Annotated in this window: 53 protein-coding genes and 1 tRNA gene (1 of these 54 cut by a window edge); 18 read left to right on the top strand and 36 right to left on the bottom strand. The window is 65.4% G+C overall.

The features are described from left to right. The 3 genes from tpx to LGN19_RS25825 all read left to right on the top strand — a co-directional run. Positions 1–212, top strand: the final stretch of a protein-coding gene (gene tpx, locus LGN19_RS25835) for a thiol peroxidase (RefSeq protein WP_011350875.1). Its footprint begins 292 nt before the window's first position; 212 of the gene's 504 nt are visible here — the last part of the coding sequence; its start codon lies off the left edge, out of view; its stop codon occupies positions 210–212. An 85-nt stretch (positions 213–297) separates the two neighbouring features. Continuing rightward, positions 298–1236, top strand: a complete 939-nt coding sequence (locus LGN19_RS25830; RefSeq protein ID WP_226217837.1) for a carbohydrate kinase family protein — start codon at positions 298–300, stop codon at positions 1234–1236. Positions 1237–1255: 19 nt separating this feature from the next. Beyond that, positions 1256–1729, top strand: coding sequence for a glycine zipper 2TM domain-containing protein (locus LGN19_RS25825; RefSeq protein WP_021161893.1), 474 nt, complete (start codon positions 1256–1258; stop codon positions 1727–1729). Positions 1730–1971: 242 nt separating this feature from the next. On the opposite strand, the gene LGN19_RS25820 is transcribed toward LGN19_RS25825, so the two are convergent. From LGN19_RS25820 to LGN19_RS25790, 7 genes are all read right to left on the bottom strand, one after another. Beyond that, positions 1972–2691, bottom strand: coding sequence for a histone H1-like DNA-binding protein (locus tag LGN19_RS25820; protein WP_174960454.1), 720 nt, complete (start codon positions 2689–2691; stop codon positions 1972–1974). Positions 2692–2719: 28 nt separating this feature from the next. After that, positions 2720–3046: a hypothetical protein gene (locus LGN19_RS25815; protein WP_080741834.1), complete on the bottom strand. Its 327-nt coding sequence runs from the start codon at positions 3044–3046 to the stop codon at positions 2720–2722. 82 nt (positions 3047–3128) lie between these two features. After that, positions 3129–4340, bottom strand: coding sequence for a ribonucleotide-diphosphate reductase subunit beta (locus tag LGN19_RS25810; RefSeq protein WP_226217835.1), 1212 nt, complete (start codon positions 4338–4340; stop codon positions 3129–3131). Between the two features lie 365 nt (positions 4341–4705). Next, a complete protein-coding gene (locus tag LGN19_RS25805) occupies positions 4706–7702 on the bottom strand; it encodes a ribonucleoside-diphosphate reductase subunit alpha (protein WP_226217833.1) in 2997 nt (998 codons plus the stop codon). A 451-nt stretch (positions 7703–8153) separates the two neighbouring features. Further along, positions 8154–8744: a 1,6-anhydro-N-acetylmuramyl-L-alanine amidase AmpD gene (gene ampD / locus LGN19_RS25800; RefSeq protein WP_174960458.1), complete on the bottom strand. Its 591-nt coding sequence runs from the start codon at positions 8742–8744 to the stop codon at positions 8154–8156. After that, positions 8741–9058 carry a PP0621 family protein gene (locus LGN19_RS25795; RefSeq protein WP_226217832.1) on the bottom strand — a complete coding sequence of 106 codons (318 nt, stop codon included), beginning with the start codon at positions 9056–9058 and terminating at the stop codon, positions 8741–8743. Before LGN19_RS25795 ends, ampD begins: the two co-directional genes overlap by 4 nt. Positions 9059–9071: 13 nt before the next feature. Beyond that, entirely contained in the window at positions 9072–9965 is an 894-nt protein-coding gene (locus tag LGN19_RS25790; protein WP_226217830.1) for an inner membrane protein YpjD, read from the bottom strand. Between the two features lie 89 nt (positions 9966–10054). Between LGN19_RS25790 and ffh the strand changes: the two genes are divergently transcribed. Both ffh and LGN19_RS25780 read left to right on the top strand, forming a co-directional pair. Beyond that, positions 10055–11422, top strand: a complete 1368-nt coding sequence (ffh, locus tag LGN19_RS25785; RefSeq protein ID WP_122944416.1) for a signal recognition particle protein — start codon at positions 10055–10057, stop codon at positions 11420–11422. A 94-nt stretch (positions 11423–11516) separates the two neighbouring features. Beyond that, on the top strand, positions 11517–12068 hold the full coding sequence (locus LGN19_RS25780) for a hypoxanthine-guanine phosphoribosyltransferase (protein ID WP_059528628.1): 552 nt from the start codon (positions 11517–11519) through the stop codon (positions 12066–12068). A gap of 94 nt (positions 12069–12162) precedes the next feature. Here LGN19_RS25780 and LGN19_RS25775 read toward each other — a convergent pair whose 3' ends face one another. Together LGN19_RS25775 and LGN19_RS25770 are read right to left on the bottom strand one after the other, a co-directional pair. Continuing rightward, the gene (locus LGN19_RS25775) at positions 12163–12765 is read right to left on the bottom strand and encodes a MarC family protein (protein ID WP_122944415.1); all 603 of its coding nucleotides are present in this window, start codon (positions 12763–12765) and stop codon (positions 12163–12165) included. A gap of 21 nt (positions 12766–12786) precedes the next feature. Further along, entirely contained in the window at positions 12787–14523 is a 1737-nt protein-coding gene (locus tag LGN19_RS25770) for a proline--tRNA ligase (RefSeq protein WP_226217829.1), read from the bottom strand. Between the two features lie 228 nt (positions 14524–14751). Here LGN19_RS25770 and LGN19_RS25765 point away from each other — a divergent pair, with 228 nt between their 5' ends. Both LGN19_RS25765 and LGN19_RS25760 read left to right on the top strand, forming a co-directional pair. Beyond that, entirely contained in the window at positions 14752–15399 is a 648-nt protein-coding gene (locus tag LGN19_RS25765; RefSeq protein WP_122944413.1) for an RNA pyrophosphohydrolase, read from the top strand. A 13-nt stretch (positions 15400–15412) separates the two neighbouring features. Next, entirely contained in the window at positions 15413–16021 is a 609-nt protein-coding gene (locus tag LGN19_RS25760) for a CNP1-like family protein (RefSeq protein WP_122944412.1), read from the top strand. 98 nt (positions 16022–16119) lie between these two features. Here the strand turns inward: LGN19_RS25760 and proB are convergent, their stop codons facing one another. The 4 genes from proB to rplU all read right to left on the bottom strand — a co-directional run bounded on the left by proB (position 16120) and on the right by rplU (position 19229). Then, the gene (gene proB, locus LGN19_RS25755; protein ID WP_122944411.1) at positions 16120–17238 is read right to left on the bottom strand and encodes a glutamate 5-kinase; all 1119 of its coding nucleotides are present in this window, start codon (positions 17236–17238) and stop codon (positions 16120–16122) included. A gap of 90 nt (positions 17239–17328) precedes the next feature. Next, a complete protein-coding gene (gene obgE, locus LGN19_RS25750) occupies positions 17329–18441 on the bottom strand; it encodes a GTPase ObgE (protein ID WP_226217827.1) in 1113 nt (370 codons plus the stop codon). A 188-nt stretch (positions 18442–18629) separates the two neighbouring features. After that, positions 18630–18893 carry a 50S ribosomal protein L27 gene (rpmA, locus tag LGN19_RS25745; protein ID WP_006476999.1) on the bottom strand — a complete coding sequence of 88 codons (264 nt, stop codon included), beginning with the start codon at positions 18891–18893 and terminating at the stop codon, positions 18630–18632. 24 nt (positions 18894–18917) lie between these two features. Then, positions 18918–19229 carry a 50S ribosomal protein L21 gene (gene rplU / locus LGN19_RS25740; protein ID WP_006025184.1) on the bottom strand — a complete coding sequence of 104 codons (312 nt, stop codon included), beginning with the start codon at positions 19227–19229 and terminating at the stop codon, positions 18918–18920. A 210-nt stretch (positions 19230–19439) separates the two neighbouring features. Here rplU and LGN19_RS25735 point away from each other — a divergent pair, with 210 nt between their 5' ends. Both LGN19_RS25735 and LGN19_RS25730 read left to right on the top strand, forming a co-directional pair. Next, positions 19440–20435 carry a polyprenyl synthetase family protein gene (locus LGN19_RS25735; RefSeq protein ID WP_034182656.1) on the top strand — a complete coding sequence of 332 codons (996 nt, stop codon included), beginning with the start codon at positions 19440–19442 and terminating at the stop codon, positions 20433–20435. Positions 20436–20611: 176 nt separating this feature from the next. Then, positions 20612–20688: transfer RNA gene (locus LGN19_RS25730), tRNA-Pro, on the top strand. A 481-nt stretch (positions 20689–21169) separates the two neighbouring features. Here LGN19_RS25730 and LGN19_RS25725 read toward each other — a convergent pair. Further along, the gene (locus LGN19_RS25725; protein WP_226217825.1) at positions 21170–21790 is read right to left on the bottom strand and encodes a hypothetical protein; all 621 of its coding nucleotides are present in this window, start codon (positions 21788–21790) and stop codon (positions 21170–21172) included. 466 nt (positions 21791–22256) lie between these two features. Here LGN19_RS25725 and LGN19_RS25720 point away from each other — a divergent pair, with 466 nt between their 5' ends. From LGN19_RS25720 to LGN19_RS25690, 7 genes are all read left to right on the top strand, one after another. Further along, the gene (locus LGN19_RS25720; protein WP_226217823.1) at positions 22257–23549 is read left to right on the top strand and encodes an HlyC/CorC family transporter; all 1293 of its coding nucleotides are present in this window, start codon (positions 22257–22259) and stop codon (positions 23547–23549) included. An 83-nt stretch (positions 23550–23632) separates the two neighbouring features. Further along, the gene (locus tag LGN19_RS25715; protein ID WP_226217821.1) at positions 23633–24907 is read left to right on the top strand and encodes a GspE/PulE family protein; all 1275 of its coding nucleotides are present in this window, start codon (positions 23633–23635) and stop codon (positions 24905–24907) included. Further along, positions 24904–26115, top strand: a complete 1212-nt coding sequence (locus LGN19_RS25710; protein ID WP_226217819.1) for a type II secretion system F family protein — start codon at positions 24904–24906, stop codon at positions 26113–26115. Before LGN19_RS25715 ends, LGN19_RS25710 begins: the two co-directional genes overlap by 4 nt. Positions 26116–26160: 45 nt before the next feature. Next, positions 26161–27072 (top strand): prepilin peptidase, encoded by a 912-nt coding sequence (locus tag LGN19_RS25705; RefSeq protein ID WP_122944406.1) that lies wholly within the window; start codon positions 26161–26163, stop codon positions 27070–27072. Between the two features lies 1 nt (position 27073). Further along, entirely contained in the window at positions 27074–27682 is a 609-nt protein-coding gene (coaE, locus tag LGN19_RS25700; protein WP_226217817.1) for a dephospho-CoA kinase, read from the top strand. Between the two features lie 109 nt (positions 27683–27791). Further along, on the top strand, positions 27792–28547 hold the full coding sequence (gene zapD, locus LGN19_RS25695) for a cell division protein ZapD (protein WP_043191449.1): 756 nt from the start codon (positions 27792–27794) through the stop codon (positions 28545–28547). Between the two features lie 25 nt (positions 28548–28572). Continuing rightward, complete coding sequence (locus tag LGN19_RS25690) at positions 28573–28773, top strand: DNA gyrase inhibitor YacG (RefSeq protein ID WP_027788444.1); 201 nt, start codon at positions 28573–28575, stop codon at positions 28771–28773. Between the two features lie 60 nt (positions 28774–28833). Here the strand turns inward: LGN19_RS25690 and LGN19_RS25685 are convergent, their stop codons facing one another. From LGN19_RS25685 to secA, 4 genes are all read right to left on the bottom strand, one after another. After that, complete coding sequence (locus LGN19_RS25685; RefSeq protein WP_043191453.1) at positions 28834–29277, bottom strand: NUDIX domain-containing protein; 444 nt, start codon at positions 29275–29277, stop codon at positions 28834–28836. Beyond that, a complete protein-coding gene (locus tag LGN19_RS25680; RefSeq protein ID WP_226217815.1) occupies positions 29274–30143 on the bottom strand; it encodes an ATP-binding protein in 870 nt (289 codons plus the stop codon). The genes LGN19_RS25685 and LGN19_RS25680 overlap by 4 nt, the downstream gene beginning before the upstream one ends. Before the next feature lie 19 nt (positions 30144–30162). After that, positions 30163–31404, bottom strand: coding sequence for a bifunctional glutamate N-acetyltransferase/amino-acid acetyltransferase ArgJ (argJ, locus tag LGN19_RS25675; protein WP_226217813.1), 1242 nt, complete (start codon positions 31402–31404; stop codon positions 30163–30165). A gap of 144 nt (positions 31405–31548) precedes the next feature. Continuing rightward, positions 31549–34347 carry a preprotein translocase subunit SecA gene (secA, locus tag LGN19_RS25670; protein ID WP_226217811.1) on the bottom strand — a complete coding sequence of 933 codons (2799 nt, stop codon included), beginning with the start codon at positions 34345–34347 and terminating at the stop codon, positions 31549–31551. Between the two features lie 256 nt (positions 34348–34603). Between secA and LGN19_RS25665 the strand changes: the two genes are divergently transcribed. Continuing rightward, a complete protein-coding gene (locus LGN19_RS25665) occupies positions 34604–35080 on the top strand; it encodes a DUF721 domain-containing protein (protein WP_226217809.1) in 477 nt (158 codons plus the stop codon). A gap of 95 nt (positions 35081–35175) precedes the next feature. Here the strand turns inward: LGN19_RS25665 and lpxC are convergent, their stop codons facing one another. From lpxC to coq7, 18 genes are all read right to left on the bottom strand, one after another. Then, positions 35176–36093, bottom strand: a complete 918-nt coding sequence (lpxC, locus tag LGN19_RS25660; protein ID WP_011350845.1) for a UDP-3-O-acyl-N-acetylglucosamine deacetylase — start codon at positions 36091–36093, stop codon at positions 35176–35178. Between the two features lie 240 nt (positions 36094–36333). Continuing rightward, complete coding sequence (locus tag LGN19_RS25655) at positions 36334–36840, bottom strand: peroxiredoxin (protein ID WP_011350844.1); 507 nt, start codon at positions 36838–36840, stop codon at positions 36334–36336. A gap of 188 nt (positions 36841–37028) precedes the next feature. Continuing rightward, positions 37029–38225 carry a cell division protein FtsZ gene (ftsZ, locus tag LGN19_RS25650; RefSeq protein WP_226217807.1) on the bottom strand — a complete coding sequence of 399 codons (1197 nt, stop codon included), beginning with the start codon at positions 38223–38225 and terminating at the stop codon, positions 37029–37031. Positions 38226–38342: 117 nt separating this feature from the next. Next, positions 38343–39575: a cell division protein FtsA gene (gene ftsA / locus LGN19_RS25645; RefSeq protein ID WP_165582120.1), complete on the bottom strand. Its 1233-nt coding sequence runs from the start codon at positions 39573–39575 to the stop codon at positions 38343–38345. Between the two features lie 26 nt (positions 39576–39601). Continuing rightward, the gene (locus tag LGN19_RS25640; RefSeq protein ID WP_122944400.1) at positions 39602–40354 is read right to left on the bottom strand and encodes a cell division protein FtsQ/DivIB; all 753 of its coding nucleotides are present in this window, start codon (positions 40352–40354) and stop codon (positions 39602–39604) included. Between the two features lie 19 nt (positions 40355–40373). Further along, positions 40374–41315, bottom strand: a complete 942-nt coding sequence (locus LGN19_RS25635) for a D-alanine--D-alanine ligase (RefSeq protein ID WP_174960483.1) — start codon at positions 41313–41315, stop codon at positions 40374–40376. Position 41316: 1 nt separating this feature from the next. Next, positions 41317–42714: a UDP-N-acetylmuramate--L-alanine ligase gene (gene murC / locus LGN19_RS25630; RefSeq protein WP_174916804.1), complete on the bottom strand. Its 1398-nt coding sequence runs from the start codon at positions 42712–42714 to the stop codon at positions 41317–41319. Next, on the bottom strand, positions 42711–43814 hold the full coding sequence (gene murG, locus LGN19_RS25625) for an undecaprenyldiphospho-muramoylpentapeptide beta-N-acetylglucosaminyltransferase (protein ID WP_226217805.1): 1104 nt from the start codon (positions 43812–43814) through the stop codon (positions 42711–42713). The genes murC and murG overlap by 4 nt, the downstream gene beginning before the upstream one ends. Continuing rightward, positions 43811–45094 carry a putative lipid II flippase FtsW gene (gene ftsW, locus LGN19_RS25620; protein ID WP_226217804.1) on the bottom strand — a complete coding sequence of 428 codons (1284 nt, stop codon included), beginning with the start codon at positions 45092–45094 and terminating at the stop codon, positions 43811–43813. The genes murG and ftsW overlap by 4 nt, the downstream gene beginning before the upstream one ends. Next, the gene (gene murD, locus LGN19_RS25615; RefSeq protein WP_226217802.1) at positions 45091–46605 is read right to left on the bottom strand and encodes a UDP-N-acetylmuramoyl-L-alanine--D-glutamate ligase; all 1515 of its coding nucleotides are present in this window, start codon (positions 46603–46605) and stop codon (positions 45091–45093) included. The genes ftsW and murD overlap by 4 nt, the downstream gene beginning before the upstream one ends. Positions 46606–46633: 28 nt before the next feature. Then, a complete protein-coding gene (mraY, locus tag LGN19_RS25610) occupies positions 46634–47803 on the bottom strand; it encodes a phospho-N-acetylmuramoyl-pentapeptide-transferase (RefSeq protein ID WP_006477019.1) in 1170 nt (389 codons plus the stop codon). A 16-nt stretch (positions 47804–47819) separates the two neighbouring features. After that, positions 47820–49226 carry a UDP-N-acetylmuramoyl-tripeptide--D-alanyl-D-alanine ligase gene (locus tag LGN19_RS25605; RefSeq protein WP_226217800.1) on the bottom strand — a complete coding sequence of 469 codons (1407 nt, stop codon included), beginning with the start codon at positions 49224–49226 and terminating at the stop codon, positions 47820–47822. Next, positions 49223–50761: a UDP-N-acetylmuramoyl-L-alanyl-D-glutamate--2,6-diaminopimelate ligase gene (locus LGN19_RS25600; RefSeq protein WP_122944393.1), complete on the bottom strand. Its 1539-nt coding sequence runs from the start codon at positions 50759–50761 to the stop codon at positions 49223–49225. The genes LGN19_RS25605 and LGN19_RS25600 overlap by 4 nt, the downstream gene beginning before the upstream one ends. After that, positions 50758–52605, bottom strand: a complete 1848-nt coding sequence (locus tag LGN19_RS25595) for a peptidoglycan D,D-transpeptidase FtsI family protein (protein WP_122944392.1) — start codon at positions 52603–52605, stop codon at positions 50758–50760. The genes LGN19_RS25600 and LGN19_RS25595 overlap by 4 nt, the downstream gene beginning before the upstream one ends. Further along, positions 52602–52943 carry a cell division protein FtsL gene (ftsL, locus tag LGN19_RS25590; RefSeq protein ID WP_122944391.1) on the bottom strand — a complete coding sequence of 114 codons (342 nt, stop codon included), beginning with the start codon at positions 52941–52943 and terminating at the stop codon, positions 52602–52604. The genes LGN19_RS25595 and ftsL overlap by 4 nt, the downstream gene beginning before the upstream one ends. Next, entirely contained in the window at positions 52940–53881 is a 942-nt protein-coding gene (gene rsmH / locus LGN19_RS25585) for a 16S rRNA (cytosine(1402)-N(4))-methyltransferase RsmH (protein ID WP_226217799.1), read from the bottom strand. The genes ftsL and rsmH overlap by 4 nt, the downstream gene beginning before the upstream one ends. 23 nt (positions 53882–53904) lie before the next feature. Beyond that, positions 53905–54333: a division/cell wall cluster transcriptional repressor MraZ gene (mraZ, locus tag LGN19_RS25580; RefSeq protein ID WP_006487094.1), complete on the bottom strand. Its 429-nt coding sequence runs from the start codon at positions 54331–54333 to the stop codon at positions 53905–53907. A gap of 386 nt (positions 54334–54719) precedes the next feature. Next, on the bottom strand, positions 54720–55346 hold the full coding sequence (gene coq7 / locus LGN19_RS25575; RefSeq protein ID WP_027788457.1) for a 2-polyprenyl-3-methyl-6-methoxy-1,4-benzoquinone monooxygenase: 627 nt from the start codon (positions 55344–55346) through the stop codon (positions 54720–54722). A 276-nt stretch (positions 55347–55622) separates the two neighbouring features. Between coq7 and LGN19_RS25570 the strand changes: the two genes are divergently transcribed. Continuing rightward, on the top strand, positions 55623–56774 hold the full coding sequence (locus LGN19_RS25570) for a porin (protein WP_122944389.1): 1152 nt from the start codon (positions 55623–55625) through the stop codon (positions 56772–56774). The last annotated feature ends 350 nt before the right edge of the window (positions 56775–57124 follow it).

Genomic DNA, 57124 nt, shown 5'->3' with positions numbered 1-57124 from the left:
GCCTCGAGAACGTCGTGACGGCTTCGACGTTCCGCACCGGCCGCGCGTTCGCGAACGCGTATGGCGTCGACGTGACGAGCGGCCCGCTGAACGGCCTGACCGCACGTGCGGTCGTCGTGCTCGATGCGCAGGACAAGGTGATCCACGCGGAACTCGTCGGCGAAATCAAGGACGAGCCGAACTACGATGCAGCGCTCGCCGCACTGAAGTAAGCTTTCTCTCGCTTTGCCCTGCCGCGCCGCGCCTTTCGCGCGGCGCTGTCGCGCAGGGTCCCTCATTTCTACAGGAACGCACACCTTGGCTACGTTGATTTGCGGCTCGATCGCCTACGACTCCATCATGACTTTCGAAGGGCGGTTCCGCGAGCACATCCTCCCCGACCAGGTGCACCTCATCAACCTGAGCTTCCTCGTGCCGACGATGCGCCGCGAATTCGGCGGCTGCGCGGGCAACATCGCGTATGCGCTGCACCTGCTCGGCGGCGATGCACGCATCATGGGGACGATGGGCGCGCTCGACGCGCAGCCGTATCTCGACCGGCTCGACCAGTTCGGCCTGCGCCGCGACCACGTTCGCGTGCTGCCCGATACGTATACGGCGCAGGCGATGATCACGACCGATCTCGACAACAACCAGATCACGGCGTTCCACCCGGGCGCGATGATGCAGTCGCACCTGAACCACGCGGGCGACGCGCCGGGCATCAAGCTCGCGATCGTCGGCCCTGACGGCTTCGACGGGATGGTGCAGCACGTGGAAGAGCTCGCCAAGGCCGGTGTGCCGTTCGTGTTCGATCCGGGCCAGGGCCTGCCGCTGTTCGACGGTGCGACGCTGCGCCGCAGCATTGAACTTGCGACCTATGTAGCGGTCAACGACTACGAGGCCAAGCTGGTGAGCGACAAGACGGGATGGTCCGAAGATGAAATCGCCAGCCGGGTCGACGCCCTCGTCATTACGCGTGGCGAGCACGGCGCGACCATCCGCCACAAGCAGGGCACGGAGCAGATTCCTGTCGTGCCGGCCGAGCGGATCGCCGATCCGACCGGTTGTGGCGATGCCTTCCGGGGTGGCCTGCTGTACGGCATCGAGCATGGCCTCGACTGGGCAACCACGGGCCGCCTCGCGAGCCTGATGGGCTCGATCAAGATCGCCCACCAGGGGCCCCAGACTTACGTACTGACGCGCGCCGAGATCGACGCGCGCTTCGAGGCTGCATTCGGTTACAGTCTCAAATGAATATTGTGGGAGAGCAAAGATGTTGACGAAAAAGACCCTCACGCTCGCGGCCATGCTGACGGCCTCGCTGACGCTCACCGGCTGCTTCACCGCACCGGGCTCGGCGGATGTCTATAGCGTCGGCCAGGCGCAGCGCGAACAGACGGTCCGCATGGGCACGGTCGAAAGCGTCCGTGCGGTGCGCATCCAGTCCGACGGCGGCGGCAGCGCAATCGGCACGCTCGGCGGCGGCGCACTCGGCGCGGTCGCAGGCAGCGCGATCGGCGGCGGCAAGGGATCGATCCTGACCGCGATCGCCGGCGGTCTCGTCGGCGCGGTCGCAGGCAACGCGGTCGGCGAAAACCTCAGCACGGCGAACGGTGTCGAAATCACCGTGCGCCTCGACAACGGCGATCTGCGCTCGATCACGCAAGCGGCAAGCGGCGAAGCGTTCCGCGCCGGCGAGCGCGTGCGACTGCTGTCGAGCGGCGGCGTCACGCGCGTCACGCACTAACAGGTACCTCAGCGCGCGGCGCAAGCCGCGGTCGAACGCATGTGCGAAGCTGCACATGCGTTTTTTTTCGTCCGTACTCGCCGCGGGCCGGCATACGGGCACCCGGCGTACGGCCCTCGGCACATCGGCAAAGACGGACGAAAAAAATCCCGCCACCTGAGCCAGATGGCGGGACTGATTGAGTAGCGCTACTCAACCCACGGACACCACGTGAGTGTCCGGGTGATGCGGGTCAGCCTCGATTACGGACGGCTGCCGGTCGGGAACGGCCATGCCGCTGCCGGGTTGAGCGCGGTCTTCACGCCCGATGCCGGCGCAACCGATGCGGTCGACGCGGTCGTTGCCGGTGCTGCCTTCTTCACGACGGCCTTCTTCGGCGCAGCAGCCTTCTTCGGAGCAGCAGCCTTCTTGGCCGGAGCCGGAGCAGCAGCCGGAGCAGCAGCAGCCTTCTTCGCCGGAGCAGCGGCCTTCTTCGCAGGGGCAGCCTTCTTCGCAGCAGGCGCAGCCTTCTTGGCGGCAGCCTTCTTCGCAGCAGGCGCAGCCTTCTTGGCAGCAGCCTTCTTCGCCGGTGCGGCCTTCTTCGCAGCAGCCTTCTTCGCCGGTGCGGCCTTCTTCGCAGCGACCTTCTTCACTGCGACTTTCTTGGCTGCAACCTTCTTCACTGCGGCCTTCTTGGCCGGTGCTGCCTTCTTCGCAGCAACCTTCTTCACTGCGACCTTCTTCGCAGCAACCTTCTTCACTGCGGCCTTCTTGGCCGGTGCCGCCTTCTTCGCAGCAACCTTCTTCACTGCGGCCTTCTTGGCCGGTGCTGCCTTCTTCGCGGCAACCTTCTTCACCGCGACCTTCTTCGCAGCAACCTTCTTCACTGCAGCGGCCTTCTTCGCCGGAGCAGCAGCCTTCTTCGCAACGGTCTTCTTGGCAGCAACCTTCTTAGCAGCCGGTTTCTTCTTGGCGGTAGCCATGTTGTTCTCCTTCAGGTTCAGATGAGAGTCAGTTCAAACTACACCCTTCGTCAAAACCCGCTTCCCGCGGACGCTGTTCAGGACGTGCGCTTCGAAGCGGGCTATTCATCGGCGTACGCGGATACCACGCGCTTACGCTAATGAATACGGTATGGCGCGCGTGACCACCCGGCCTCGCGCGCCAAATCAAGTCGGTAGCCGGCGCGCCTCGCGCCGCTACCCCTAATCGCTTGATCAAGCGGACCGCCACACGGCTGTCCGCTTTTTCCGGAGGGAAGTTTGCCCATCCCACTGAAGGGTTCGCAAAGTGCCTGTCGTGTCGTTGGGCCGTTAAGGCACCGGGCATGCTTTGCATCAGGCGTTCTTGCTCCTAAACCTTGGGCCGGGGCCGAGAGGCCGCCGGCTGCACCATCATGTGACGGGTTCGCTGCTGCGGGTTATTCCCAGGACAGCGCACCGCCCGTCTGATACTCGATCACACGCGTCTCGAAGAAGTTGCGTTCCTTCTTCAGGTCGATCATCTCGCTCATCCACGGGAACGGGTTTTCCTCGTTCGGGTACAGCGGATCGAGGCCGATCTGCTGGCAACGGCGGTTGCTGATGAAGCGCAGATAGCTCTTGAACATCGACGCGTTCAAACCCAGCACGCCGCGCGGCATCGTGTCCTCGGCGTAGCGGTATTCGAGTTCGACAGCCTGCTTGAACAGCTCGCGGATCTCGGCGCGGAATTCGGCGGTCCAGAGATGCGGATTCTCGAGCTTGATCTGGTTGATCAGGTCGATGCCGAAGTTGCAGTGCATCGACTCGTCGCGCAGGATGTACTGATATTGCTCTGCAGCACCCGTCATCTTGTTCTGGCGGCCGAGTGCGAGGATCTGCGTGAACCCGACATAGAAGAACAGGCCTTCCATGATGCAGGCGAACACGATCAGCGACTTCAGCAGCTTCTGATCCGCTTCGAGCGTGCCGGTCTTGAAGGCCGGATCCGTCAGCGTGTGGATGAACGGGATCAGGAATTCGTCCTTCGCGCGGATCGACGTGACCTCGTGGTACGCGTTGAAGATCTCGCCTTCGTCGAGACCGAGCGATTCGACAATGTATTGGTACGCGTGCGTGTGGATCGCCTCTTCGAACGCCTGGCGCAGCAGGAACTGCCGGCACTCGGGCGCCGTGATGTGGCGGTACGTGCCGAGCACGATGTTGTTCGCCGCGAGCGAATCGGCCGTCACGAAGAAGCCGAGGTTGCGCTTCACGATGCGGCGCTCGTCCTCGGTCAGACCGTTCGGGTCCTTCCACAGAGCGATGTCGCGGGACATGTTGATTTCCTGCGGCATCCAGTGGTTCGCGCAACCGGCCAGATACTTTTCCCACGCCCACTTGTACTTGAACGGCACCAGCTGATTGACGTCAGTCTGGCCGTTGATGATGCGCTTGTCGGCGACATTGACCCGCGCTTCCGAACCGCCGGCGGGAACAGCCGATGCTTGCGGCGGCACCGCAAGATCGCCTTCGAAAATGTCGCGGACCTGATGGGCGGCAGGCGTTGCAGCCCGCAGTCCGACAGCCGCTCCTGCGGAGGTGCGCATCGCGTTTTGCTGCGCTCCGCTCGCGGGAGTTACGGCAGTCTTCTCTTCATCCCAGTTGAGCATAAATTCTCACCATCAATTTAGAACGGTTTGTACCATCTTTTCCTGAGCGATAAAAGGGTTCGCTCACGAAAAATCCTTTTTTCGATTCGCGTTGCGACCTCGATACAACACTTTGAGCAACGCATCGTCGTTCATGCAGAGCGCGACGTGTGTCGCGCGTGTATCGCGAGGTGCGCTCGACGCATCGAACGCTGATCGAAACGCGACGTCGTCGGGGATGTTTCGATCGCTTGTCACTGCCTGCAACGCAGGTGCCGCGTTACAGATTCCTTATCATTTTTTTAGTTGAGAGCGGCGCACACTTCAACCTCGATCGGTTGTCGTGTGCGCCGCGCTGACCTTCTTCTCAGGTCAGGCGCACTGCGTTACTGGCACGCTTCGCACTCGTCGAAGCCAGGATCGCCCGGACGCATCGTGCACACCGGACCATCTGCCTCCACCGGCGCGAGTGCCGGTGCTGCGTCGACTGCGCCCGACGACGATGCTGCGCCGCCTGCCGCACCGAAGCCGCCGGCTGCGCCTTGCGCGCCGCCGCTGCTCGAACCGCCGCTCGTCGGCACTGCGTTCAGCGCGCCGTGTGCGACCGTCGACTTCTCGACGTGCGTCGCCGCCATCGTGCGGAGGTAGTAGGTCGTCTTCAGGCCGCGCAGCCATGCGAGCTTGTAGACCTCGTCGAGCTTCTTGCCCGACGCGCCGCCCATGTAGATGTTCAGCGACTGCGCCTGGTCGATCCACTTCTGGCGACGCGATGCCGCTTCGACCAGCCACGTCGGGTCGACCTCGAACGCGGTCGCGTAGATCGCGCGCAGGTCGGCCGGGATGCGGTCGATGCGCGACAGCATGCCGTCGAAGTACTTCAGGTCGGCAACCATCACTTCGTCCCACAGGCCGCGGTCCTTCAGGTCGCGCACCAGGTACTCGTTCACCACCGTGAATTCGCCCGACAGGTTCGACTTCACGTACAGGTTCTGGAAGGTCGGCTCGATACAGGCCGACACGCCGATGATGTTCGAGATCGTCGCCGTCGGCGCGATCGCGACGCAGTTCGAGTTGCGCATGCCGTGCGTGGCGATCCGCGAACGCAGCGACGTCCAGTCGAGCGATTCGGACGTGTCGACCTCGACGTAGCCGCCGCGCGCTTCGGCGAGCAGCTTCAGCGTGTCCTGCGGGAGGATGCCGCGATCCCACAGCGAACCGCGGTAGCTCGAGTAGCGGCCGCGCTCCTCGGCCAGCTCGGTCGACGCGTGGTACGCGTAGTAGCAGACCGCTTCCATCGAACGGTCGGCGAACTCGACCGCCGCTTCCGACGCGTACGGCGTGCGCAGCAGGTGCAGGCAGTCCTGGAAGCCCATGATGCCCATGCCGACCGGGCGATGCTTCAGGTTCGAGTTACGTGCCTTCGCCACCGCGTAGTAGTTGATGTCGATCACGTTGTCGAGCATGCGCATCGCGACGCTGATCGTGCGCTTCAGCTTGTCGTGGTCGAGCGCGTAGCTGCCGTCGGCCTGCTTCACCAGGTGGGCGACGAGGTTCACCGAGCCGAGGTTGCACACCGCGATTTCGGAGTCGCTCGTGTTCAGCGTGATTTCCGTGCACAGGTTCGACGAGTGGACGACGCCGACGTGCTGCTGCGGCGAGCGGATGTTGCACGGATCCTTGAACGTGATCCACGGGTGGCCCGTCTCGAACAGCATGCCGAGCATCTTGCGCCACAGCTGCGCCGCCGGGATCTTCTTGAACAGCTTGATCTCGCCGCGCGCGACCTTGTCTTCGTAAGCCGTGTAAGCCGCTTCGAATTCCGCGCCGAACTTGTCGTGCAGGTCCGGGCAGGTCGACGGCGAGAACAGCGTCCAGTCGGCGCCTTCCATCACGCGCTTCATGAACAGGTCGGGAATCCAGTTCGCCGTGTTCATGTCGTGCGTACGGCGGCGGTCGTCGCCCGTGTTCTTGCGCAGCTCCAGGAACTCCTCGATGTCGAGGTGCCACGATTCGAGGTACGCGCAGACCGCGCCCTTGCGCTTGCCGCCCTGGTTGACCGCGACGGCCGTGTCGTTGACCACCTTCAGGAACGGGACCACGCCTTGCGACTTGCCGTTCGTGCCCTTGATATGCGAGCCGAGTGCACGCACGCGCGTCCAGTCGTTGCCCAGGCCGCCGGCGAACTTCGACAGCAGCGCGTTTTCCTTCAGCGCTTCATAGATGCCGTCGAGATCGTCCGCGACCGTCGTCAGGTAGCACGACGACAGCTGCGAGCGGTGCGTGCCCGAGTTGAACAGCGTCGGCGTCGAGCTCATGAAGTCGAAGCTGGACAGCACGTTGTAGAACTCGATCGCGCGCGTTTCGCGGTCGATCTCGTTCAGCGACAGGCCCATCGCGACGCGCATGAAGAATGCCTGCGGCATTTCGATGCGGCTGCCGTCGACGTGCAGGAAGTAGCGGTCGTACAGCGTCTGCAGGCCGAGGTAGCCGAACTGCAGGTCGCGGTTCGCGTCGAGCGCTTCGCCGAGGCGCTTCAGGTCGAACTGCAGCAGCTTGTCGTCGAGCAGGCCGGCGTCGACGCCGCGCTTCAGGAACTGCGGGAAGTATTCCGCGTAACGGGCCGACATCTCGGCCTGGACCACTTCCTCGCCGAGGATCTCGCGACGGATCGTGTGCAGCAGGATGCGGGACGTGACCTGGCTGTATGCCGGATCCTTTTCGATCATCGTGCGCGCGGCCAGGATCGCCGAGTCGTAGACCTGGCTCATCGGCACGCCGTCGTACAGGTTCTTCACCGTTTCGGCGACGATCGGGTCAGGGTTAACCGCGGTGCCGAGGCCGTCGCATGACGACACGATCAGTGCGCGCAGTGCGTTCAGGTCGAGCGGACGCGTGACGCCGTTGTCGACGACGTTGATGCCGGTGCTCGCCTCGCCACCTGCTGCGGCTGCTTCCTCGCCCGCGTTCTGGCGCTCGAGGTGACGCTTCTCGCGATACAGCACGTACGCACGCGCGACGTTGTGCTCGCCGCCGCGCATCAGCGCGAGTTCGACCTGGTCCTGGATGTCTTCGATATGGAACGTTCCGCCGTTCGGGCGGCTGCGCACGAGCGCGCGCACGACGTTGTGCGTCAGCTGCTCGACCTGCTCGCGCACGCGCGCCGATGCCGCGCCCTGCCCGCCATTGACGGCCAGGAAAGCCTTGGTCACCGCGATCGCGATCTTCGAAGGTTCGAACGAGACGACGCTGCCGTTGCGGCGGATCACCTTGTAGTCGGCGAACGTGGCCTGCGGCGCGAGCGCCTTCGCGCCCTGTTCGGTCCCGCCGAGCGGACGGCTCGAGGCGCTCTCGTACTGGGACGTCGCGTTGTCGGTGGTTTGCATGTGCAAAGCTCCTGGTGTTGGATGGTGCGGAGAGAACCGCGGATTAAAACGAACGCTGCGCAACGCGGTGCGCGAGCGGTAAGAGGCGAGCGATGCGTCGGGGAGGCCGGTTCGGTCGATGCGCGACAACCGATCCGGTCGTGTGCTTCGTCATGTGTACCCTGCCCCGTCGAAGTTCGCTGCGCTGGTCGCGACGCCCGGACCGCCCGGCCTGACGCGCCGCCCTGAGAACCCTGTCCGCCGGCGTTGCCCGCCGGCCGGTGCCGCTCGGGTTTCCCCTGCGACACACACTATATCTAGTGCAGAACCGCTCAACTGGCACCAAGTATAGTGGACATTCGGAGGACGTCCAAACGGATAATTTGCGATGGAGGTCTTGACATCGCTCACGCGCAGACACGACAAGGCATTGGTCGGAGAAAAAACTTTCTCCGGTCAAAAAACCCCGCGATCAGTGCTGACGGAAAGGAAAGTATTCGGCGGAAAAACCGGCATCGCTCGCGAAGCGTTGCCAATCGAAATGCGGGCCCGGGTCGGTCTTGCGGCCCGGCGCGACGTCCGAGTGCCCCGCGAATGCGTCGACCGGGTAGCGTGCGGCGAGCGCGCGGGAGAGCCCGGCGAGCATCGCGTACTGCGCGTCGTCGAACGGCACGTCGTCCGCGCCTTCGAGCTCGATGCCGATCGAGAAGTCGTTGCAGCGCGGCCGGCCGAAGAACTCGGACGAGCCCGCGTGCCACGCGCGCTCGTCGCACGACACGAACTGCACGAGTTCGCCGCTGCGGCGGATCAGGAAGTGCGCGGACACGCGCACGTCGCGCAGGTGGCTCTGGTAATAGGGGTGCGCATCGCAGTCGAGGCGATTCAGGAACAGCGCTTCGATCGCATCGCCGCCGAATTCGCCGGGCGGCAGGCTGATGTTGTGGACGACCACGAGCGTCGGCACCGCGCCCGCGGGCCGCACCTCGAAGTTCGGCGACGGCGCATGGCGCGCTTCGCGCACCCAGCCGTTCGCGTCGACCGACAGCAGCGGCGCGTCGCTCATCGTGCGTCGTGACCGCTCGTCCGAGCGGCGTGGCGCTGCGCGTGCTCGGCGCTGCAGAAGTATTCGCCGCCCGCGGCGACGGCATCGCCCTTCGGCGCGTGCACGCCGCATTCGGCGCAGCGCACCATCGGCTCGGGCAGCGATCGCGCGTCGCCGTTCGGGCGTGCCGACCCCGCGCCGCCGGCGCCGGGCGTGCCGTCGTAACCGGCGCCGCGGCCGGTACGCGCCTGCGCTTGCTCCTGGGCCTGGCGCAGCTTGCGCGTGATCCACGAACCCGCGAAGAAGAGAAGAATCAGGAGAAGAATCTGTCGCATCGGAAACCTGCGTTCAAACCACGGAACGGTGCAGCAGCACCTCGAAAACGAACCGGCTGCCGACATACGCGAGCAGCAGCGCGGCGAACGACACGAGCACCCAGCGCGCGGCACCACGGCCACGCCAGCCCGACGTCTTGCGGGCGACCAGCAGGCCGCCGAACATCAGCCACGACAGGATCGCGAACACGGTCTTGTGGTCGAGCCGCAGCGCGCGCGCGTCGACCTGCTCGCTGAACAGGATGCCCGACGCGAGCGTCAGCGTGAGCAGCACGAAGCCGGCGCCGATCAGGCGGAACAGCAGCTTCTCGAGCGTGAGCAGCGGCGGCAGCGTCTCGAGCCAGCTCGCGATCCAGCCCGTCGAGCCGTCGCGCCCGCCGCTCCTCAGCGACTGCAGGCGCCGCTCGACCATCAGCATCAGGATCGCGTGCAGCGCCGCGATCGCGAACAGGCCGTATGCGATGTTCGCGATCAGGAAATGCAGCTTGAACAGCGGCGCTGCGGCATAAGGAAGCACCCGCACGCCACCGAACACGAGCGGCAGCAACGACGCGGCGCACGCGAGCGGCAGCACCAGCAGGCGCAGGCTGTCCAGCGGGAAGAAGAAGCTCTCGATCCAGTAGATGCCGGCGCCGAGCCAGAACATCGCGGACAGCGCGAACGCGAAGCCGAACACCATCGAGTCGTTCGGAAAGATGGTCGTGTGGAGCAGTACGCCATGCGCGACGAGCGCGGCGAACAGCAGCGCACGGCCGGCCCCGCTCATCCCTGACGCGGCGGACGCGGGAACCGGCACGGCCGGCACGCTCGCGACGAGCGGCGTCGCGCCCTGGCGGTGCGTGCGCCAGCCTGCGACGGCCAGGCCGCCGTACAGGAATGCAGTGAGGGCATACAGTACAATATCCATGTTCGAAGTTTACACTAGGCCCCCTTCCCGCGACGGCTCCCTTTGTTCGGTTCCGCCGCGCCTTCGGGCCCCACTGTCCATCGCTCCCCATGCTCGACAATCTCACTCAACGGATGGCGCGCGTCGTCAAGACGCTGCGCGGCGAGGCCCGGCTTACCGAGGCGAACACGCAGGAGATGCTCCGCGAGGTGCGTCTCGCCCTGCTGGAGGCCGACGTCTCGCTGCCGGTCGTCCGCGAATTCATCGCCAAGGTCAAGGAAAAGGCGCTCGGCGAAGAAGTGATCAGCAGCCTGTCGCCGGGTCAGGCGCTGGTCGGCGTGGTCCAGAAGGAACTGACCGCCGTGATCGGCGGCGACTACGAAGGCAAGGCCGCGGAGCTGAACCTCGCGGTCACGCCGCCCGCCGTGATCCTGATGGCCGGCCTGCAAGGTGCCGGCAAGACCACGACCGCCGGCAAGCTCGCGAAGCTGCTGCGCGAGAAGTACAAGAAGAAGGTGCTGACCGTGTCGTGCGACGTGTATCGCCCGGCCGCAATCATGCAGCTGAAAACGGTGAGCGAACAGGTCGGCGCCGACTTCTTCCCGTCCACGCCGGACCAGAAGCCCGTCGACATCGCGATCGCGGCCGTCGACTGGGCGAAGCGCCACTACCATGACGTGCTGATCGTCGATACGGCCGGCCGCCTCGGCATCGACGAGGCGATGATGCAGGAAATCGCCGCGCTGCACAGCACGCTGAAGCCGGCCGAAACGCTGTTCGTCGTCGACGCGATGCTCGGTCAGGACGCGGTCAATACCGCGAAGGCGTTCAACGACACGCTGCCGCTCACCGGCGTCGTGCTGACCAAGCTCGACGGCGATTCGCGCGGCGGCGCCGCGCTGTCGGTGCGTCACGTCACGGGCAAGCCGATCAAGTTCGTCGGCGTCGCCGAAAAGCTCGACGGCCTCGAGGTGTTCCACCCCGACCGGATGGCGAACCGGATCCTCGGCATGGGCGACATCCTCGCGCTCGTCGAGGAGGCGCAACGCGGCGTGGACGTGCAGGCCGCGCAGAAGCTCGCCGACAAGGTCAAGAAAGGCGGCGACTTCGACCTGAACGATTTCCGCGCGCAGATCTCCCAGATGAAGAACATGGGCGGCCTGTCGTCGCTGATGGATAAACTCCCTGCGCAGTTCCAGCAGGCGGCGGCCGGTGCCGACATGGGCCAGGCCGAGAAGTCGATCCGCCGGATGGAAGGCATCATCAGTTCGATGACGCCTGCCGAGCGCGCGAAACCCGAAATCATCAAGGCGACGCGCAAGCGCCGCATTGCGGCCGGCGCGGGCGTGCCGGTGCAGGAAGTCAACCGGATGCTGAACCAGTACGACCAGATGCGTACGATGATGAAGAAGCTGAAGGGCGGCAACATGCAGAAGATGATGCGCGGCCTGAAGGGCATGATGCCCGGCATGCGCTGATTCCGCCCAGCGGCCGGCGCGCGGGTTTTTGCTGTAGCGCACGCCGTCCGTTCTGCTTCATTCTTATTTGTATACCGACTGCCCGCCAGAACTCATGAACCGCGAAGAAGCCCTCCACATTTTCAACCACTCCGAAGAGATCGTCTCGGCCGACGCCGTCAATGCGTCGATCTCCCGGATGGCCGACGCGATCCGCGCCGAGATCGGCGATGCGTTCCCGCTCGTTCTCTCGGTGATGGGTGGCGCCGCGGTGTTTACCGGGATGCTGCTGCCGCATCTCGATTTCCCGCTCGAATTCGACTACATCCACCTGACCCGCTACCGCAATACGACGCAGGGCAGCCCGGAAATGCACTGGCGCGTCGCGCCGCGCGAATCGGTGAAGGACCGGATCGTGCTCGTGCTCGACGACATCCTCGACGAAGGCGAGACGATGGCCGCGATCCGCGACCGCATCCTCGACATGGGCGCGCAGCGCTTCATGTCGGCCGTGCTGTGCGAGAAGACGCTCGCGAAGGCGAAGCCGCTGCACCCCGACTTCTGCGGTTTCGCGGTGCCCGACCGCTACGTGTTCGGCTGCGGGATGGATGCGAAGGGCTACTGGCGCAACCTGCCGACGATCCGCGCGCTGACCACGAACGTCTGAGCGCCCCGCTCCGCACGCTATAAATAGAACGCGGCGCTCCGGTTTCCCGGAGCGCCGCTTTTTTGTGGGCGTCTTGGGTGCGCGCTGCCCCGCTCTACAACTGGTGCACGAACGCGCGGATACCGCCCAGCATCATCTCGACCGAAATCGCGACGAGCACGAGGCCCATCAGCCGCTCGAACGCCGCGACGGTGCGCTCGCCGATCCATTGCTGGATCCGCTCGGCCAGCACCAGCGTCACCGCGCAGACGATCATCGTGACCGTCAGCGCGCCGACCCACTCGAGCATCTTGCCGGGCCCCTGCGACGTCAGCAGCATCACCGTCGCGAGCGCGGACGGCCCGGCAAGCGCCGGAATCGCGAGCGGCACGATGAACGGCTCGCCGCCCGCGCGCGGATCGTTGCCGAGCGCGCCGTCCGGATGCGGGAAGATCATCCGCAGCGCGATCAGGAACAGCACGATCCCGCCGCCGAGCCGCAGCGACAGGTCGGTGAGGCTCATCATCCGCAGGAAGCGGTCGCCGACCAGCATGAAGAACAGCAGGATCACGAACGCGATCCCCACTTCGCGCAGGATCAGCTTCACGCGCCGCTCGCGCGGCACATCCCGCATCGCCGAGATGAACAGCGGGATGTTGCCGAGCGGATCCGTGATCAGCACCAGAAGCACGGTGGCCGACATGAAGGTGTATTCCACCGCGTTCCCCGGTCGGTACGCTTAGCGCGCGAGCGCAGCGCGGATCGTCTCCGCGACCGTCGCAGCAGCCGCGTCGGCCGGCAGCAGCGTCGCTTCGGCGTCGCGGCGGCCCTGGTACTCGATCTTGCCTTCCTTCAGGCCGCGCTCGCCAATCACGAGGCGATGGGGCACGCCGACCAGCTCCCAGTCGGCGAACATCACGCCCGGGCGCTCGCCGCGATCGTCGAGGATCACGTCGATGCCGGCTGCGACGAGTTCCGCGTACAGCTTGTCGGCGGTCTCGCGCACCATGTCGCTGCGGTCATAGCCCATCGGGCACAGCACGACTTCGAACGGCGCGATCGATTCCGGCCAGATGATGCCCTTGTCGTCGAAGTTCTGCTCGATCGCCGCGCCGAGAATACGCGTGACGCCGACGCCGTAGCAGCCCATCAGCATCGGCTGCGGCTTGCCCGATTCGTCGAGGAACGTCGCACCCATCGCTTCCGAGTACTTGGTGCCGAGCTGGAACACGTGGCCGACCTCGATCCCGCGGCAGATGTCGATCACGCCCTTGCCGTCCGGCGACGGATCGCCCTTCTTCACGTTGCGCACGTCGGCGACGTCCGGCTCCGGCAGGTCGCGGCCCCAGTTCACGCCCGCGATGTGATAGTCGACCTCGTTCGCACCGACGACGAAGTCGCTCATGTTCGCGACCGTACGATCCGCAATCACCTTCACCGGCTTCTTCGTGCCGACCGGGCCGAGATAACCCGGCGGCGTGCCGAACCACTCGACGATTTCCTGCTCGGTCGCGAAGCGGTGGTTCTTCAGGCCCGGCAGCTTCGACACCTTGATCTCGTTGAGATCGTGATCGCCGCGCAGCATCACGAGCCAGATGGTCGGCTCGGCGCCTTCGTTGTCGGTCGCGAGCACGATCGACTTGATCGTGCGCTCGAGCGGGATGGCCAGCAGTTCGGCGACGGCTTCGCACTTCGCCTTGCCGGGCGTCGCGACCTTCTCCATCGCTTCGGCCGGCGCTGCGCGTTCGGCGCTCAGCGGCAGTGCTTCGGCCGCCTCGATGTTCGCCGCGAACTCGGACGTCGGGCAGTAGGCGATCGCGTCTTCACCGGTGTCGGCGATCACGTGGAATTCGTGCGAGAAGTTGCCGCCGATCGAGCCGCTGTCGGCCGCGACCGCACGGAACTCGAGGCCGAGGCGCGTGAAGATGCGCACGTACGCGTCGTACATCTTGCGATACGACTCGTTCAGGCCGGCCGCATCCTTGTCGAACGAGTACGCGTCCTTCATGATGAATTCGCGGCCGCGCATCACGCCGAAGCGCGGGCGGATCTCGTCGCGGAACTTCGTCTGGATCTGGTAGAAGTTCACCGGCATCTGCCGGTAGCTCTTGATCTGGTTGCGCGCGATGTCGGTGATGACTTCCTCGTGCGTCGGCCCGATCACGAAGTCATTGTCCTTGCGGTCCTTGAAGCGCAGCAGCTCGGGGCCGTACTGCTCCCAGCGGCCCGATTCCTGCCACAGTTCGGCTGGTTGCACGGCCGGCATCAGCAGCTCGATGGCGCCCGCCCGGTTCATTTCCTCGCGCACGATCGCCTCGACCTTGCGAATCGAACGCAGGCCGACCGGCAGGTAGTTATAGATGCCGCCGGCGACACGACGGATCATGCCGGCGCGCACCATCAGCTTGTGGCTGACGATCTCTGCGTCGGCGGGTGCCTCTTTCAGGGTGCCGATAAAGAAACGGGAAGCTTTCATGCGGACGGTTCCAAAAACGGCGCCCCCAGGCGGGGCGCCCGAAAAAGTTTCAAGGTGAAAAAGCTGCGCGCGGCGAACAACGATGGACGACGATGGCGCAGACGACGTAGCAGACTAATCAGGGACAATTCAGCCGGTGTACCCCGCGCGGATTCGCTCCGTCACGGTGCGCAGCGCCCGTTATCTGTTTATAATCAAAGCAATTTTAAAGGATTCGAAGGTGGTTGTATGCTGGATCGTGAAGGCTTTCGCCCGAACGTCGGCATCATCCTCTTGAACGCGCGCAACGAGGTGTTTTGGGGCAAGCGGCTCCGCGAGCATTCCTGGCAGTTTCCTCAAGGTGGGATCAAGTACGGCGAGACCCCCATGCAGGCGATGTACCGGGAACTGCACGAGGAAACGGGCCTGCATCCGGAACACGTCAAGATAATCGGCCGCACCCGCGACTGGTTGCGTTACGAGGTGCCTGACAAGTTCATTAAACGCGAAGTACGCGGTCATTACCGCGGCCAGAAGCAGATCTGGTTCCTGCTGCGGATGGTTGGACGCGATTGCGACATTTGCTTGCGCGCGACCGACCACCCGGAGTTCGATGCGTGGCGCTGGAACGAGTACTGGGTGCCGCTCGATGCGGTGATCGAGTTCAAGCGGGATGTCTATCAGTTGGCGCTGACGGAACTGTCGCGCTTCCTGCGCCGCCCGGCGCAGAAAGCCGAGAAGCCGCGCGGGCCGCGTCTGTCGCGCTATCCGCGCGTCATTGGCGTGCAGGCCCAGCAGACGCTGACGATTGTCGACACATCGGTAGTCTGTTCGGAGATCGAAGTGGAAGCGGGCACGCTCGACGAGATGCCGCCCCACGTGATCGTCGGCAAATGACGAATCGAACTGCATGACCGGGCGCGACCTTGGTGTCGCGCCCTTTTTTTACGAGGAATGCATATTGAAAGCGATTGCTCTCGCGCTCGCATCGATTGCCGCGGTGGCCACGCTGGCAGGTTGCGCGAATTCGAAGACGCCGACCAACAAGGATGACAGCGAGTTCGTGTATCTGCTGGACCGCCAGGGCACCTGGAAGGAAAACGCGGTCGACACGCTGCCGCCGCTGCCGCAGACGGGCGACCTGCTGCCGTTCAACGTATCCCAGAACACGCCGCTCAAGTTCTTCGTCGACGCGAAGTCGCTCGTGGTCGGCACCGATGGCGTCGTGCGCTACGCGGTCGTCATCACGAGCCCGGCCGGCGCGCGCAACGTGAACTACGAAGGCATCCGCTGCGACACCTACGAATGGCGCCAGTATGCCGGCCTCAATTCGGAACACGACGGCTGGGATCGCACGGTCGAGAACGACTGGCGGCGCATCGAGAACGGCGAGTTGAATGCCTACCACTCGGCGCTCTATCAGGACTACTTCTGCTCGAACAAGATGCCGCAGGGCACGACCCAGCAGATCCTGGAGAACATCCGGTTTCACCGCACCGCGATGAGCCAGTTGCGCTGACGGCGCGCGGCGCCCGCCGCGCCGCCTGTCCGCCGCATGAAAAAGCCCGCATCACGCGGGCTTTTTCATTTGAAGGCCGGAACCGACAACGCGAATGGTCACACCAGCACCAGGTTGTCGCGATGGATCAACTCGGGCTCCAGCATGTAGCCGAGCACCGATTCGATCTCGCCGCTCGGCTTGCGGTGAATCAGTTTCGTCTCCGCACTGCTGTAGTTCGTGAGCCCACGCGCCACTTCGCGCCCGGCAGGATCGACGCACGCGATGACTTCGCCGCGCGCGAACGCACCCTGCACGGCGATCACGCCGATCGGCAGCAGGCTCTTGCCGCCGGCCGTCAGCTTCTCGACCGCGCCGGCGTCGATCACGACATGGCCGCGCACCTGAAGATGGTCGGCCATCCACTGCTTGCGCGCCGCCATCCGCGCGGTACGTGCGATCAGTTGCGTGCCGATTGCCTCGCCGGCCGCCAGACGCACGAGCACGTCGGTCTCCCGGCCGCTCGCGATCACGGTGTTCGCGCCACTGTGCGCCGCACGCTTCGCCGCGAGGATCTTCGTCAGCATCCCACCGCGGCCGAGGCTCGAGCCCGCACCGCCCGCCATCGCCTCGAGCTCCGGCGCGCCCGCGCTGGCTTCCGCAACGAGCGTCGCGTTCGGGTCCTTGCGCGGATCGGCCGTGAACAGCCCTGACTGGTCGGTCAGGATGATCAGCGCATCGCCTTCGATCAGGTTTGCCACGAGCGCGCCGAGCGTGTCGTTGTCGCCGAACTTGATTTCGTCGGTAACGACCGTGTCGTTCTCGTTGATGATCGGCACGACGCCAAGCCGCAACAGCGTCAGCAGCGTCGAACGCGCATTCAGGTAACGCTCGCGGTCTGCCAGGTCGGCATGCGTGAGCAGGATCTGCGCGGTACGGATGTCGTGCTCGGTGAAGCGGCTCTCATAGACCTGCGCGAGCCCCATCTGGCCGACTGCGGCGGCAGCCTGCAATTCGTCGATTTCCCGCGGCCGCTTGCTCCAGCCAAGCCGCTGCATCCCTTCGGCAATCGCGCCCGAACTGACGAGCACGACTTCCTTGCCCTGGGCGCGCAGCGCGGCGATCTGGGCCGCCCAGCGGCCGATTGCAGCATGATCGAGCCCCTTGCCGTCGTTGGTCACGAGGCTGGAGCCCACCTTCACCACCAATCGCTTCGAATCCGCGATGATCGAACGCATCCTGCACTGTCTCCTGTATCTGATGCCTGCCCGGCCGGACGCGATTGAACGCCGACGCCGGGCGGCACGCCCGGCGCGTTCCGGAACAACTCAGGCGTCGTCGCCCGGCGCCACATCGCCCTTGGGAGGCGGCGCGTCGCGGAAGCGCACGTCGGCCGCGAGATCTTCCGCCTCCGCCGCGCGATGCGCGTCCGAATGTTCGGAGAGGTAATCGTAGATCGCGTAGCACAGCGCTTCACAGCCCTGGCCCGTCAGTGCCGAGATCTCGAACACGGGGCCGTCCCACTCGAAGCGCTCGAGGAAATCCGCGACGCGCGCCTTGCGCTCGTCTTCCGGCACCATGTCGAGCTTGTTGAGCACGAGCCAGCGCGGCTTCTCGTACAGCGCTTCGTCGTACTTGCGCAGTTCGCCGACGATCGCCGTCGCTTCCGCAACCGGATCGACGGTTTCGTCGAACGGTGCGAGATCGACCAGATGCAGCAGCACGCCGGTGCGCTGCAGGTGGCGCAGGAACTGATGGCCGAGGCCCGCGCCTTCGGCGGCACCCTCGATCAGCCCCGGGATATCGGCAATCACGAAGCTCTTGCTCGGGCCGACACGCACCACGCCGAGATTCGGCGCAAGCGTCGTGAACGGGTAGTCGGCAATCTTCGGCCTTGCGTTCGACACCGACGAGATGAACGTCGACTTGCCCGCGTTCGGCATGCCGAGCAGACCCACGTCGGCGAGCACCTTCAGCTCGAGCCTCAGCATGCGTCGCTCGCCCGGCTTGCCGTCCGTCTTCTGACGCGGCGCCCGATTCGTGCTCGACTTGAAATGCAGGTTGCCGAGCCCGCCGGAGCCGCCCTGCGCAAGCATCACCTGCTGGTCGTGCTCGGTCAGGTCGGCGATCAACTCGCCAGTATCCATGTCGTTGATGATCGTGCCGACCGGCATGCGCAGCGTGACGTCGTCGCCGCCCTTGCCGTAGCAATCCGAGCCGCGCCCGTTTTCGCCGTTGCGCGCCAGGTGTTTCTTCGCGTAACGGTAGTCGATCAGCGTGTTGATGTTGCGGTCGGCGATCGCGTATACGCTACCGCCCCGGCCGCCGTCGCCGCCGTCCGGCCCGCCGAACGGGACGAATTTCTCGCGGCGCATCGACGCACTGCCATCGCCTCCGTCTCCGGCGATGACTTCGATTCGTGCTTCGTCAATGAACTTCATTCGTCACTCCGCCCAGTATTTCCGCTATTGTGCCGCGCACCGGCGCGCTTGAACAATCTGCCGTTCGGCCGATCGTACGCCGGTTGCGCGATGGCCGCCCGAACGCACACGCGCCCGGCGGCCAAATAAAAAAAGGCCCCGCGAAGACTGCGGGGCCTTTCGGCTACGAAGCCCGTGGGTGCCTGAACTTAGGCAGCCGCCGGGACAACGATGACCAGATGCTTCTTGTCCGCGCCCTTGGTCGCGAACTTGACGTGACCGTCAACCAGCGCGAACAGGGTGTGATCCTTGCCCATGCCGACGTTCTCGCCTGCGTGCATACGCGTACCGCGCTGACGCACGATGATGCCGCCGGCATTGATTGCCTGGCCGCCGTACACTTTCACGCCGAGACGTTTCGACTCGGAGTCGCGGCCGTTCCGGGAAGAGCCGCCTGCCTTTTTGTGTGCCATCTGATTGCTCCTTTACCGAGGCGCTTACGCGTTGATCGCGTCGATGCGCAGCTCAGTGTAGTTCTGGCGGTGGCCGCCGTGCTTTTGGTAGTGCTTCCGGCGACGCATCTTGAAGATGGTGACCTTGGCATGACGACCGTGCGACACAACGGTGGCCTTGACGGAAGCCCCACTGACCAGCGGCGTACCGAACTTAATCGATTCGCCTTCGCCCACTGCGAGAACCTGGTCGAGCGTGATTTCAGCGTCAATGTCAGCCGGTATCTGTTCTACTTTGAGTTTTTCGCCAACGGCAACCTTGTACTGCTTGCCGCCGGTTTTTATGACCGCGTACATTGAGAACCTCACTCTGGATCCAAATTTTCCGCACACCACGCGCGGAAAACACGTGATTATACATGGGCTTAGCACCGAAGTCAAAACCCATCGACGATTGCCGCGCGCCGGCCTCGGCCGAATGGCCAAATTCGCGGCTGCGGCACGTGTCACAGACCGGGATATCTCGGATTCGCCTTATAATCCGCCGCATCACCCAATTCCATCATCATGTCGTCGTCCACCGCCTCCCCCACCCTCAGCGCCGCCCACCTGCTCGCTCCGATCACCAGTGACATGGAGCAGGTGAATCGCGTTATCCGGCAAAGCCTCGCGTCCGACGTGTTGCTGATCAACCAGATCGCCGAGTACATCATCGGCGCGGGCGGCAAGCGGCTGCGCCCGGCGTTGCTGCTGCTCGTCGCCGGTGCGCTCGGCGAGACGTCGCACCAGCGGCACGTGCTGGCCGCCGTCGTCGAATTCATCCACACGGCCACGCTGCTGCATGACGACGTCGTCGACGAATCCGAGCTGCGCCGCGGCCGCCAGACCGCCAATGCGCTGTTCGGCAACGCGGCGAGCGTGCTGGTAGGCGACTACCTCTATTCGCGCTCGTTCGAGATGATGGTCGGCGTCGGCAAGATGCGCGTGATGGAGATTCTGTCCGAAGCCACGACGATCATTTCGGAAGGCGAGGTGCTGCAGCTCCTCAACATGCACGACGCGGACGTCGACGAAACGCGCTACATGCAGGTGATCCGCTACAAGACGGCCAAGCTGTTCGAGGCGTCGGCACGCCTGGGCGCGGTGCTCGCGGGCGCCGATGCGCCGACCGAGGCTGCCGCCGCCGAGTACGGCCGCCGGATCGGTACCGCATTCCAGATCATGGACGACTGGCTCGACTACGCGGGCACCGTCGAAGCAATGGGCAAGAATGCCGGCGACGACCTCCGCGAAGGCAAGCCGACGCTGCCGCTCATCTATCTGATCGAACGCGGCACGCCCGAGCAGTCGGCGCTGGCACGCGAGGCGATCGAACAGGGTGGCACCGATCGCTTCGACACGATCTTCGAAGCGATCACGCGCTCAGGCGCACTGGATCACACGCTCGAATGCGCACGCCAGGAAGCGCAGGCGGCAGCGGCAGCGATCGCCGCGTTCCCCGATTCGATCTACAAGGAAAGCCTGCTCGCGTTGTGCTCGTACTCGACGTCGCGGCAGTCGTAAGTGCATGTCGTGCGTCGCCGCCCCGGCTGCGACGCACGTTCGACACGGGAAAATCACCTGTCTCGAAAAATTTCTTCACAAAGCGCTTCCCTTTTTGAAGAAACGTCGTTATAGTTACGTTCTTGCTTGACGACGCAGCGGTTTTAAAAAAACCGCGAAATCGGAAGAGTATAAATCGGGGTGTAGCTTAGCCTGGTAGAGCGCTACGTTCGGGACGTAGAGGCCGGAGGTTCGAATCCTCTCACCCCGACCAGATTTTCAAGGATCATCGAAACATCGATCCTTTTCAGCTTGATGTTGTAGTCAACGCTGTCATGGCTGTACGAAGAATGCCCTGTCGAATCGACGGGGCATTTTTTTTGCCCGCTTTCCAGACACCGGCATAGACGACGGCAGACGCCGGATGGCGCCGGTGCCTTGTACGAAGCAGACTATTCCGCAAACCGCCGGCGCGAGCGGATCGACGCCAAAGCGAGAACATCCGGCCTCGCGATATACGGGACCCTTCGCTCAAGCAAACTCTCCGCTCAAGCCTCCCGACTTCGCAAGGCCAGATTTATCGGGCCGTCCTGGACTTTCCGCCCCACCTCCGGAGCCGAAACCCCGGAGCCGAAACCCTTTACCCGGACTCACCAGACCATTGCCGGCAAGCTTCAACAGCCTCGCGCACCGGTCCTTACCGATCTTTTCGCGGAGCGTAAAAGACGCGATCGCCAGCCCGATAATCCGGAAATTCAAAGTGGCGGCAAGGCAACTCCCCAATCGATGCTGCAATCCTTTGCCAGAATGTGCATCCGGGATAGCGTCACGCGATACGAGCGATCGTATAGATGATCGTTGGGCCGCAACGCAAGTGCATGCAGTCCTGCCGATTCCTTGAGGAAAGCCGATGCCAAAAGCTTCGGCAACCAGTCGCGATTCAGATGGAGTGGCGAGCTGCCGCTCTGCTCGTCCATCAGCGCCATGTAAAAACACTGAATCGCACAGAAGACACCCAGCGGGTCGTTGCATGTGGCTTGCAAAGCGTGCTCGAGTTCACGCTGGACGAGATCGACACCTTCCGTTCGGCTGAGCGGATATAACGCTCGCTCCAGAAGCTCCGCGTGATCGGTCGGACGCATGTCATCGTTGATCTCGGGCGGCGTGCGGAACACACACGCCTCGCCACGCAATACACTCGCGAGCCGCCCCCCTCTGATGGCGGTCAAAACGTCGGATTCCGTCGGATTCATTGCAGTACCTTGATGTTCGGCATCGTACTTGTACCGCGCATGACCTGCCTGCTCCGGCAAACCGCGTCGCGCATATCGATGCGTATCGATTGACGATTGCCTGCCGTGGGCCGCGAGATTCATTACCGCGTTGTATTAATAATGCTCGGCCGGCTGATGCAGGCCGACAGCCGATGTCACCTGACCGCGCTCGTGCGGTCGATAAGCAGGGTATCGAAGTCCGACTCGACCCGCTCCAGACGAGCCTGCTCTGTCATAGCCATACACGTGTCTCGTCAATTGTCAGCAGGCGTGGCACGACTGTACGCCCGTTTCATGAGACGAAAAGTTTGCACTCACCGCTTGATGGATGCGAAAGGTTATCGAAGATTTTTAGAAATTACCGAGAATTGACTAAAGTTGAACACTCGAAAAGCTTTCGCAACGTGAACCGGACGCAGGCCGGAGCCATTGTCGCGACCGAATTTCCGGTGATCACGCGCTGACGCGCGCGACGCCCGTGCCGAGCCCGCGGCCCCGTCGGACACATCACGGTCGCCGGCCTCTGCTATATTCCCTCCATTCCTGTCCTTCACTGCCCTTCCAACGCGTGGACCAAATTCCCTTATGGGCGCAAATCGGCGCCGTCTTCCTGCTTCTCCTCTGTTCCAGCTTCTTTTCGATTTCCGAGACCGCGATGATGGCGCTCAACCGCCATCGGCTGAAGCATCTCGCCGGTCAGGGCGCGCTCGGCGCTAAAACCACCCAGGGCCTGCTTACACGCACCGACCTGCTGCTCAGCGTGATCCTGATCGGCAACAACCTGTTCAACACGATCATCCCGGTCCTCACGACGTCGATCGCGCTGCACACGTTCGGCCGCAACAACCTCGCGCTGTCGATCGCGACCGGCATCGTCGCGTTCCTGATCATCGTGTTCGCGGAAATCGCACCGAAGATCGTTGGCGCGACATTCCCGGAGCGCATCGCGCTTCCTGCGAGCCTCGTGATCGCGCCGTTGATGCGCGTGTTCAAGCCGGTCGTCTGGTTCGTCAACGCACTTGCTCACGGCGTGCTGCGCGTGCTGCGCATCAATACGGCGAAAGGCCGCGACCAGCGGATGTCTGCCGACGAACTGCGCGCGATCGTGCTCGAGTCGAGCAGCTTCATGCCGACCAAGCACCGCAGCATCCTGCTCAACCTGTTCGATCTCGAGAACATCACGGTCGACGACGTGATGGTGCCGCGCCGCCAGATCGAATCGCTCAACTTCTACGCGCCGCTCGACGACATCCTCCATCAGCTGGAAACCTGCTATCACAACAAGCTGGTCGTCTATGAAGGCGACATCGACCGGGTGCTCGGCGTGCTGCACGTCCGCAAGACGCTGACTGCACTGCACAACCAGGATTTCGACCGCGAAACGCTGCGCGAGCTGCTCGCCGAGCCGTACTACGTGCCGTCGGGCACGCCGGTGGTTCAGCAGCTCCAGTTTTTCCAGGAAACGCGGCAGCGGACCGCGCTCGTCGTCAACGAGTACGGCGAGCTCGAAGGGCTCGTCACGCCCGAAGACATCATCGAGGAGCTGATCGGCGAATTCACGACGTCGATGCCGCGCAGCGAACGCAAGGGCGGCTGGGACGAGAACGGCGAATGCATCGTCTCGGCGAGCATGCCGCTGCGCGAACTGAATCGCTGGCTGCACCTGAAGCTGCCCACCGACGGGCCGAAGACGCTGAACGGACTCGTTCTCGAAATCCTCGAGGAAATTCCGGAAGACGACGTGTGCCTGAAAATCGGTGACGTGATGCTCGAGGTGATGCGCAGCGACGATCAGGCCGTGCGCACGGTCAAGCTCTTCAAGCCGCTCGGCTCACGCACCGCACGCACCAACGCGCGCTAGCCGAACGGCCGACTGCCGGCGCCGCCCGCGACGCGCGACCATCTGCTGGTCACGGTCAACAGGCGGCCAGCGTGCCGGCTCACATGCATTTCCCTCCTCCCGGGGCGCCGCTGCGCAAGCCGCCGCCCACCCACTCCGATGCGTCGCGTGCCACCGCACCGCGTGCGCTCGACGCGGCCCAGCTCGACGATGCGCCGGCCGTGCGGCTGCTGACGGACACGCTTCACGCGGCACGCGTGCGCGACGCATCCGACATCCACGTCGAGCCGTTCGAAGCCGGCTGGCGCATCCGCCTGCGCATCGACGGCGTGCTGCACGAACATGCGCGCCCGCCGCTTCATCTGCGCGACGCGCTCGTCACGCGGATCAAGGTGCTCGCGCGCATGGACATCGCCGAGCGGCGGCTCCCGCAGGACGGCAGGCTGCGCATCGCGATCGACGGCGGTACGCGCGGCGACTTCCGGGTCAGTTCGCTGCCCACGTTGTTCGGTGAAAAGCTTGTGCTGCGGCGCCTCGAAACGCTGCCGCCCGACCTCACGCTCGCCCGCCTCGGCTTCGACGCGCAGCAGGCGGCCGCGATGGAGGCCGCGATACGTGCACCGCATGGCCTCGTGCTCGTCACGGGCCCGACCGGCAGCGGCAAGACGCTGTCGCTCTACTGCGCGCTGCAGATGCTCGATCGCAACGCGCACAACGTCTGCACGGTCGAGGATCCCGCCGAGATCCAGCTCGACGGCATCAGCCAGGTCGGTGTCGCCGAAAAGGCGGGGCTCACGTTCGCGACTGCACTGCGCGCGCTGTTGCGACAGGATCCGGACATCATCATGGTCGGCGAGATTCGCGATGCGGAGACGGCCGACGTCGCGATCAAGGCCGCACAGACCGGCCATCTCGTGCTGTCGACACTGCACACGAACGACGCGCCGGCCGCCGTCGCGCGGCTGCTCGACATCGGCGTCGCACCGTACAACCTCGCGGCCGCGCTGCACCTCGTCACCGCGCAGCGCCTCGTTCGGCGGCTGTGCGCCGCCTGCCGCGTGCACTCGGACGCACCGGTGCCCGTCCTGCGGGAGGCCGGCTGCGACCCGGCTGCCCTCGCAGCCGGATGGCGGCCGTTCGTCGCGCGGGGCTGTTCGACCTGTCACGGGATCGGCTATCGCGGCCGTGTCGGCCTGCATCAGACGATGCCGGTATCGCCCGGGCTGGCGGAACGCATCGTCGCACGGGCGAGCGTCGGCGAACTCGCGCAATGCGCGGCAGCCGAAGGCGTGCGCAGTCTGCGCGACGCGGCGCTCGCGCGCGTCCACGACGGCACGACGAGCATCGCCGAAGCCTTCGCCGCGACACCTGCGGCATGAGCATGCGACCACCGCCGCGCGAAACCCGCTTCGCATGGCGCGGCCGCCGTCGCGACGGCGCGCCGCGCCACGGGATCGTCATCGCGTTCGACACCGACGCGGCGCGCGCCGCGCTCGCACGCGACGGCATCGCAGTGCTGTCGCTCGACGTCCGCGGGCCGGCCCGGCCGCCAACGGCCAGCGCGCGGGACATCACACGCTTCACGCGCCAGCTCGCGAGCTTGCTACAGGCCGGGTTGCCGCTCGCGCCGTCGCTCGAGATGCTCGCGCGCACGCGGCCACGCGACGGACTGCCGCGCATCGCTGCGGGTCTCGCACGCGAGATCCTCGCCGGCCGGCACTTCGCCGATGCGCTCGCACGCTATCCATCGCAGTTCGGCACGCTGTATCGCCAGTTGATCGAGGTCGGCGAAGCGTCCGGCTCGCTCGGCGTCGTGCTGACACGGGTCGCGGAACACCGCGAGCGCGCCGACGCGCAGTGGCGCAAGCTGCGGGCCACGCTCGCCTATCCGTTGGCCGTCATCCTGTTCGCACTCGCGATCTCGGCCGCGTTGATGGTATGGGTCGTGCCGACGTTCCGGCAGCTCTTCGACGGTTTTGGCGCCGCACTACCGGCGCCGACCCGTGCGCTGCTCGCGCTGTCCTCCGCGCTGTCTGCGTGGGGTGGTGTGCTCGTTGCCGGTACGGCGGCAGCCGGGCTGGCCGCACAGTACGCGCTGCGGCGGTCGGCACCGCTGCGCCACGCTGTCGCGCGGCACCTGCTGCACGCGCCGCTCGCGGGTAGTGCGCTCAGCCGGTACGCGGCTGCACGCTGGTGCCGCTCGCTAGCGACGCTGCTCGGCGCCGGCGTGCCGCTCGCCGACGCCTTCGCCACGCTCGAGCGCGCGGCCGGCCATCCGGTGTTCGAGCGCGCCACCGCGCACATCGCAGCCCGCGTGTTGCGCGGCGCGCGTCTCGCGGACGCGATGCAGTCGGCCGGCTGCTTTCCGGACGACGTCGTCCAGCCGATCGCCGTCGCCGAGGAAACCGGTGCGCTCGACACGATGCTCGCCGACATCGCCGCACTGTGCGAACGCCAGCTCGACGCGCGTCTCGATGCACTCGCCGCGCTCGGTGAACCGCTGATCGTGATCGTGCTGGGCGCACTCGTCGGCGGTCTCGTGATCGCGATGTACCTGCCCATCCTTCAGCTCGGCAACGTGGTGTAGCATCGCAACCGATTCTGTCGCCTTTTAGTCCGAACCTTGAGCCTCATGACGCCAGCGCCCCTGTCCGCCGTTACCGATTCGCCCGAGAGCACGCTGCTCGCGCTGGCGATGCTGCCGCCCGCGCTGCAGTATGCGTTCGCGGTCGTCATCGGCCTTTGCATTGGCAGCTTCCTGAACGTGGTCGTGCACCGGCTGCCCGTGATGATGCAGCGCGCGTGGCAAGCCGAGATCGATGAAGCGACCGGCAACGCGAGCGCCCCGCCCGACGACGGCTACCCGCCGCGCTACGATCTGTGGCGTCCGCGCAGCGCGTGCCCGCATTGCGGCCACGTGCTGCGCGCATGGGAAAACATCCCGCTCGTCAGCTACCTGATGCTACGCGGGCGCTGCCGCCGCTGCGGCCACGCGATCGGCATCCGTTACCCGCTCGTCGAACTTGCGTGTGCACTGCTCGCCGCCGGCTCGCTCGCGACATTCGGCCCGACCGTCGCCGCGCTTGCCGCGTTCGCGCTATGCGCCGCGCTGCTCGCGATGAGCGCGATCGATATCCGGACCGGCTACCTGCCCGACTCGATGACGCTGCCGCTCCTCTGGGCCGGGCTCGTGCTGAACCTCGGCGGCACGTTCACGTCGCTGCGCTCGGCCGTGATCGGGGCCATGGCCGGCTACCTGTTCCTGTGGTCGATCTACTGGCTGTTCAAATGGCTGCGCGGCATCGAGGGCATCGGGTTCGGCGACCTGAAGCTGCTCGCCGCGCTCGGCGCATGGATGGGCTGGGCCGCACTGCCGCAGGTCGTGCTGTTCGCCGCGGTGACGGGTGCGATCGTCGGACTCATAGCGACCTGGCGCGGCCGCATGCGCTTCGAGGAGCCGATTCCGTTCGGCCCGTTCCTCGCGGCAGGCGGCGTCGCGACGCTGTTTTTCGGCACCCCTTTCTATTCGGCGCTCGGAGGCTGACATGTTCGCAATTGGACTCACCGGCGGCATCGGCAGCGGCAAGACCACCGTCGCCGATCTGTTCGGCGCCCGCGGCGCGTCGCTGGTCGATACCGATCTGATCGCCCATCGCATCACCGCACCGGGCGGCCTCGCGATGCCCGCGATCGAACAGGCATTCGGCCGCGGCTTCGTTGCCGCCGACGGCTCGCTCGACCGCGCGAAAATGCGCGCACTGATCTTCGGCGACGACGCCGCGCGCCAGCGCCTCGAAGCGATCACGCACCCGCTGATCCGCGCGGAGACCGATCGCGAAGCACGCGAGGCGCAGGGCCCGTACGTGATGTTCGTCGTGCCGCTGCTCGTCGAATCAGGCAACTGGAAGACGCGCAGCAATCGCGTGCTCGTCGTCGATTGCCCGGTCGAAACGCAGATCGCACGCGTGATGCGACGCAACGGCTTCACGCGCGAGCAGGTCGAAGCAATCATCGCGAAGCAGGCAACGCGTGAGGCCCGTCTCGCGGCGGCCGACGATGTGATCGTCAACGACGCGACGACACCCGACGCGCTCGCGGCACAGGTCGATGCACTGCACCAACGTTATCTCGGGTTCGCGGCCGCCGCGCGCTGAACCGCGTGCGCAATCGTGATGGTGTACGAAATTGGCGCGTTGCTAGGGTAGAGAGTGAGCATTAGAATGTCCTGCATTGTTTCAATTCCTACCCAAGAGGCGAGCGCGCTTGATTCTTTACGAGTATCCGTTCAACGAGCGAATTCGCACGCTGTTGCGCCTCGAAGATCTCTTCGAGCGCTTCGCGTTCTTTTTGGCTCAGGAGGACCCGCGTGAACACCACGTCGCGCTGACGACGCTGTTCGAAATCGCCGAGGTAACGGGCCGCGCGGATCTGAAATCGGATCTGATGAAGGAGCTCGAACGTCAGCGCCAGACGCTCGCCCCCTTTCGCGGCAATCCGGGCATCGAGCAGAACGCGCTCGAAGCCGTGCTCGGCGAAATCGAGCAGACGCTCGCGAATCTCGCGCAGATGCAGGGCAAGACCGGGCAGCACCTCGTCGACAACGAGTGGCTCGCCAGCATCCGCAGCCGTGCAGTGATTCCCGGCGGCACGTGCAAGTTCGACCTGCCGTCGTACTATGCATGGCAGCAGTGGCCCGCCGAACAGCGGCGTCAGGACATCGCGAAGTGGATCCTGCCGATGCTGCCGCTGCGCGACGCGGTGACGATCGTGTTGCGGCTCGCGCGCGAATCGGGCCAGGCGTCGAAGGTCATGGCGATGCAGGGCAGCTATCAGCAGATGCTGTCCGGCCGCACCTACCAGTTGATGCAGGTGCGCGTAGCGCCGGAGCTGCGCGTCATTCCCGAAGCGAGCGCCAACAAATACATGCTGTGGGTACGGTTCACCATGCAGGACGGCGATGTGCGGCCGCGCGCGGTGGACATCGACGTGCCGTTCCATCTGACACTGTGCAATCTGTAACGGCCGCGTGCCGGATCGCTTTCGTATGACTACCGTTGTGAAATGCCCGTCGTGCGGCGCCGAAGTGCGCTGGACACCCGAAAATCAGTTCCGCCCGTTCTGCTCGGCCCGCTGCAAGCAGCTCGACCTCGGCGCATGGGCCGCGGAGAAGTACCGGATCGGTGGATCCTCCGACGAGGGCCCCTCGTCGGAAGAAGACGGCACGGACGGCCGCCGCGACAGCTGAGCGATGCGCGGCACCGCCCGCTAGTGATATGGCCCGCCTTTCCGGCAGGCTATCTTGGCGTCAGTTCGACGCAGCTTCCTTCTCGAGCAGTTCGAGCACCGGCAGCGCGGCCGGCAGCAACGGCGCGACCTCGACCGGCAGTTGCTGCCATACGAACGCCTGCCCTTCCTTGCTGTGCGGCTCGCCCGTCCAGCCCGTCACCTTGCAGAAATAAAGCCGCACGTACGCATGCGGATAATCGTGCTCGAGCGTGTGCCAGCGGTGGCTCGCCGTGACTTCGATGCCGAGTTCCTCGTGCAGTTCGCGCGCCAGCGCGTCCTCGACGCTTTCACCGGCCTCCAGCTTGCCGCCCGGAAACTCCCAGTAACCTTCATACGGCTTGCCCTGCAGCCGCTGAGCAAGCAGGTAGCGGCCATCCGGCTGCACCATCACGCCAACCGCGACTTCCGTCACCTTGCGGCCATCGGGCGCGCGCACGGCGCCTTGTGCGAGATCCGCGCTCATGCCTGCTCCTTGCGGCCCGACCAGTCACGCGCAAACTGCCACGCGACGCGCCCCGAGCGCGAACCGCGCTCGAGTGCCCACACGAGCGCGTCGCCGCGTGCGGACTCGATCTCCGTATCCGGGCAACCGAAATGACGCAGCCAATGCCCGACGATGTCGAGGTAATCGTCCTGCTTGAACGGATAGAAGCTGACCCACAGGCCGAAGCGCTCCGACAGCGAGATCTTCTCCTCGACGACTTCGCCGGGGTGAATCTCGCCATCCGGGAGATGCTTGTACGTCTCGTTGTCGCTCATGTACTCGGGCAGCAGATGGCGGCGGTTCGACGTCGCGTAGATCAGCACGTTGTCTGACTGCGCGGCGATCGAGCCGTCGAGCGCGACCTTCAGCGCCTTGTAGCCCGACTCGCCTTCCTCGAACGACAGGTCGTCGCAGAACACGATGAAGCGCTCGGGACGCTGCGCGATCAGGTCGACGATGTCGCCGAGATCGTGCAGGTCGTCCTTGTCGACTTCGATCAGGCGCAGGCCGTCGTTCGCATACGCGTTCAGGCACGCCTTGATCAGCGACGACTTGCCGGTACCGCGCGCGCCGGTCAGCAGCACGTTGTTGGCCGGCTTCTGCTGCACGAACTGCCGCGTGTTCTGTTCGATCAGCCCTTTCTGGCGATCGATGTTGTGCAGGTCGTCGAGCGTGATCGACGACACGGCCGGCACCGGCTGCAGATAGCCGCGCCCCTGGCGCTTGCGCCAGCGGAACGCGTGCGCGGCATTCCAGTCGACCGCCGCCGGTGCGGGCGGCAGCATCCCCTCGAGACGGCCGAGCAGCGCTTCGGCGCGCGTCAGAAACTGTTCAAGCTTGTCCATGTCGTTCGAACGCTCCCGATCAGGAGCGGTAATCCGCGTTGATGCTCACGTAGTCGTGCGACAGGTCGCACGTCCAGATGGTGGCCTGCGCGTCGCCGCGGCCGAGCAGCACGCGGATCGTGATTTCGCTCTGCTTCATCACGCGCTGGCCGTCCTCTTCCTGGTAAGCCGGGTTGCGGCCGCCCGCCTTCGCGACGAGCACGTCGTCGAGATAGAGGTCGATCTTGTCGACGTCGAGATCCGCAACGCCCGCATAGCCGATCGCCGCGAGAATCCGGCCGAGGTTGGGGTCGGATGCGTAGAAAGCCGTCTTCACGAGCGGCGAATGGCCGATCGCGTAAGCGATCTGGCGGCATTCCGCGACGCTCTTGCCGCCTTCGACCTGCACCGTCATGAATTTCGTCGCGCCTTCGCCATCGCGCACGATCAGTTGCGACAGCACCTGCGCGACTTCCGTCACCGCATCGCGCAGCGCCGCATACGCCGGCGAATCGGTCGACGTGATCGCCGGCAGCGTGCTCTTGCCCGACGCGATCAGGATGAACGAGTCGTTCGTCGACGTATCGCCGTCGATCGTGATGCAGTTGAACGAGCGGTCGGCCACTTCCTTCACGAGCGTGTCGAGTACCGGCTGCGCGACGTTCGCGTCGAATGCGAGGAAGCCGAGCATCGTTGCCATGTTCGGCTTGATCATGCCCGCACCCTTGCTGATGCCCGTCAGCGTGACCGTGTGGCCGTCGATGGTCACCTGCCGCGACGTGGCCTTCGGCAGCGTGTCGGTCGTCATGATTGCCTGCGCGGCATCGAACCAGTTCGCGGCCTTGCGATTCTCGAGCGCGGCCGGCAGCCCTGCCTTCAGGCGATCGATCGGCAGCGGCTCGAGGATCACGCCGGTCGAGAACGGCAGCACCTGCGCCGGCTCGATGCCCGCGAGGCGCGCGAGTTCCGTGCAGGTTTCACGCGCATTCACGAGGCCCGGCTCGCCGGTGCCCGCGTTCGCATTGCCCGTGTTCACGACGAGCGCGCGAATGCCCGCGCCGCCCGCGCGCACCTTCGCCAGATGCTCGCGGCAGACGGTGACCGGCGCGGCGCAGAAACGGTTTTCGGTGAACACGCCCGCGACCGTCGCGCCTTCGTCGACGGAGATGACCAGCACGTCCTTGCGATTCGGCTTGCGGATGTTCGCTTCCGCCCAGCCGAGCGTGACGCCGGCGACGGGATGCAGTTGGGCGGGATCGATCGACGGAAAATTGACAGCCATGGGGCACACCTGCCGGATGGAAAATGCCGGCATGCGCCGGCATCGATTGGAAGAACCGGCGGCCGCACGCGCGGGCCGCCGCAACTCACATCACTCACTCGAAGCTGTGAACGAAGCGACACGCGTGACGCGCGCCGCCGTCGATCATGACAGCTTCCCGTGACATTGCTTGTACTTCTTGCCGCTGCCGCACGGGCACGGGTCGTTGCGGCCAACCTTCGGCATTTCGCCGCCGGGGCCGCTGTGCGTCATCGCGCTGCCGACCATGTCGGCCGTCGCCGTGGCCGCCGCGGCAGCCGCGACGTTCGCCACCGGCGCACCGGCTTCCGCGTAATCGGCGTGCTGGTACTCGACGTTCTCGAGATGACCGCCGCGCTCCTCTATCTGCTCGGCCGCTTCCTCGAGCTGCTCCGGCGACTGGATCTGCACGTTCATCACGACGCGCGTGACTTCCTGCTTGATCGCCTCGAGCATCGCGGCGAACAGCTCGAACGCTTCGCGCTTGTATTCCTGCTTCGGATTCTTCTGCGCATAGCCGCGCAGGTGGATACCCTGGCGCAAGTGGTCGAGCGCCGCGAGGTGCTCGCGCCACAGGCGGTCGACCGTCTGCAGCATCACCGAGCGCTCGAACGCGCTGAACGATTCGCGGCCGACCATCGCGACCTTGGCCTCGTACTGCTCGTCGGCTGCCGTCGTCACCGCGTCGAGGATCTCCTCGGCCGTGATCGACGACGACTCGTTCACCATTTCCTGGATCGCAAGGTCGAGCTGCCAGTCGTTGCGCAGCGCTTCCTCGAGCTCGGGCACGTCCCACTGCTCTTCGATGCTGCCTTCCGGCACGAACTGGCGGACGACTTCGGTAATCACGCCGTGGCGCATCGCGCTGATCGTCTCGGTGATGTCGTGCGCTTCGAGCAGCTCGTTGCGCTGCTGGTAGATCACCTTGCGCTGGTCGTTCGACACGTCGTCGTATTCGAGCAGCTGCTTGCGGATGTCGAAGTTGCGCGCTTCGACCTTGCGCTGCGCGGATTCGATCGAACGCGTGACGATGCCGGCCTCGATCGCCTCGCCTTCCGGCATCTTCAGGCGATCCATGATCGAACGCACGCGGTCGCCCGCGAAGATGCGCAGCAGCGGATCGTCGAGCGACAGGTAGAAGCGCGACGAGCCCGGATCGCCCTGGCGGCCCGCACGGCCGCGCAGCTGATTGTCGATCCGGCGCGATTCGTGGCGCTCGGTGCCGATGATGTGCAGGCCGCCCGCGGCCTTCACCTGCTCATGCAGCGTTTCCCACTCGTCGTGCAGCTGCTGGATGCGGCGCGCCTTTTCGTCGGCCGGGATCGCTTCGTCGGCTTCGATGAACGCAGCCTGCTTCTCGGCATTGCCGCCGAGCACGATGTCGGTACCGCGGCCGGCCATGTTGGTTGCGATCGTGACGCGCTTCGGACGGCCGGCTTCCGCGACGATCGCGGCTTCGCGCTCGTGCTGCTTCGCGTTCAGCACCTCGTGCGGCAGCCCGGCCTGCTTCAGCAGGTGCGACAGCAGCTCCGAGTTCTCGATCGACGTCGTGCCGACCAGCACCGGCTGACCGCGCTCGTAGCAGTCGCGAATGTCGCGGATCACCGCGTCATAGCGCTCCTTGGCCGTCTTGTAGATCTGGTCCTGCTTGTCGATCCGCTTCGGCGGACGGTTGGTCGGGATCACGACCGTCTCGAGACCGTAGATCTCGTTGAATTCGTACGCTTCAGTGTCGGCGGTACCGGTCATGCCGGCCAGCTTCGCGTACATCCGGAAATAGTTCTGGAACGTGATCGAGGCGAGCGTCTGGTTCTCGCTCTGGATCTTCACGTGTTCCTTCGCCTCGACGGCCTGGTGCAGGCCGTCCGACCAGCGGCGGCCGGCCATCAGGCGGCCCGTGAATTCGTCGACGATGACCACTTCGCCGTTCTGCACGACGTAGTGCTGGTCCTTGTGGAACAGCGTGTGTCCGCGCAACGCCGCGTATACATGATGCATCAGCGTGATGTTCTGCGGCGCGTACAGGCTTTCGCCCTCACCGATCAGGCCCCATTCGGCGAGCAGGCGCTCGGCCTTCTCGTGGCCCGATTCCGTCAGGAACACCTGGCGGGCCTTCTCGTCGAGCGTGTAGTCGCCCGGCTTCTCGACGCCCGTGCCGTCGGCCTTCTCTTCGCCGATCTGGCGCTCGAGCAGCGGCGGCAGTGCGTTCATCCGCACGTACAGCTCGGTGTGATCCTCGGCCTGACCCGAAATGATCAGCGGCGTGCGTGCCTCGTCGATCAGGATCGAGTCCACTTCGTCGACGACCGCAAAGTTCAGTGCCCGCTGCACGCGCGCGTCGGTCTCGTAGACCATGTTGTCGCGCAGGTAGTCGAAGCCGAACTCGTTATTCGTGCCGTACGTGATGTCCGCCGCGTAGGCCTGCTGCTTCTGGTCGTGCTCCATGCCGGACAGGTTGATGCCGACCGACAGACCGAGGAAGTTGTAGAGGCGCGCCATCCATTCGGCGTCGCGTTGCGCGAGGTAATCGTTGACGGTCACGACGTGCACGCCGCGGCCCGCCAGTGCGTTCAGGTACACGGGCAGCGTCGCGACGAGCGTCTTGCCCTCGCCGGTGCGCATTTCCGCGATCTTGCCGTAGTGGAGCACCATGCCGCCGATCATCTGCACGTCGAAGTGCCGCATCTTCAGCACGCGACGGCTGGCCTCGCGACAGACCGCGAACGCCTCGGGCAGCAGCTTGTCGAGCGACTCGCCGGCCGCGACCCGCTGGCGGAATTCGTCCGTCTTGCCGCGCAACTGGTCGTCCGTCAGCTTCTCGATCTGCGTTTCGAGCGCATTGATCGTCGTGACGGTCTTTTGGTATTGCTTGACGAGCCGCTGGTTGCGGCTGCCAAAAATTTTCTGGAGAAAACCGGTTGTCATCGGATCGGATCCTGCGTCGCAGCACCGGCGCCCGGCGCGTGTTGCGCGCCCCGACGCCCGAGCCTCGGCGGCTTAGCGAATTAGTGGACTCAAACGAGCAATTTTAGCACGCGGGAAAGCGTGCGCCCGTGTCTCGGCCAGACGGGCACTGCGCGCCGACGGCCGGGCCGGCGGGGTGAAAGCCGCCCGTGCCCGGGCGCGCGCGGGTACAATCGGCGTCAACGTCCGCGCGCGTGCGCGCCCGAAGAATGTCTCGATGAACCGATTTTCCAAGCGTTTCGGCCCGCTCGCCGCCTATCGCCCGCAACCCGTGTCGGAAGTGCTCGGACGCACTGACGCGTTTGCGGCGCTACGCGCTGGCGTCGAGCAAATCGCGTCGCTGCAGCGCGATCTCGCTGCACTCCTGCCCGATTACCTGGCAAACCACATCGAGCCCGGCTTCGTGAAGGACGGGACCCTGACCCTCTTTGCCGCGCACAACGCGCTGGCCGCGCGGCTGCGACAGGTCGAGCCGCGGCTGCTCGGCGATCTGCAAAAGCGCGGCTGGCCGGTCTCGACGCTGCGCGTGCGCGTGCGCCCGAAAGATGCACCGGAGCCGCCGCACGTGAAGCAGGCGCGTATGACGTCGGTCGGCGCAGCCTCGTTGCGCGACCTGGCCGACCATCTCGAACCGTCGCCGCTGCAGGTCGCGCTCGCGCGGATGGCGGCCCGACACGGCGCGAAGCCGCGCTGACCGCGCTTACGATACGCGCCGCCGGCAGCGCCGGCGCCCGGCCAATAAAAAAGCAGCCCGAAGGCTGCTTTTTTATTGCTTGCGCCGAACGCAGGTCAGGCGAAGGCCGTCTGCATGTCGAATGCGAAGCCCTTCGGCGCCGCTTGCGGATCGTCGAACGTGACGATCTCGTACGCATCTTCGTTCGCGAGCAGCTCGCGCAGCAACGCGTTGTTCAGCCCGTGGCCCGACTTGTACGCCGTGTACGATGCCAGCAGCGGATGGCCGATCACGTACAGGTCGCCGATCGCGTCGAGCATCTTGTGCTTCACGAACTCGTCGTCGTAGCGCAGCCCGTCGTTGTTCAGGATCCGGTACTCGTCGAGCACGATCGCGTTTTCCATGCTGCCGCCGCGGGCGAGACCCATCTCGCGCAGCATCTCGGCCTCATGTGCGAAGCCGAACGTGCGCGCACGCGCGATCTCGCGCACATACGACGTATTCGCGAAATCGACCTCGAGTTCCTGACCGGTCTTGTCGACGGCCGGGTGACGGAAGTCGATCGAGAATTTCAGCTTGAAACCGAAGTACGGATCGAGACGCGCGAACTTGTCGCCGTCGCGGATTTCGACCGTCTTCTTCACCTTGACGAAGCGTTTCGGCGCGTTCTGCTCCTCGATCCCGGCGGACTGGATCAGGAACACGAAGGTCGCCGCGCTGCCGTCCATGATCGGGATTTCCTCGGCCGTCACGTCGACATAGAGGTTGTCGATGCCGAGGCCGGCACACGCCGACATCAGGTGCTCGACGGTCGACACGCGCACGCCATCCTTCTGCAGCACCGACGCGAGCCGCGTATCGCCGATCGACGTCGCCGCGGCGGGAATGTCGACAGGCGTGGGAAGGTCGACGCGGGAGAACACGATGCCCGTGCCCGGCGCGGCGGGACGGAGCGTCAGCTCGATCTTGCGGCCCGAGTGGACACCAATACCCACGGTCTTCACGATGGACTTGATGGTGCGCTGCTTCAGCATGATGTTCTTCGTCGTGATTGAAGATATCAATCAGGAGTTATATTCGATAGGGGAGATTATAGCGTAATTCCCTATTCAGCGTAGTTTGAAACTGCGTATCAATCTGTTTCGGCTGTTTACCTGCGCCGATACGGGACGGGCCGATGCCCGGAACGGAGGCGTTTCCGGTCATCAGCCCGTGTTACAACTGCCCTGAGGCCGGTGAGCAGCGTTGCCGGAAGGCAACGGCGCACCGCACGATCAGGACGTCAACGTCGCGAGAACACTCGCCGCATCGCTCACTTCGAATTTGCCCGGCGCCTCGACGGCCAGCGTCTTGACCACACCGCCGTCGATCACCATCGCGTAGCGCAGGGAACGAATTCCCATGCCACGCGCGGACAAATCCTGCGTCAGCCCCAGCGCATGAGTGAAAGCCGCGCTGCCGTCCGCCATCATGCGCACCTTGCCCGCGGTGTGCAGATCACGTCCCCATGCGCCCATCACGAATGCGTCGTTGACGGACACGCACCAGATCTCGTCGATACCCGCCGCGCGCAGTTGCTCGGCGTGTTCGACGTAGCCCGGCACATGCTGCGCGGAGCAGGTCGGCGTGAAAGCGCCCGGCAATCCGAAGATCACCACCCGCTTTCCCGCAACCTGGTCGCGCACGCTGTAGGCGTTCGGCCCCAGCGTGCACCCTTCGCGCGCGTCGTCGATGTACTCGAACAATTGCGCGTCGGGCAGCGCGTCGCCCACTTGAATCATGGCTGGTCCCTCATAGCGATACGGTTTTTCAGCGTGTTGCGGACAGCACGGCCCATCCCGCCCCGCTTGCGCGGAGAGGGCACGTTTCCCGGCCCGGCGTCGCAATCGACGCGGCCTGTCGTGGTCCGTAGCATCCGTCACGCCGGCGATACCGCGGCAGTTTCGCCGCGGCTTCGCCTGTGTTTGCGTCAGTCAGCCTGCTTGCGCAGGAAAGCCGGGATGTCGTACGTGTCGACACCCTTCTCCTGCAGCGCCTGCACGTGCGATGCCGCGGTTTCGCGCGAATTGCGCCACACCGCCGGCGTATCGAGCGCGCCGTAGTCTGCCGTGCTGACGTGATGCGCCGGTGCATAGCCGTGCGAAACCGCGCTGACCGGCTGGTTGTCCGTACCCGTGCGCAGCAGCGTCATCGGTGCCGACTGCTGCTTCTTCGCCGCACGGCCCAGCCCCGTCGCCACGACCGTCACGCGCAGGGCATCGCCCATCGCATCGTCGTACACCGCACCGAAGATCACCGTCGCATCTTCCGCCGCGTAGCTCTTGATCGTGTTCATCACTTCGCGCGTTTCCGACAGGCGCAGCGAACGGCTCGACGTGATGTTGACCAGCACGCCGCGCGCGCCCGACAGATCGACGCCTTCGAGCAGCGGGCTCGCCACGGCCTGTTCCGCCGCGAGGCGTGCGCGATCGACGCCGGCGACCGTCGCCGTGCCCATCATCGCCTTGCCCTGCTCGCCCATCACCGTCTTCACGTCTTCGAAGTCGACGTTCACGAGGCCATCGACATTGATGATTTCAGCAATGCCTGCAACCGCGTTGTTCAACACGTCGTCCGCGCACTGGAAGCACTTGTCCATCTCGGCGTCGTCGCCCATCACGTCGAACAGCTTGTCGTTCAGAACGACGATCAGCGAGTCGACGTGATCCTCCAGTTGCTGCGAGCCGGCTTCAGCGACGCGCATGCGCTTGCCGCCTTCGAATTCGAACGGCTTGCTGACGACACCCACCGTCAGGATGCCCATCTCCTTCGCGATCTGCGCGACCACCGGTGCCGCGCCCGTGCCCGTACCACCGCCCATGCCGGCCGTGATGAACACCATGTGCGCGCCGCGCAGTGCGTCGGCGATGCGCTCACGCGCTTCTTCCGCTGCCGCACGGCCCATTTCCGGCTTCGCGCCAGCGCCCAGGCCCGTGTTGCCGAGCTGGATCACCGACGATGCGCGCGAACGCGACAGCGCCTGCGCATCCGTGTTCATCACGATGAAGTCGACGCCCTGCACCCCGCGGTTGATCATGTGCTGGACGGCATTGCCGCCAGCGCCGCCAACGCCGACCACCTTGATGATGGTGCCGTTGGTTTCGGTTTCCAGCATTTGGAATTCCATTGTTGCCTCCGTCAAGAGAAAAACTGCTACTCGGCCGTTATTCGGCAGGAGATCGGGCAACCCCCTGTCGCGCGCCAGCCGCCGGCACCGGCGCGAATTTCAATTCAGTTCAGTTCGTCAGAAGTTGCTCAGGAACCATTCCTTCATCCGCGAGAACACCTGCCCCGCGTTGCCGGACTGCACGGCGACCTTGCGGCCGCGCATGCGCTGGGCACTGCCTTCGACGAGCAGCCCCATCGCCGTCGAGTAGCGCGGATTGCGCACGACGTCGGAGAGGCCGCCTGCATACTCCGGCGCGCCGATACGCACCGGTTTCAGGAAAATGTCTTCGCCAAGCTCGACCATGCCGGGCATCATCGACGCCCCGCCAGTAATGACCACGCCGGAGCTCAGCAGTTCTTCGTAACCGGATTCGCGCACGACCTGCTGCACGAGCGAGAACAGTTCCTCGACGCGCGGCTCGATCACGGCTGCGAGCGCCTGGCGCGACAGCGTGCGCGGGCCGCGTTCGCCGAGGCCCGGCACTTCCACCATTTCGTCCGGATCGGCGAGCGCCTGCTTGGCAATGCCGTAACCGACCTTGATGTCTTCCGCATCCGGCGTCGGCGTGCGCAGCGCCATCGCGATGTCGCTCGTGATCTGGTCGCCGGCGATCGGGATCACCGCGGTGTGACGGATCGCGCCTTCGGCGAAGATCGCGATGTCCGTCGTGCCGCCGCCGACGTCGACCAGCACCACGCCGAGATCCTTCTCGTCTTCCGTCAGCACGGCCAGCGACGAGGCGAGCGGCTGCAGGATCAGGTCGTTCACTTCGAGCCCGCAACGGCGCACGCACTTGACGATGTTCTGCGCGGCACTCACCGCGCCCGTCACGATGTGCACCTTCACTTCCAGCCGGATGCCGCTCATGCCGATCGGCTCGCGCACGTCTTCCTGGCCGTCGATGATGAATTCCTGCGTGAGGATGTGCAGCACCTGCTGGTCGGTCGGGATGTTGATCGCCTTCGCGGTCTCGATCACGCGCGCGACGTCGGTCTGCGTGACTTCCTTGTCCTTGATCGCGACCATCCCGCTCGAGTTGAAGCTGCGGATGTGGCTGCCCGCGATCCCCGTGAACACGTTGGTGATCTTGCAGTCGGCCATCAGCTCGGCTTCCTCGAGCGCGCGCTGGATCGACTGCACGGTGGCCTCGATGTTGACCACCACACCTTTCTTCAGACCCTTCGACTCGCTCTGGCCGAGACCGATCACCTCGTAGTGGCCTTCGCCCTTCAACTCGGCGACGATGGCCACCACCTTCGACGTGCCGATGTCGAGGGAAACCAGCAGATCCTTGTAGTCTTTGCTCATAAAGTGCTCTTGCGTGTGATCTCTCGTTACTTCTTGCGCTTGTCGGTATCGGTCAGGAACCGCATGCCTGCCGCGCGAATCGCGAATCCGTTCGGATAACGCAGGTCCGCGTACTCGATGTCGTTGCCCCAGCGCTCCGTGACGGCCGGCCATGCGGCGATCAGGCGCTGGCTCCGGTCATGCAGCGACTCGCTGTTGCGTTCCTTGCCCAGCTCGACCTGCATGCCGTTCGACAGCTTCACCGTCCACGCGTACCGCGCCGACAGCGTCACTTCTTCCGGCGCCGCCTTCAGCGGCGCAAACCATTTCCCGAAGTCGCGATACCGCGTGACGACTTCCTTCGCACTGCCCTCCGGGCCGTCGAACGCGGGCAGTTCCTGCTCCAGCTCGCCCTGGTTCGCGGTGAACAGCTCGCCGTCGACGCTCACGAGCTGGTCGCTGCCCCAGGTCCCGAGCGGTTTGTACTCCTCGAGCGTGACAGCCAGCGCATTCGGCCACACCCGGCGCACGCTCGCGTGGCGCACCCAGGGCATCTGCTCGAACGCAGCGCGCGCCGCATCGAGATCGACCGTGAAGAAATTGCCCTTCAGCCGGCCGACCACGCCCGCGCGCACCGTCGGTGAATTGATGTGCTCGGTGTCGCCATCGATCCGGATTTCCCGCAGCGCGAACGTCGGGCGCTGGATCAGCCAGTAGCAACCGGCCGCCGCCAACACGAGCAGCAACAGCGCGTACAGCGCGCTGGCGGCAAGGTTGAGTTGGCGAACGTTGTTCCACATACGTCGTTCCGTTCCTGCGTCAGTCGTTGAGCGTGAGCGACAGCACCTTCACGACCAGCTCCGAATAGCTGATGCCGACCGCGCGCGCGGCCTTCGGCGGCAGCGAGTGGTCGGTCATGCCCGGCGCGGTGTTCACTTCCAGGAAGTACGCGTTGCCGTCGGCGTCGAGCATGAAATCCGCGCGCCCCCAGTCGGTGCAGCCGAGCACGTCGAACGCACGGCGTGCGATGCGCTTGAGCTCCGCTTCCTTGTCGGCGGGCAGCCCGCACGGAATCAGGTATTGCGTGTCGTCGGCGATGTACTTCGCGTGATAGTCGTAGAACTCGCCGGCCGGCACGATCTTGATCACCGGCAGGTCGAGATCGCCGGCGATGCAGGCGGTGTATTCGCCGCCGCCTTCGATGCTCTTCTCGACGATCACGATCGGGTCATGCTTCGCGGCTTCCGCGAGCGCAGCCGGCAGCGCGTCGGCCGTCTTCACCTTCAGCACCGCCACGCTCGAGCCCTCGCTCGCCGGCTTCACGAACAGCGGCAGGCCGAGCTTCGCGACGATGTCCGTCGCGCGCGCCGCGAGGTCGTCGCCACGCAGCACCGTCTCGAACGGCGGCGTCGGCACGCCGGTCTGCTGCCACACGAGCTTCGTGCGGAACTTGTCGAGGCCGAGCGCCGACCCGAGCACGCCGCTGCCCGTGTAGCGAATGCCGTAGAAATCGAGCGCGCCCTGGATCTGGCCGTTCTCGCCGTAGCCGCCATGCAGCGCGTTGAACGCGCGCACGAACCCTTCATCCTTCAGCGCCGCCAGCGGGCGCTCGGCCGGGTCGAACGGGTGCGCGTCGATGCCCGCGTCGCGCAGGCCCTGCAGCACGAGCTTGCCCGACGTGAGCGACACCTCGCGCTCCGAGGACTCGCCGCCGAACAACACCGCCACCTTGCCGAAACGTTTCGGATCAATCCCGCTCATGTCATGCCTTCTGTTGAGTGTGCTGCGCAACCTTCGCCGGCACGCCGCCGATCGAACCCGCGCCCATCGTGATCACCACGTCGCCGTTCTGCGCGACCTTCGCCAATGCGTCCGGCACGTCGTCGACCGTCGCGACGAACACCGGGTCAACCTTCCCCACCGTGCGCAGCGCACGCGACAGCGCGTCGCCGTTGGCGGTCGAGATCGCCGCCTCGCCGGCCGCGTAGACTTCGGTCAGCACCAGCGCATCGACCGTCGACAGCACGTTGACGAAATCGTCGAAGCAGTCGCGCGTGCGCGTGTAGCGGTGCGGCTGGAACGCCAGCACGAGGCGGCGGCCCGGGAACGCACCGCGCGCGGCCGCGATCGTCGCGGCCATTTCGACCGGGTGATGGCCGTAGTCGTCGATCAGCGTGTACTGGCCGCCGTCCGCGGTCGGCACTTCGCCGTAGCGCTGGAAGCGCCGGCCGACGCCGTTGAATTCCGCCAGCGCCAGCTGGATCGCGTCGTCCGACACGCCGAGATCGGTCGCGATCGCGATCGCCGCGAGCGCGTTCTGCACGTTGTGCAGGCCCGGCATGTTCAGCACGACCGCGAGCGGTGCGCGCCCTTCGCGGATCACCGTGAAATGCATGCGGCCGTCGCGCGCATCGATGTCTTCCGCACGCACCTGCGCATCCGGCGACAGCCCGTAGCGCACGACCGGCTTCGAGATGAACGGGATGATCTGCCGCACGTTCGGATCGTCGACGCACACGACCGCGCTGCCGTAGAACGGCAGGCGCTGCGTGAATTCGATGAACGCCTGCTTGAGCCGCGCGAAATCGTGGCCGTAGGTGTCCATGTGGTCGGCGTCGATGTTCGTGATGACTTCGATCACCGGATACAGGTTCAGGAACGACGCGTCCGATTCGTCGGCCTCGGCAACGATGAAATCGCCCGTGCCGAGCCGCGCGTTCGCGCCGGCGCTGATCAGCCGGCCGCCGATCACGAAGGTCGGATCGAGCCCGCCCGCCGCGAGCACGCTCGCGACGAGGCTCGTCGTCGTGGTCTTGCCGTGCGTGCCGGCGATCGCGATGCCCTGCTTCAGGCGCATCAGCTCGGCCAGCATCACCGCGCGCTGCACGATCGGCACGCGCTTCGCGCGCGCGGCCAGCACTTCCGGGTTGTCCGAACGCACGGCCGTCGACACGACGACCGCGTTCGCGCCCTCGATGTTCGCCGCGTCGTGGCCGATCGCGATCCGTGCGCCGAGCGCCTGGAGACGATCGGTCACCGCGTTGCGCGACAGGTCCGAGCCGCTGACCTCGTAGCCGAGATTGACGAGCACTTCGGCGATGCCGCTCATGCCCGCGCCGCCGATCCCGACGAAATGAATGTGTTTGACGATGTGTTTCATTGCAGTGTTTCCAGGTTCGCGCCAGCCGCCTTCGCGCACACGCGCGCGACTTCGTCGGTGGCCTCGGGCTTCGCCAGCGAGCGCGAACGTTCCGCCATGTCCGCGAGCGATGCCCGCGACTGGCCGCGCAGCCAGTCGGCGAGCAGTTCCGCCGACAGGTCGCGTTGTTGTACCAGCACGGCCGCGCCCGCATCGGCGAGGAACGCGGCGTTGGTCGTCTGGTGATCGTCGACCGCGTACGGGAACGGCACGAACAGCGCCGCCACGCCCACCGCCGCGATCTCCGACACCGTCATCGCGCCCGACCGGCAGATCACGAGATCCGCCGCCGCATACGCGGCCGCCATGTCGTCGATGAACGGCACGAGCCGCACGTCTTCGCCGGCCGCGAAACCGGCCGCTTCGTAATTCGCCTTCAGCGCGTCGATGTGCTTCGCGCCGGCCTGGTGCACGATGCGCGGGCGTTCACCCGGCGTCAGCATCGCCAGCGCGCGCGGCACGACTTCATTCAGCGCGGCCGCCCCGAGGCTGCCGCCGACGACCAGCACGTTCAGCGGACCGCTGCGCGAGGCATAGCGTGCTTTGGGTGCTTCCGTGCGCGCAAGTTCCGCGCGAATCGGGTTGCCCGTCCATTCCGCGTGCGGCAGCGCGCCGGGGAACGCGACGAGCACGCGTTTCGCGAATTTCGCGAGCACCTTGTTCGTCAGGCCCGCGATCGAATTCTGTTCATGCAGCACGAGCGGACGCCCCGACAGTGCGGTCATCACGCCCGCCGGGAACGTGATGTAGCCGCCCATCCCGAGCACGACGTCGGGCCGCACGCGCCGCAGCGCGGCAAGGCTCTGCCCGCACGCGCGCAGCAGGTTGAACGGCAGCGTCAGCTTGGTCTTCAGACCCTTGCCGCGCAGCCCGCCGAACCGCACGTATTCCATCGGAATGCCGTGCTTCGGCACGAGCGTCGCTTCCATCCCGGTCGGATTGCCGAGCCACACGACGCGCCAACCCGCCGCTTCCATCCGGTGCGCGACCGCGAGCCCCGGGAACACGTGGCCCCCGGTACCGCCTGCCATCACCATCAGCGTGCGTTGCGACGCGGTCATACCTTCCCTCCGCGCATCAGCACCCGGTTTTCGTAGTCGACCCGCAGCAGCACTGCGAGCGCAACACAGTTCAGCAAAATGCCCGAGCCGCCGTAGCTCACGAGCGGCAACGTCAGGCCCTTGGTCGGCAGCAGCCCGAGGTTCACCCCCATGTTGATGAAGGTCTGCGCGCCGAACCAGATACCGATGCCCTTCGCGGTCAGGCCCGCGAACGTGCGATCGAGTGCGAGCGCCTGGCGGCCGATCTCGAACGCGCGGCGCACGATCCAGTAGAACAGCAGGATCACGACCAGCACGCCGACGAAACCGAGCTCCTCGCCGATCACCGCGAGGATGAAGTCGGTATGCGCTTCCGGCAGGTAGTTCAGCTTCTCGACGCTGCCGCCGAGGCCGACGCCGAACCACTCGCCGCGGCCGAACGCGATCAGCGAGTGCGTGAGCTGGTACGCCTTGCCCTGCGCATAGCGCTCGTCCCACGGATCGAGGTACGCGAAGATCCGCTCGCGACGCCACGGCGACAGCCACACCAGCATCGTGAAGGTACCGACCGCCGTCGCGACGAGGCCGCCGAACAGCTTGCCGTTCACGCCGCCGAGGAACAGCACGCCCATCGCGATCGCCGCGACCACCATGAACGCGCCCATGTCCGGCTCGAGCAGCAGCAGCGCGCCGACCAGGCCGACCGCGAACGCCATCGGCAGGAAGCCCTTGGCGAAGCTCTGCATGTATTCCTGCTTGCGCACCGTGTAGTTCGCCGCGTAGATCGTCACCGCGAGCTTCATGATTTCCGACGGCTGCATGTTCGTGATGCCGAGCGGAATCCAGCGGCGCGCGCCGTTCACGCCCTTGCCGATGTGCGGAATCAGCACGATCACGAGGCTGACGAGCGCGATCAGGAAGAGATGCGGCGCGTATTTATCCCACGTCGACACCGGCACGCGGAACGCGATCACCGCCGCGATGAACGCGACGACGAGCGAGATGCAGTGACGCATCAGGAACGCGTAATCGTGATACGACGCGTATTTCGGCGAATCGGGCATCGCGATCGACGCCGAATACACCATCACGACGCCGAGCCCGAGCAGCGCGATCGCGACCCACAGCAGCGAGTAGTCGAAGTCCAGCATCCGCGAACGGCTCGGGCGCACGCCGTTGACGACGCTCGCGAGGCCGCCCGTCGCGGCACGCGTGGCGGATGCAACGCGGCCGCCCGCGGCATTGCCGCCGGTGTCGCGGCGATCGTTGAAACGGGAGACGAGGCGATCGGACCAGCTCATGGCGTCGCTCCTTTGTCGATGGCGATTTCGTCGACCGCCGCGCGGAACACATCCGCGCGATGGGCGTAGTTCCTGAACATGTCGAGGCTCGCGCAGGCGGGCGACAGCAACACCGCATCGCCCGGTTCGGCGAGGTCGGCCGCCGCGTGCACCGCGCCTTCGAGCGTCGCGTGGTCGGCGAGCGGCACGCCCGTTTCGGCGAGCGTGTCGCGGATCGCCGGTGCGTCACGGCCGATCAGCATCACCGCGCGGCACCAGCGCGCGACCGGCGCGACCAGCGGTGCGAAGTCCTGCCCCTTGCCGTCGCCGCCCGCGATCAGCACGATCTTCTGCGCAAGCCCGTCGAGCGCGGCAACCGTCGCGCCGACGTTCGTGCCCTTGCTGTCGTCGACGTAATCCACGTCGTCGATCGTCGCGATCACTTCGACGCGGTGCGCCTCGCCGCGGTATTCGCGCAGCGCGTGCAGCAGCGGCGCGGCCGGCAGGTCGATCGCACGTGCGAGCGCGAATGCGGCCAGCGCGTTCGCCGCGTTGTGCAGCCCGCGGATGCGCAGCGCGTCGGCCGGCATCAGGCGCTTCTGCGCGATGTCCGGCGTATGCGCGGCGTCGCGCTTGCGCCGGCGGGTCGTCGTCGCGACTTCGTCCGGCGCGTCGCGATCGACGGCTTCGACCAGCCACGCGATGCCGTTGTCGCGCGACAGCCCGTAGTCGCCGTCCTGCACCGGTTCGTTCAGGCCGAACGTGACCGTGCGCGGCGCGTCGGCCGCGCCGACTGCCGGCGCGAACTTCATCACGGCCGCATCGTCGCGGTTCAGCACGCGCGTCGTCGTCGCGCCGAAGATCCGGCCCTTTGCCCGCGCGTACGCGTCGAAGCTGCCGTGCCAGTCGAGGTGGTCCTGCGTGATGTTGAGGATCGCGGCCGCATCGGGCGCGAACGTGCGCGCGGTCTCGAGCTGGAAGCTCGACAGTTCGAGTACCCACACGTCGGGCAGCGCGGTTTCGTCGATCGCACCGGCGAGCCGGTCGAGCATCGCGGGGCTGATGTTGCCCGCGACGGCGACCTTCTTGCCCGAGCGCTGGCACAGCAGGCCCGTGAGGCTCGTCGTCGTGGTCTTGCCGTTGGTGCCCGTGATCGCGAGCACCTTCGGCTGGTAGCCGCTCGTGCCAAGCGCACGCAGCGCCTGTGCAAAGAATTCCAGTTCGCCCCACACCGCGATGCCCTGCTCGTTCGCGGCCGCGACCAGCGCCGCGAGTGCCGGCTCGAGCGGCGACAGCCCGGGGCTCAGCCCGACGATCTCGACGCCGCCGTCGAGCAGCGCGGGCGTGAACGCGCCGCCGACGAATTCCGCATCGATGCCTTCGGCCTGCAGCGCGGCAAGGTTCGGCGGCGCCTCGCGGGTATCGGCAATACGCAGCCGGCACCCGTGCCTCGCGCACCATCGCGCGATCGCGAGACCCGATTCCCCGAGCCCCAGTACGAGCACCATCGGCCGTTGCCGATCTCCAAACATCTCGCCAGACATCCTTGTTACCTTTCCTTTACCGCAGCTTGAGGGTGGTCAAACCGAACAGGCACAGCATCAACGTGATGATCCAGAAACGCACGACCACCTGCGTTTCCTTCCAGCCGGACAATTCGAAATGGTGGTGCAGCGGCGCCATCTTCAGCAGACGCCGCCCTTCGCCGTAGCGCTTTTTCGTGTACTTGAACCACGAAACCTGCAGCATCACCGACAACGTTTCCGCGACGAAGATGCCGCCCATGATGAACAGCACGATTTCCTGGCGCACGATCACCGCGACCGTGCCGAGCGCGCCGCCGAGCGCCAGCGCGCCGACGTCGCCCATGAACACCTGCGCGGGGTGCGTGTTGTACCAGAGGAACGCGAGCCCTGCCCCACCCATCGCGGAACAGAAAATCAGCAATTCGCCCGCGCCCGGAATGTGCGGGAACAGCAGGTATTTTGAATAGACCGCGCTGCCCATCACGTACGCGAACACACCCAGCGACGCGCCGACCAGCACGACCGGCATGATCACGAGGCCGTCGAGGCCGTCGGTCAGGTTCACCGCGTTGCTCGCGCCGACGATCACGAAGTAGGTCAGCACGATGAAGCCCCAGACGCCGAGCGGATAGCTGATCGACTTCAGGAACGGCAGCATCAGGTCGGCACGCGCCGGCAGCCCCATCGACAGGCCGCTCCGCACCCATGCCATGAACAGGTCGAACACGCGCACGTTGTTCGCCTCGGACACGCTGAACGCGAGGTAGACCGCCGCGAACAGCCCGATCACCGATTGCCAGAAATACTTCTCGCGCGACGACATCCCGCGCGGGTCCTTGTGGACGACCTTGCGGTAATCGTCGACCCAGCCGATCACGCCGAAACCAAACGTGACGAGCATCACGATCCAGATGAAACGGTTCGTCAGGTCGCCCCACAGCAGCGTCGCGACCGCGATGCCGATCAGGATCAGCACGCCGCCCATCGTCGGTGTGCCGGACTTGACGAGGTGCGTCTGCGGGCCGTCCTTGCGCACGGCCTGGCCGACCTTCATTTGCGTCAGCTTGCGGATCACCCACGGTCCGCACACGAGCCCGATCCCGAGCGCGGTGATGGTGGCCATCACCGCACGGAACGTGAGGTACGTGAACAAGCGCAAAAAGCTTGCGTCTCCTTGCAGCCATTGCGCCAGCGCCAGCAGCATGCTTCCTTCCTTCTACTCAGTGTGCAGCGGGCGCCGTGCCCGCCGCGGGTTGGTTCGTCAGCGCGTCGACCACGCGCTCCATCTTCATGTACCGCGAGCCCTTCACGAGCAGCGTCGCCTGCGCGCCGTAGCCCGCTGCGAGCAGTGCTTCAACCAGCGCGCCGACGTCGCCGAAATGGCGGGCCGTGTCGCCGTATGCCGTGCAGGCATCGCGCGACGCATCGCCGAGCGCGAACAGCGCATCGATCCCGCGCTCGCGCGCGTAGGCACCGACCTCGCGATGGAAAGCCGGCCCTTCGTCGCCGACCTCGCCCATGTCGCCGATCACCAGCACGCGCGGCGCCGGTTGTGCGGCGAGCACGTCGATCGCAGCACGCATCGAATCGGGATTCGCGTTGTACGTATCGTCGACGACCGTTGCACCCGCAAGGCTGCCGGCGATCGCCTGTTTCACCTGCAACCGGCCCTTGACCGGCTCGAACGATTCGAGGCCCTGCTTGATCGCCGACAGCGCAACGCCGGCGCCCAGCGCCGCGGCCGTCGCGGCCAGCGCGTTGCGCGCGTTGTGCTCGCCGAGCGCGCGCAGCCGCACCGTGACGGCGCCCGCGGGCGTGTCGATCAAGAGTTCGCCGCCGTGCAGACGGCCCGTGACCTGCGCGTCGTTCTGCCGTTCGGCATCGTGCAGCGCGAAATCGAGGATCCGGTTGCCGGTCGCCGCGACGCGCCAGATGCCCGCATACGCGTCATCGGCCGGGAACACTGCGACACCGTCCGGCGGCAGCGCGTGAATCACGGCCGCGTGTTCGAGCGCGACGGCTTCGACCGTCGCCATGAACTCCTGGTGCTCGCGCTGCGCGTTGTTGACGAGTGCGACCGTCGGCGCCGTGAGGCGCGCGAGAACTTCGGTCTCGCCCGGGTGATTCATCCCGATCTCGATCACCGCGAGACGATGCGCGGCCGACAGGCGCAGCAGCGTCAGCGGCAGGCCGACGTCGTTGTTCAGGTTGCCGGCCGTCGCGAGCCGCGCGTCGGCGCCGACCGCCGCCGCGAAGATCGACGCGATCATTTCCTTGACGGTCGTCTTGCCGTTGCTGCCCGTCACCGCGACGAGCGGCAACGCGAATCGTTTGCGCCAGCCGTGTGCGAGCGCGCCGAGCGCTGCACGCGTTTCGCCGCCCTCGATCGCCGGCATCGTGACGCCCGCCGGCACGTGCGCGACGAGCGCCGCTGCCGCACCGCGCGCAGCGACATCGCCGAGGAAGTCGTGCGCGTCGAAGCGCTCGCCTTTCAGCGCGACGAACAGGTCGCCGGGGCCGACCGTGCGGCTGTCCGTCGACACGCGGTCGAACGTGACACTCGAGTCGCCGTGGACAGTTGCGCCAGGGATCAGGCGAATGGCTTCGCCGAGACTGAGCATCGTCATTCGGCACCTCCCTTGCCATGCGTCGCGCGCGCTGCCAGCGCGAGCCGCGCGTGATCCTGGTCGGAGAACGTGCGTTTCTTGCCCATGATTTCCTGCGTGGCCTCGTGGCCCTTGCCGGCCAGCACGACGACATCCTCGCGTGCGGCGCCGCGCACAGCCTGCAGGATCGCGCTCGCGCGATCCTCGATACGGCGGGCGTGATCGGGCGCGGTCATGCCCGCGACGATCTGGTCGATGATGCGCTGCGGATCCTCGCTGCGCGGGTTGTCGCTCGTGACGACGGCTTCATCGGCGAGCCGCTCTGCGATCGCACCCATCAGCGGGCGCTTCGTCGCATCGCGATCGCCGCCGCAGCCGAACATGCAGACGAGCCGGCCGCCGCGCGCCGTCGCGATCGGGCGCAGCGCGTCGAGCGTCTTTTCGAGCGCGTCGGGCGTATGGGCGTAGTCGATCACGACGAGCGGTTCGTCGTTCTGCAGCCGGCCGCCGAGCCGCTGCATCCGGCCATTGACGGACTCGAGCCGCGCGATCTCGGCGAGCGCCGCGTCGAACGGCACGTCGGCCGCGAGCAGCGAGCCGAGCACGGCAAGCAGGTTGCTGACATTGAACGCGCCGAGCGTGCCGACTTCGACGTCGGCATCGCCCCACGACGAACGCAGGCGGAACGCCGTGCCGGTCGCGGTAGCTCGCACGTCGATCGCGACCAGTTCACGATCGGCGTCGGGCGCCGGTGCATCGCCGATCCCGTACGCGATCGTGCGCACGCGGCCGGCCAGTTTCTCGAGCAGGCGCTGGCCGGCTGCGTCATCGCGGTTGACGACCGCCGCACGCAGGCCGCGCCATGCGAACAGCTTCGCCTTCGCGGCCTCGTACGCATCGAACGTGCCGTGATAGTCGAGGTGATCCTGCGTGAGGTTCGTAAACACCGCGATGTCGAAGGCCGTACCGTTCACGCGCCCCTGGTGCAGCGCGTGCGACGACACTTCCATTGCCACCGCCTTCGCGCCCGCGTCGCGCAACTGCGCGAGGCTGCGCTGCAGTTGCGGCGCGTCGGGCGTCGTGAAACCCGTCGGCACGAGCTGGCCGGGCATCCCGGTGCCGAGCGTGCCGATCACCGCGCACGGCTGGTGCAGCGCCGTCAGCGCGGTGGCGATCCATTGCGTGCACGAGGTCTTCCCGTTCGTGCCGGTCACACCCACCGCGAGCAGGCTGTCGCTCGGATCGCCGTACCAGCCGCTGGCGATCTCGCCGGCGAGCTGGTCGAGCGCCGGCACGGCCAGTGCAACGGGCACCGCCGGCGCCGCGTCCAGCCCTTCCGGCTGAAACAGCACCGCGGCCGCACCGCGTGCGACGGCGTCGACGATGAAGGCACGATTGTCGGCCCCGTCGACTGCATATGCGACAAACACGTCGCCAGCCTTGAGGCTGCGCGTGTCGGCATGCAGTTGCGCGGCGGGGGCCACATGCTGACGCAGCCACGCAAGCGCGGCTGCGATCTGCTGATGCGCCGGATGGGAACTGCGAGCGGCGCTCATCGAACAACTCCTGGTGAATTACGCGTCGTGCTGGACACGATCATATGCTTCGCACCGCCGCCCGCGGCCAGCTTTTGCGGCCCCGTCGCAGATGGTGCTGCCGGCGAATCGTCAGACACGACGAGCTGCTTGATCGGCATGTTCGGCGGCACGTTCAGCGCACGCATCGTGTCGCCGGCGATCGCCGAGAATACGGGGCCGGACACCTGGCCGCCGAAGTGGCTGCCGGCCGTCGGCTCGTCGACCGATACCGCGACGACGATGCGCGGATTCGGCATCGGCGCCATCCCGACGAACGACGCGCGGTACTTGCGCGTATAGCCGTGACCTTCATGCTTGTACGCGGTGCCGCTCTTGCCGCCGACGCGATAGCCCGGCACGGCCGCATCGGGCGACGTGCCGCCCGGCGCCACCACTGTCTCGAGCATCGCGCGCACTTCACGCGCAGTGGTCGGGTTGAACACCTGCGTACCCACGACCGGCTGGTTGGGGTCGGTCTTGAAAATGGTCACGGGCATCAGCTCGCCGTCATGCGCGATCGCCGTGTACGCACGCGCGAGCTGGAACAGCGACACCGACAGGCCGTAGCCGTACGACATCGTCGCCTGTTCGATGCGACGCCAGCTCTTCCACGGACGCAGGCGGCCGGCCACCGCGCCCGGGAACCCGACCTTCGGCGCCTGGCCGAGGCCGATGCTCGTATACATATTCCACATTTCCTCGGGCCGCATCGTCATCGCGATCTTCGTTGCGCCGATGTTGCTCGACTTCTGGATCACGCCGCCGACCGTCAGCGTGCCGAAACCCGCGTCGTCGGTGATCGGCGCGCCGTCGAGCACGAAATGCCCGTTGCCCGTCTCGACGAGCGTGTTCGGCGTCACGCGGTGCAGGTCGAGCGCGAGCGACACCGTAAACGGCTTCATGATCGAGCCCGGCTCGAACACGTCGGTCATGATCCGGTTGCGCAACTGCTCGCCCGTCATCCGCGAGCGGTCGTTCGGGTTGTACGTCGGGTAGTTGACGAGTGCGAGCACCTCGCCGGTGCGCACGTCGACGACCATCGCCGCGCCGGCCTTCGCCTTGAACTTCTCGACGGCGGCCTTCAGGTTCGCGTATGCGATGTACTGGATCTTGCTGTCGATCGACAGGTCGACGTCGGTGCCGTTGTGCGGCGGGATCTGCTCGGCGACGTCCTCGACGATGTGCCCCATCCGGTCCTTGATCACGCGACGCACGCCCGACGTGCCGGACAGCATCTTCTGGTCGCCCAGTTCGATGCCCTCCTGCCCTTCGTCCTCGACGTTCGTGAAGCCGATCAGGTGAGCGGTGATCTCGCCTTCCGGATAGAAGCGCTTGTATTCGTTGCGCTGATAGATACCGGGTATGTCGAGCGCGGCGACCTTGTCGGCGACGTCGATCGGCACCTGGCGCTTGACGTAGACGAAACCCTTGTCTTCCGACAGCTTCACGCGCAGTTCCTTCGGCGTCATGCCGAGGAGCTTGCCGAGCTGGTTGACCTTGTCGGCGTCGAGATCGTCCGGCACCGCGTCGGGAATCGCCCAGATCGCGCGCACGGGCAGACTCGTCGCGAGCACGAGCCCGTTACGGTCGAGGATCTTGCCGCGCGTCGCCGGCAGATCGATCGTGCGCTGGTAGCGGCTTTCGCCCTGCTTCCGATAGAACGCGTTGCCGGGCCCCTGGATCCAGAACGCGCGCGCGGCCAGCGCGACGAACGCCATGAACAGCAGGAACACGACGAACTTCGAGCGCCACATCGGCAGATGCACGCCCAGCACGGGGCTCGACGAGAACTTCACGTTCTGGCGCTTCTGGGACGGCTTCATCGCGCGCCCCCCTTGCCCTTGCCGGCCGTGTCCGCCGAAGCCGGGATCGGCGCATCGATCGCCTTCGCGGCGCCCGGCGGCAGCGTCAGGTATTGCGTGCGGCCGGTCGTGATCGGCTGCATCTTCAGCGAGTCGTTCGCAAGCTGCTCGATGCGCGACGTCTTCGACAGCGCGCTCTGCTGATATTGAAGCTGCGCGTAGTCCTGCTGGAGCTGACGCTCCTGCGACTGCGCACGCTGCAGCTGGATGAAGAACTGGCGCTGCTGGTTCGTCGAATTGACGACCGACAGCGCGCAACCCATCACGATGATCAGCAGGAAGATATTGAAGCGGCTCATGGCGTGACGCGCTCCGCAATGCGCATCACGGCCGAACGGGCACGCGGATTCGCCGTCACTTCCGCTTCGCTCGGGAAATGACGGCCGATGATCTTGAGCGGGGGGCTCGGGAGGTCGACGGCACGGATCGGCAGGCGACGATCGACCGCAGGCGCACTCGCGTGCGCCTGCATGAATCGCTTGACGATCCGGTCCTCGAGTGAATGAAAGCTGATGACCACCAGCCGCCCCCCTTGATCCAGCAACGACAGTGCCGCGTCTAGTACGACTTGCAGGTCCGCAAGCTCTTGATTGACGTGAATCCGTATAGCCTGAAAGGTGCGGGTTGCCGGATCCTTGCCCTTCTCACGGGTTTTGACGACGTGACCCACGATTTGGGCAAGCTCGCCCGTGGTGTCGAGAGGCCCAAGACGGTCGGACTCTGCCCGGCGAGCAACAAGCGCCTTTGCAATCTGAAAAGCAAACCGTTCTTCCCCATAATCCCGTATCACCTCCGTCAATTCCTGCACCGAAACCCGTGCGAGCCATTCCGCCGCCGACTCGCCGCGCGTCGGATCCATCCGCATGTCCAGCGGACCATCGGCGCGGAAGCTGAAGCCGCGCGCCGGATCGTCCACCTGCGGCGAGGACACGCCCAGGTCGAGCAACACACCCGACACCTTCTCGACGCCGCGCGCCGCAAGCGCGTCGCGCATCGATGCAAAGCTGTCATGCACGATCGAGAAGCGCGCATCCTCGATGCCCTGCGCCGTCTCGATCGCTCTCGGATCCTTGTCGAACGCGATCAGCCGCCCGGCCGGCGCCAGCCGCGCGAGCACCGCGCGGCTATGGCCGCCGCGCCCGAACGTGCCGTCGACATAGATGCCGTCCGGTCGCGTCACGAGCGAGTCGACCGCTTCGTCCAACAACACGGTCCGATGTTGCAATTCGTTTCCCATCGCGGGCGTCTCCGTCACCGCAATCAGAACGTGAAATTCTTCAGCGCGTCGGGCATGCCCTGCGCCATCGCTGCCTGCTCCTTCGCGTTGTAGGTTTGCGAATCCCACAGCTCGAAGTGACTACCCATTCCCAACAACATGACTTCCTTTTCCAGTCCGGCTGCCATGCGCAGCTCGGGCGATACGAGAATCCGGCCCGCGCTGTCGAGATCGACATCCATCGCATTGCCGAGAAAAATGCGCCGCCACCAGTGCGCGTCCATCGGCAGCGCGGCGATCTTGGCGCGGAATACTTCCCATTCGGGGCGCGGAAACAGCAACAGGCAGCCGTCCGGGTGCTTGGTCACAGTCACCCGTCCTTCTGCCTGTCCTTGCAGCGCTTCGCGATAGCGAGCCGGCACCGACATCCGCCCTTTCGCATCGAGCGTCAGCGCCGACGCCCCTTGGAACACTTTCCGCTCTCCCGTTCAGGGCACCGAAGCACCCGCTACATGCTGAGAATTTAGCCGGAATAGCCCGCCAAATCACACAAAAATACACTTTCTCACACTGTCTCCCACTTTAGAGGAAGGGTGTGGCACGGTCAAGGGAGCGGCCCGCATTTTTGACGAATTTTGTTAGTTAGAACAAGGACTTACGCGCACATGCTCATGCGGCCCCTCATTCCAAAAACCGTTATAAATGAATGAGCTAGTGCAACTTGTGAAGGTGATACGTGAGAAAGACGGGCCAGACGGGTGTGCGGACGGGGCTTTCGGGGGCGGGAAAACGAGGAATAAACGGGCGGTATCAGCGGTGGGGAACCGGGGCGACGTCACGCATCGCCCCGGTGTGAATCTCACAGATAGTACGCAGTGCTCGTCATGACTTTCGATGCGGCGCGCATCAGCATCCGTGCGGGCAGCGGCAGTTCGATCCCGCCTGCGTCGGCCGCGGCCTTGCCGTGCTTCACTTCGTCGATACGCATCTGGTCGACGATCGCACGCGACGCGGTATCGGCCGCCGGCAACTCGGACATATGGCCTTCGAGATGACTCTCGACCTGCCGTTCGGTCTCGGCCATGAAGCCAAGGCTGACCTTGTCGCCAAGCGCGCCGGCCGCCACGCCGATCGCGAGCGAACCCGCATACCAGAGCGGGTTCAGCAGGCTCGGACGCGAGTCGAGCTCTTTCAGGCGGTGCGCGGTCCACGCGAGGTGGTCCTCCTCCTCGCGCGCGGCTTCCTCGAACATCGCCTTCGCCGATGCCGTGCGCGCGGTGAGTTTCTGCGCCTGGTAGAGCGCCTGCGCGCAGACCTCGCCGACGTGGTTCACGCGCATCAGCCCGGCGGCATGCGTGCGCTCCGCAGGCGTCAGCTCGACGGCCGGCGCCTCGGCCGGTGCGGGCACCGGGCGGCTCATCCGGCTAATGCCGGTCAGCGATCGCAGGCCGCGATCGAATTCGCTGATCAGTTCATCAAACACCATCCTGTTCTCCTGGCTGCAGGTGCTGCCGCGAGCGGCAAGGGCACGAGTCCGCTGCGTAACCGACTTGATTATTCAGCGGAAATTGCGGTTAACCCGTGATTTTAACCATTGTTGCATAAAGGAAACATGGCGGCCTTGCGCTGCGGCATTTCGCTTTGTGGCAAAAAACGGTTTTGCTACATTACGTGCGACTTCTTGCGAAGTTGATGGGGCCCGTCAACAGAACATAACTATCTGCCCCGCCAAAAAAATTCAGTGATTCTTGGAGATCCGTTAATGAAAAAGTCGCTTCTCGCGCTCGTCGCGCTGGGCGCGTTCGCTGGCGCTGCCCATGCGCAAAGCAGCGTGACGCTTTACGGCATCATCGATGAAGGCCTGCTCTTCAACAACAACGCAGGCGGCAAGCACCTGTACAGCATGGCCAGCGGCGTGATGCAAGGCAGCCGCTTCGGCATGCGCGGCACCGAAGACCTCGGTGGCGGCCTGAAGGCGATCTTCACCCTCGAAAACGGTTTCGACGTGAACAGCGGCAAGCTCGGTCAGGGCGGCCTGATGTTCGGTCGTCAGGCTTATGTGGGCCTGTCGAGCCAGTACGGTACGGTCACGCTGGGTCGTCAGTACGACTCCGTCGTCGACTTCGTCGGCCCGCTCGAGGCAGGTGACCAGTGGGGTGGCTACATCGCCGCTCACCCGGGTGACCTCGACAACTTCAACAACGCCTATCGCGTGAACAACGCGGTCAAGTTCACGAGCAACACCTACGGCGGCATCTCGTTCGGCGGCATGTACAGCTTCGGCGGTCAAGCCGGCCAGTTCGCGAAGAACCAGGTCTGGTCGCTCGGCGCAGGCTACAACAACGGCCCGCTGGTGTTGGGCGTCGGTTACTTGAACGCACGTACGCCGAACCAGTTCGGCGGCATGTTCAACAACGGTTCCGCGTCTTCGTCGGTCTCGTCGCCGATCTACGGCGCATACGCGAACAACGCGAACACGTACCAGGTCATCGGTGCGGGCGGCGCCTACACGTTCGGCGCAGCGACGATCGGCGCGACGTACTCGAACACGAAGTTCAAGGGCTTCTCGGCAGGCCCGTTCGTGAACCAGTCCGCGACGTTCAACAACGGCGAACTCAACTTCAAGTATCAGCTGACTCCGGCGTTGATTCTCGGCGCGGCGTACGACTACACGCAGGGCAGCAAGATCAACGGCAGCTCGGCAGCCAAGTATCACCAGGGCTCGCTGGGTGTCGACTACTTCCTGTCGAAGCGCACCGACGTCTACGCGATCGGCGTGTACCAGCACGCATCGGGCAACGTGCTCGACGCGAACGGCAACGTGATCCAGGCAACCGCAGCGATCAACGGTCTCGCAGGTTCGAGCACCAGCAACCAGGTTGCAGCACGCGTCGGTATCCGTCACAAGTTCTAATCAGCTTGCCTGACAAGCCGCAGCATATTGAAGGCGCCTTCGGGCGCCTTTTTCTTTTCCGGTCGGCGCAGCCGCCAAGCTAAAGCGCGGTGAGCCGTATCGACCGCGACGCGCCCGTCGTGGAGGCGCCCTGCCGTCTTACCGCGCCGATAGGCACTGCCGCCGCAGCGAGCCCATTCCGAAAGCAAGCCTCGTTCGGAAACGGCCACTTCGGAACCACGCCGTGTCAAGTCCTGGAATAGGTTGACAGTGTTCACCCGCTAAACGCCCGATGCACCGCATCGGGCGTTTTGTATTTGAGGGCGGCATGTGGCCGCTCGCAGTTGTAGATGTTCACCGACTGTTCGACC

Source organism: Burkholderia sp. AU30198, assembly GCF_020419825.1.
Classification (GTDB): domain Bacteria; phylum Pseudomonadota; class Gammaproteobacteria; order Burkholderiales; family Burkholderiaceae; genus Burkholderia.
This window is presented reverse-complemented; position numbering and strand designations above follow the sequence as displayed.

Bases quoted from the DNA above. Each gene is read 5' to 3' on its own strand.
- LGN19_RS25825 (WP_021161893.1), top strand. From the start codon at position 1,256: ATGTTGACGAAAAAGACCCTCACGCTCGCGGCCATGCTGACGGCCTCG.
- LGN19_RS25820 (WP_174960454.1), bottom strand. From the start codon at position 2,691: ATGGCTACCGCCAAGAAGAAACCGGCTGCTAAGAAGGTTGCTGCCAAG.
- LGN19_RS25815 (WP_080741834.1), bottom strand. From the start codon at position 3,046: ATGCAAAGCATGCCCGGTGCCTTAACGGCCCAACGACACGACAGGCAC.
- LGN19_RS25810 (WP_226217835.1), bottom strand. From the start codon at position 4,340: ATGCTCAACTGGGATGAAGAGAAGACTGCCGTAACTCCCGCGAGCGGA.
- LGN19_RS25805 (WP_226217833.1), bottom strand. From the start codon at position 7,702: ATGCAAACCACCGACAACGCGACGTCCCAGTACGAGAGCGCCTCGAGC.
- ampD (WP_174960458.1), bottom strand. From the start codon at position 8,744: ATGAGCGACGCGCCGCTGCTGTCGGTCGACGCGAACGGCTGGGTGCGC.
- LGN19_RS25795 (WP_226217832.1), bottom strand. From the start codon at position 9,058: ATGCGACAGATTCTTCTCCTGATTCTTCTCTTCTTCGCGGGTTCGTGG.
- LGN19_RS25790 (WP_226217830.1), bottom strand. From the start codon at position 9,965: ATGGATATTGTACTGTATGCCCTCACTGCATTCCTGTACGGCGGCCTG.
- ffh (WP_122944416.1), top strand. From the start codon at position 10,055: ATGCTCGACAATCTCACTCAACGGATGGCGCGCGTCGTCAAGACGCTG.
- LGN19_RS25780 (WP_059528628.1), top strand. From the start codon at position 11,517: ATGAACCGCGAAGAAGCCCTCCACATTTTCAACCACTCCGAAGAGATC.
- LGN19_RS25770 (WP_226217829.1), bottom strand. From the start codon at position 14,523: ATGAAAGCTTCCCGTTTCTTTATCGGCACCCTGAAAGAGGCACCCGCC.
- LGN19_RS25765 (WP_122944413.1), top strand. From the start codon at position 14,752: ATGCTGGATCGTGAAGGCTTTCGCCCGAACGTCGGCATCATCCTCTTG.
- LGN19_RS25760 (WP_122944412.1), top strand. From the start codon at position 15,413: ATGACCGGGCGCGACCTTGGTGTCGCGCCCTTTTTTTACGAGGAATGC.
- proB (WP_122944411.1), bottom strand. From the start codon at position 17,238: ATGCGTTCGATCATCGCGGATTCGAAGCGATTGGTGGTGAAGGTGGGC.
- obgE (WP_226217827.1), bottom strand. From the start codon at position 18,441: ATGAAGTTCATTGACGAAGCACGAATCGAAGTCATCGCCGGAGACGGA.
- rpmA (WP_006476999.1), bottom strand. From the start codon at position 18,893: ATGGCACACAAAAAGGCAGGCGGCTCTTCCCGGAACGGCCGCGACTCC.
- rplU (WP_006025184.1), bottom strand. From the start codon at position 19,229: ATGTACGCGGTCATAAAAACCGGCGGCAAGCAGTACAAGGTTGCCGTT.
- LGN19_RS25735 (WP_034182656.1), top strand. From the start codon at position 19,440: ATGTCGTCGTCCACCGCCTCCCCCACCCTCAGCGCCGCCCACCTGCTC.
- LGN19_RS25725 (WP_226217825.1), bottom strand. From the start codon at position 21,790: ATGAATCTCGCGGCCCACGGCAGGCAATCGTCAATCGATACGCATCGA.
- LGN19_RS25715 (WP_226217821.1), top strand. From the start codon at position 23,633: ATGCATTTCCCTCCTCCCGGGGCGCCGCTGCGCAAGCCGCCGCCCACC.
- LGN19_RS25710 (WP_226217819.1), top strand. From the start codon at position 24,904: ATGAGCATGCGACCACCGCCGCGCGAAACCCGCTTCGCATGGCGCGGC.
- LGN19_RS25705 (WP_122944406.1), top strand. From the start codon at position 26,161: ATGACGCCAGCGCCCCTGTCCGCCGTTACCGATTCGCCCGAGAGCACG.
- coaE (WP_226217817.1), top strand. From the start codon at position 27,074: ATGTTCGCAATTGGACTCACCGGCGGCATCGGCAGCGGCAAGACCACC.
- LGN19_RS25690 (WP_027788444.1), top strand. From the start codon at position 28,573: ATGACTACCGTTGTGAAATGCCCGTCGTGCGGCGCCGAAGTGCGCTGG.
- LGN19_RS25685 (WP_043191453.1), bottom strand. From the start codon at position 29,277: ATGAGCGCGGATCTCGCACAAGGCGCCGTGCGCGCGCCCGATGGCCGC.
- LGN19_RS25680 (WP_226217815.1), bottom strand. From the start codon at position 30,143: ATGGACAAGCTTGAACAGTTTCTGACGCGCGCCGAAGCGCTGCTCGGC.
- argJ (WP_226217813.1), bottom strand. From the start codon at position 31,404: ATGGCTGTCAATTTTCCGTCGATCGATCCCGCCCAACTGCATCCCGTC.
- secA (WP_226217811.1), bottom strand. From the start codon at position 34,347: ATGACAACCGGTTTTCTCCAGAAAATTTTTGGCAGCCGCAACCAGCGG.
- LGN19_RS25665 (WP_226217809.1), top strand. From the start codon at position 34,604: ATGAACCGATTTTCCAAGCGTTTCGGCCCGCTCGCCGCCTATCGCCCG.
- lpxC (WP_011350845.1), bottom strand. From the start codon at position 36,093: ATGCTGAAGCAGCGCACCATCAAGTCCATCGTGAAGACCGTGGGTATT.
- LGN19_RS25655 (WP_011350844.1), bottom strand. From the start codon at position 36,840: ATGATTCAAGTGGGCGACGCGCTGCCCGACGCGCAATTGTTCGAGTAC.
- ftsZ (WP_226217807.1), bottom strand. From the start codon at position 38,225: ATGGAATTCCAAATGCTGGAAACCGAAACCAACGGCACCATCATCAAG.
- ftsA (WP_165582120.1), bottom strand. From the start codon at position 39,575: ATGAGCAAAGACTACAAGGATCTGCTGGTTTCCCTCGACATCGGCACG.
- LGN19_RS25640 (WP_122944400.1), bottom strand. From the start codon at position 40,354: ATGTGGAACAACGTTCGCCAACTCAACCTTGCCGCCAGCGCGCTGTAC.
- LGN19_RS25635 (WP_174960483.1), bottom strand. From the start codon at position 41,315: ATGAGCGGGATTGATCCGAAACGTTTCGGCAAGGTGGCGGTGTTGTTC.
- murC (WP_174916804.1), bottom strand. From the start codon at position 42,714: ATGAAACACATCGTCAAACACATTCATTTCGTCGGGATCGGCGGCGCG.
- murG (WP_226217805.1), bottom strand. From the start codon at position 43,814: ATGACCGCGTCGCAACGCACGCTGATGGTGATGGCAGGCGGTACCGGG.
- ftsW (WP_226217804.1), bottom strand. From the start codon at position 45,094: ATGAGCTGGTCCGATCGCCTCGTCTCCCGTTTCAACGATCGCCGCGAC.
- murD (WP_226217802.1), bottom strand. From the start codon at position 46,605: ATGTTTGGAGATCGGCAACGGCCGATGGTGCTCGTACTGGGGCTCGGG.
- mraY (WP_006477019.1), bottom strand. From the start codon at position 47,803: ATGCTGCTGGCGCTGGCGCAATGGCTGCAAGGAGACGCAAGCTTTTTG.
- LGN19_RS25605 (WP_226217800.1), bottom strand. From the start codon at position 49,226: ATGACGATGCTCAGTCTCGGCGAAGCCATTCGCCTGATCCCTGGCGCA.
- LGN19_RS25600 (WP_122944393.1), bottom strand. From the start codon at position 50,761: ATGAGCGCCGCTCGCAGTTCCCATCCGGCGCATCAGCAGATCGCAGCC.
- LGN19_RS25595 (WP_122944392.1), bottom strand. From the start codon at position 52,605: ATGAAGCCGTCCCAGAAGCGCCAGAACGTGAAGTTCTCGTCGAGCCCC.
- ftsL (WP_122944391.1), bottom strand. From the start codon at position 52,943: ATGAGCCGCTTCAATATCTTCCTGCTGATCATCGTGATGGGTTGCGCG.
- rsmH (WP_226217799.1), bottom strand. From the start codon at position 53,881: ATGGGAAACGAATTGCAACATCGGACCGTGTTGTTGGACGAAGCGGTC.
- coq7 (WP_027788457.1), bottom strand. From the start codon at position 55,346: ATGGTGTTTGATGAACTGATCAGCGAATTCGATCGCGGCCTGCGATCG.
- LGN19_RS25570 (WP_122944389.1), top strand. From the start codon at position 55,623: ATGAAAAAGTCGCTTCTCGCGCTCGTCGCGCTGGGCGCGTTCGCTGGC.